Source organism: Rhizobium sp. 01L419 (assembly GCF_056400025.1).
In genome coordinates this window covers 166,172-223,631 of record NZ_JBFTSM010000010.1, presented here as the reverse complement: position 1 = coordinate 223,631, position 57,460 = coordinate 166,172, and the positions used below count along the sequence as shown (strand labels likewise).

Below are 57,460 nucleotides of genomic sequence, written 5' to 3'. Positions count from 1 at the left end.
ATGTCGACGACATGGCGGCGGCGAGTGTTCACATCATGAATCTGTCCCGCGAAGACTACAAGAGGCTGATGCCGGAGGGGCAGAGCCATATCAATGTCGGGTATGGAAGTGACGTCACGATCCTTGAAGTTGCGACCATCATCAGCAAGATCGTTGGCTTCACCGGTAGTATCGACTTCGATACAACCAAACCGGACGGCACTCCGCGAAAGTTGATGGACAGCGAAGTTGCAAGAAATCTCGGCTGGTCGCCAATCGTCGACCTGCAGCAAGGTCTCAAGTTGGCCTACCAAGATTTCCTATCCCGAGAGAAAGTCGCATAAATGAGCAAAGTCGCACTAATAACCGGCATAACCGGCCAGGACGGTTCTTATCTTGCGGAACTCCTTCTTTCGAAGGGATATGAGGTCCACGGCATCAAGCGGCGCATGAGTTCGTTCAATACGCAGCGTATTGATCACATCTATGAGGATCCTCACAACGAGAATTTGCGGTTCAAGCTGCATTACGGTGATCTGACGGATACCAGCAACCTGATCCGCATCGTTCAGGACACCCAGCCTGACGAGATTTACAATCTCGGTGCCCAAAGTCACGTGGCGGTCAGTTTTGAAAGTCCTGAGTATACCGGCGATACCGACGCCCTGGGCACATTGCGACTCCTGGAAGCTATCAGGATTCTAGGCCTCGAAAAAAAGACGCGTTTCTATCAGGCCAGCACCAGCGAACTTTATGGGCTGGTCCAGGAGACGCCGCAGAAAGAAACGACCCCCTTTTATCCCCGTAGTCCTTACGCGGTCGCAAAGCTCTACGCTTACTGGATGACTGTGAACTATCGTGAATCCTACGGGATGTATGCGTGCAACGGCATATTGTTCAATCATGAGAGCCCTCGCCGCGGTGAGACATTCGTAACGAGGAAGATCACGCGCGGAATGGCGAATATCGCGCAAGGGCTTGAGAAGTGCCTTTACATGGGCAACCTCGATGCATTGCGCGACTGGGGACATGCCAAAGATTATGTCCGCATGCAGTGGATGATGCTTCAACAGGATAGTCCACAGGATTTTGTCATCGCCACCGGCAAGCAGTATAGCGTGCGCCAGTTCATCGAATGGGCAGCGGAGGATCTGGGCATCAAACTCCGCTTTGAGGGAAGTGGATTGGAGGAGCAAGGCATCGTGGAATCCGTCTCCGAGGATAAGGCGCCGGCGCTGAAGCCGGGCGACATCATCCTCAGGATCGATCCTCGATACTTCCGCCCGGCCGAGGTCGAGACCCTGCTTGGTGATCCCAGCAAGGCACGGGATCTACTGGGATGGGTTCCAGAAATTTCCGCACGAGAAATGTGCATTGAAATGGTCTCGCACGATCTCGTGGAGGCCAAACGACATGCGCTGCTCAAGCGCCACGGGTTTGACGTGAGGGTCAGCACCGAATAACAACTGACCCAAAATCACCAGGGAAGAGATCGTGATAAATTTCGCTATTGTTGGTTGCGGGCGGATCGCTAAAAGACATTCAGAGCTGCTTGGCCTCGAGCAGATCGAAGGCGCAAGATTGGCAGCGGTTTGCGATGTCGACCGCGAAAAGGCAAAGGAATTCGGCGAACGTTTCGGCGTGCCCTATTACCAGTCGTTTGATGAGATGATGCAGAATGAGCCGATTGACGTCGTCTCGGTGTTAACGCCGAGCGGTCTGCATGCAGAGCACGTGATCGCGTTAGCCAAGTACAAGCGACATATCGTCGTTGAGAAGCCGATGGCACTGACGCTGACGGACGCTGAGGCCATGATCAAGGCATGCGATGACAATGGCGTGCGCCTGTTCGTCGTCAAGCAAAACCGCTTCAACGTCCCGGTTGTCAAGGCCCGCGAGGCGCTGGATGGCGGCCGCTTCGGCAAGCTCGTCCTTGGCACCGTCAGGGTACGCTGGTGTCGTGACCAGAGCTATTACGATCAGGACAGCTGGCGTGGGACATGGGCTTACGACGGGGGCGTACTCGCCAACCAGGCAAGCCATCATATCGATATGCTGACCTGGTTCATGGGCGAAGTGGAGAGCGTACACGCCCGCGCGACGACGGCCCTCGTCAATATCGAGGCCGAGGATACGGCCGTTGCCACACTGAAATTCCGCAACGGTGCCTTGGGGATTATCGAGGCGACCTCCGCGACCCGCCCCAAGGATATCGAGGGCTCGATCTCGATCCTTGGTGCCGGAGGGTCGGTTGAAATTGCAGGTTTCGCGGTCAACAAGATTCGGACTTGGCAATTCGGCGACAACGATCCCGCCGATGCCGAGGTCATGGAAAAATATTCGGTCAATCCACCAAATGTCTACGGCTTCGGCCATCAGGCCTATTATGAGCATGTGGTTGATTGCCTAGTGAATAACAGCAAGGCTCTTGTCGACGGTCACGAAGGCCGACAGAGCCTGGAGCTCATTATGGCGCTCTATGAATCGATCGCATCCCAGAAGGAAGTCAGCCTGCCCCTGGAGGTCAAATATTCCAAACTGGGAAGCCGGTCCTCGTGACAGATCGTTCGCCGACACTCTGGAAGGCGCAGATCCGGGATGTAATCTGCGGCGATCGCGTGAAGATCGTGGAGCCTGCCAATGTCTATGAATGCACGCTGTCGGATGACTGTTTCGTAGGCCCCTTCGTCGAGATCCAGAAGGGTGTTCAGATTGGCGCCCGCACCAAGGTGCAGTCGCATAGTTTCATTTGCGAACTCGTTGAGATCGGCGACGATTGCTTCATCGGTCACGGTGTGATGTTCATCAACGATCTTTTCTCCAACGGCGGACCGGCGAGAGGAAACCGGACACTCTGGAAGGATACGCGCATCGGAAATCGAGTATCCATCGGATCGAATGCTACAATCCTGCCGGTAACCATTTGTGACGATGTGGTTATCGGCGCCGGGGCGGTGGTGACCCGTGACATTGAGGTTTCCGGGATTTATGCCGGCAATCCGGCGCGGTTTATGCGCCATGTGGATGACACCGGATCTGCCGAGAATTGAAATAAAGCGGACGCATCAACATCAATCGACATACCGAGAGCGACATCATGAAAGTCCCCTTCGCCGATCTTCATCTGCAATATCTGTCGATCAAGGACGAGATCGATGCAGCTATTGCTGCCGTCATTAAATCCTCGGCTTTCATCCGAGGCCCTTTCGTTCAGAAGTTCGAGGACGAATTTGCTGCTGCGGTCGGCGCCCAGTATTGCGTTTCCTGCGCAAACGGTACGGATTCGCTCTACATCGCCATGCATGCGCTCGGGGTAAAACCCGGCGATGAGATTATTACGACTGCGCATTCCTGGATTTCCACCAGCGAGACCATTACGCAAGCCGGCGGCAAGGTCGTTTTTTGTGACACGGATGCCACGACCTTCACGATCGACGCCGCCAAGCTCGAAGAAAAAATTACCTCGCGCACCGTCGGCATCATCCCTGTCCACCTGTATGGGCAGCCCGCTGACATGGGTGCGATAATGGCAATCGCCCGCAAGCATGGCCTCTGGGTTATCGAAGATTGCGCCCAGGCGCATCTGGCGGAAGTTGACAGGCAGATGGTCGGAAGCTTCGGGGACGCGGCTTCCTATTCGTTCTATCCGGGGAAAAACCTTGGCGCCATGGGGGATGCCGGAGCGATCACCTGCAAGGACAAGTCCCTCGCCGACAAGATGGCGATGTTTGCCCGTCACGGCGGCCTGACAAAGGGTGAGCACCGGATCGAAGGCATCAACAGCCGGCTCGACGGACTGCAGGCTGCCATTCTGTCGGTCAAGCTTCCTCGCCTCGCCGAATGGACCGCGAAGCGGCAAGAGCTTGCGGCGCGCTATGCCGCGGCGCTCGGCAATGTCGGCGGGCTGGAACTGCCGGAAACTGCGCCCGGCAGAACGCACGTCTACCACCTTTTCGTCGTTAAGCATGAGCGTCGCGACGCCCTTGCCGCTCACCTGAACGAACACGGCGTCCAGACAGTCATAAACTATCCGGTCGCGCTGCCCTTTGTCGCCGCTTATGAGCATTTGGGCCATCATCCGGAAGACTTTCCCAATGCCTTCCATAATCAATCGCGGATCCTGTCAATTCCGATATTCCCAGAGATGACTGAAGATCAGCTCGCTTACGTGGCCGACACCGTCAGGGGATTTGCTGCGTGAGCAAGCCGCAATCCGGCGACCGGGGAGAAGCACGCTCAAGCCTCCTCGGTAACTCCAGCTGGAATCTTGCAGCTTTCGTGTTTACGCTTATTGCGAATCTGGCCACGGTGCCTTTTGTCGTTCGGTGGATCGGATTGCATGATTTCGGCTATGCCGGCATTGTCATTGCAGTCACCGCGCCCCTCACGCTCATCGGCACCGTCCTCGGCCAGGCAACAGTCCGCGAGACATCGACGAGAACAGGACGCGGGGAATATGGTGCCGCATTTCACGTCGCAGCCGTTGCATTGAAGATCTGTCTGATCGCGTCGGCGCTCGGATGTATAGTCCTGGTGCTAACCGGACCATGGATCGTGAGAAGCCTCGTAAACGACGAGGGTTCTGGCGCCCAAAACTTCACAATTCCATTCTTGATCGCTGCAGCGGGCATCTTTACCCAACAGTTTTCACTGGTGCTGCAGGCCATCTCCGTAGGGCGCCAAAATTTCAAGAATGTTGCCAAGGCTTCCGCCTGGAGTTCTTTTGTCACGGTTATCGTCACGTTGGGATTTACCTGGTTTATCCCAACGCTGAATGGCTATCTGTCCGGCTTCGCCGGAAGCCTCATCCTCTCTGCGGCAGGATGGCTCCTTGTCACACGCCATATCCTGCGCCGCGACGAACACGCGGGCCCGAAGGTCGGAGACGAACTAAACGCCCTACTGCATTTCGGGAAATGGCAGGGGCTATCGCAACTTGCAGGTATTTTCGGCAATCAGATGGATAGGTACGTGCTTGCGTCCCTGGCCCCTGCCGCCGTGGTCGGACAATATAATATCTGCAATCGCCTGCAGGAAGCCGGTTACATCGCCACGATCCGTGCATGCGAGGTGCTTTTTCCACGCTTCGGCAGCATGTCCGCCAGCAGCGAGTCCGAACGATTTGATTTTTTCCTCAGCTCATCATGGGTCAATGCGGCATTCGGCGCAATCATGCTATCGCCGATCGCAATTCTTTCAAGACCCCTGCTCACGCTTTGGGTCGGGGCAGAAACGGCCGAAGCGGCCGGCCATCTGTTACAGGTTCTCATCCTCGGAGGCTTGATCGGCTGCAGCTATAACGTGTTTTTCTATTATGCCGCCAGCATGGGGAAAAATGCGACCGTGACGATGGTCTCGCTGGCATATTCTATAATGACAGTCATTTTCTCGATTGTTTTCATAGGATATTTCGGCCCAATCGCAGCAGGCAGCGGGCTGCTGGCTGCAACTATCATCCGATTCGGCCTCACGCTGGTGGTGATCCGCCGCCGCTTCTTCCCCGCGTTCAGCGGCGAGCAGATGTTTGCAAGTACCGTTGGGCCGACTGTTGTCGGTTCCGTGCTCTCGCTCGTTTTCTATCAAGTCGAATTCCGGTGGATCGACAACTGGTTCCTGCTGGGCCTCGCTTACATCCTGTTTTTCGGCATTGTCGGAATCGCGATGGTGCTCACCGCCATGTCGTCAAAAACCGGACGTATTATCTTGTCCAGGATTTATAGCTCCGTTAGAAGCACAATCGTAGATCGGTATTTCGGCCGGTTGCATGGCCTGACGAAACATAAGAGAGGGCTTTGAGTGATCACTGTAGTGGACTACGGTGTCGGTAATATTGGTGCGATCATCAATATGGCGGACTATCTCGGGATCGATGCCGAAACAAGCAGCGATCCGGACAGGATCAGAAAGGCCTCCAAGCTCATTCTTCCAGGCGTCGGCGCGTTCGACAAAGCCATGCTGACCTTGCAGAATAAGGGACTCATCGACCCGCTGAATGATGCGGCACTGAAGCGGCAAATTCCCGTTCTTGGCATCTGCCTTGGCATGCAGCTGCTGGCGCGCAGAAGCGACGAAGGTGTTCAGGCCGGCTTGGGCTGGGTCGCGGCGGATGTACTTCGGATCAGCTTGCCGCCTGAATCCCCTCTTAAAGTGCCGCATATCGGCTGGCTCGAGGTGAAGCCGGCGCGCAAGAGCGCTCTTTTCGACTCGGCAGTACGTGGCGAGCGCTTTTATTTCGATCACGGCTATTATGTGCAGTGCGACAGCCCTCAGGACGTGGCGGCGACAATCGATTACGGTAGCGAAATCTGCTGCGCCGTGAATTCCGGAAATGTAAGCGGCGTGCAGTTCCACCCGGAAAAGAGCCACCGCTTCGGCATGCGCGTGCTTGAGGCCTTCGGGAAGATCTGATGAGAAAAAGGCTAATTCCTGTTCTATTGGTCGACGAAAAACATCGACTCGTCAAAACCGAGGAATTCGGAAAGCGGACTTATGTCGGCGATCCCTTTAACGTCGTGCGCCTTTTCAACGAGAAAGAGGTTGATGAGATCTGCATCCTCAATATCGATGCCGCCAAGAAGGGGCGCGGGCCGGATATCGGGTTCATGCGTGAACTTGCAACCGAATGTTTCATGCCGCTGGCTTATGGCGGCGGCATAAGCCGGCTACAGGAATGTGAAGAGCTCAATCGGTTCGGCGTTGAAAAATTCGTCGTCGGAAGTCGTGCCGGCGACCCTCAGTTGCTGAAGGCGATTGCCGCGGATATGGGAAGTCAGGCGCTTGTTGCATGCGTCGACGTCAAAGGACGAGGTTCTGCGGCAAGATGTGTCCAGCCGAATTCCGATGTGCCGCAGGACCCGGTGGAGTTTTGCCTTCGGCTTCAGGATCTGGGAGTTGGTGAAATCATTCTTCAGTCCGTAACGCTCGACGGAAAACGAGCGGGTTATGACCTCGAACTTATAAAGTCCGTGACGAGCAGATTAAGCGTACCCGTCGTCGCACTCGGCGGCGCAGGAAACTATGGTCACTTGACCGAAGGATTGCGCGCGGGCGCCTCGGCGGCAGCATCAGGCAGCACCTTCACCTTTGTCGGCCGATTGCGCGCGGTTCTGGTCAACTATCCGGATCCGGAAATGCTTGAGGGAATGGAGCGCGACGCCCATGCGTAAGACGCAAAGGATATGTTCGTTCTGCATTATGGACGATACCAACCCTGCAATTGAGTTCGACGCCAATGGGCAATGCAATTGCTGCCGCGACGCCCTCGCCAGAAAACCGCACGAATGGTGGCCGGGGCCGGAGGGCGATCTTAAAATGCAACGACTTGTCGCCATCCTGAAGCAGGAGGGCAAGGACAAGCCCTATGATGCAATGGTGGGGCTCAGCGGCGGCATCGATAGCGCCTTTCTCGCCCACCTCGCCGGCCGAAAACACGGCCTCCGCCTGCTCGCTGTCCATGTCGATGGCGGTTGGAACTCCGAGCCAGCCGTCCACAACATTGAAAGGCTGGTCCGCAAGCTTGATCTCGACCTTCATACCTATGTTGTCGAGTGGCAGGAAATGCGCGATCTCCAGGTCTCGTTCCTAAAAGCATCCGTGCTCAATCAGGACATCCCTCAGGATCACGCGTTCTTTTCGACCCTCTACAAGACCGCAGCCAGGTTCGGCATTCGGCATTTCCTAAGCGGCGTCAATTTCGCATCCGAATCTGTCGTCCCTCCGGGCTTCGGCTACCCCTCGATCGACGGAACGCACGCGCGCGCTATTCAGCGCCGTTTCGGAACAATGTCGCTTTCCACCTATCCATTCATGAGTTTTCCGGAATATGTCTGGATGACCCGTATACGGAAGCAGCTGACAATACATCGCCCGCTGAATTATTTCGATTACGACAAAGAACAAGCCCAAGAGGAACTGCGGCGGGAATACGGCTGGCGCGACTACGGCAGCAAGCACAGCGAATCTCGCTTCACGAAATTCTACCAGGACATATATCTACCGGCGAAATTTAACTTCGATAAGAGAAGACTGCATCTTTCGAGCCTGATCGTAGCAGGACAGATGACGCGCGATGATGCTCTGGGAGAGATTTCACAGCCAATCATCAATGAGAGAGATGCCCGCAGGGAAACCAAGTTTGTCGCCAAAAAGCTGGGACTGACCGAGCAGCAGCTCCAGTCCTACATTGCAGCGCCGCCGGTTCCCCACACAAATTATCCCAACGGCATGATACTGCATAAAATACTCATGAAGTCGCGGGGTCTGCTTAGAAAACTAACGTCAATCGGCCGTCCCGTGACTGTAAAGGCAACAAATGTGGACTAGCCTGGTCTTCTCGATGGCGGTCTTTCTAGCGGCCGGATTTTATATCCGACGCATCGGAATCAACTTTAGCCTCTCCTCGCTACTGCTTGGATTGATGCTTGTTCTGCATGGTCCCCTGTATCTCTATTATACACGCGTCTGGGGGCCTCGGACCGCATTTTATGAAAAGATACTGTCGGCCGCGCCTATGGGAGAGATCATTTCGGCTCTGGATCTAGCCTTGGCGCTCTCTTTTTGTTGCGTCTGCGCTGGAATGGTCTTCTCGGACAGAATGTACGGCATCAACCCCTCGCATGTGCGAGACGCCATCAACAATTGGAACCTGCAGGCTGTACGGGTGTCTAGAGGCTTCTCCGAAAGGCTCGAGATTATAGCCGCCATCGGCGTGCTGGTTCTCGGATTTTTTATCATCGTCGAGGACAGCGTCCCGCATGTGTTAACCTACTTTCACACAGATGCGAGCGAACTCGAAAAGATAGCGATGCGCCGTGAATACGGGGGCAGCCGTTTTTACCTGTTGAACCTGTTTAATTCAAATCTGTTCCCATTTCTGGCCTTTTGCTGTTTCATTGCTTTGCGAGAGCGCGCAATCAGGCTCCGGCCGATAGCTTGGGCGTTCATCGCAATCGTACTTTTCGAAAAGGCGGCAACGTTGAGCAAGGCTCCGTTGGCGATTTTCGTCTTGCAGTTGATGGTCATCGAATACCTCCGCCGATCACTCAAGCTGCGTCTCGATGTGGCTCTCGGTTTTGCAGCAGTTTGCGTATTGCTCTTCGGATCGATGACTGCGGTCGCCATCCGCGAAGTCAGCGGTGTGAGCCAAACGCTTGATTTCCTCTTCTATCGCGTCTTCATGATCGTCAACGAAAGTCTGCTGGAGTATTTTGCTGCAATTCCAAATGTGCTTCCGTTTAGCTGGGGCAGTCGGTTCAGCTGGCTGACGAGTATTTTTCAAGCGGAACCCTCTCCACCGACCTATCTGCTTGTTGCCGCTGTGCACCGTGGCGTCATGGGATCGACCACGACAGCGATGTTTATTGCCGATGCCTGGGCTGACTTCTCATGGGCTGGCGTTTTTGTCTTCTCGTTTCTTGCAGGACTGTTTGTACGATGTCTCGATATTGAGTTGATCGTGAAACGAGGAAAGACAGCCGGCACGATCTCTGGATTGGCGCTCGGCCACTACGGCGTCTTTATAATGCTGTCCACCTCACTGCAGACCGCCATGGTCACAGGGGGATTGATCTTGGTTGTGCCATTCACCATGGCAATATCCAGCGCTTTCAAATGGCGTCAAATAGACCGGAGTGCACCGGGTTTAAAGCATCTTGGTCAAGTGGAGCAGACTTAAGAACCATGCGTATCTTTCAGAACTCAGGTGTATACGCGTCCTATCTGCCCCGGCTCAATCGACTTGCCAGCCACGAGGCGAAATTTGGGACGCGATTGCGGGTCTTTCTGGAGGATTGCTATGGCGCTTGTCATATCCTCAAGCCACCAACCGAATTAGCATCCGATGTCTTTTTTACGAATGCCGACGACGAAAAGCTTCAGAAATATTGGGCGGCAGAAAATGGTCTTCCGAGCTCGACCAGCATGGAGGAGATTCTTCTTAGTCAGATAGAGCATCACCGGACCGAAATTTTCTACAACATGGATCCGATGCGCTTCGGCAATGAGTTTCTACGAAAGCTCCCAGGCAACGTTCGCAAATCCATCATGTGGAGGGCCGCTCCATCCGGAAATGTTGATTTCGGCGGCTATGATCTTATCGTATGCAATTTTCCACTCATTTTAGAAAGCTACCGCAAGCGCGGGTGGCGTGCAGAATATTTTGCTCCGGCCCACGATCCTGCAATGGACAGCTATGCCGCCAACAGCAACCGGCCAATAGATGTTCTATTCGTTGGAGGTTATAGTCGCCACCACCGCAGGCGCGCCGAAATCCTTGAGGCTGTCTCTGAACTTCGCAAGGATTTTCGGATTGTATATCACCTTGATCGGTCCCGCCTCACACGCCTGGCCGAAAGCCCGATAGGCTGGTTCTTGCCCCTGACTGAGCACCGCCGACCGAAGAACATACGGGCAGTTTCCTTAGCACCTGTTTTTGGACGCGATCTCTATAATGCCATCTCCCAAGCAAAAATCGTGCTGAACGGGGCTGTCGATATGGCAGGATCCGATCGCGGTAATATGCGTTGCTGGGAAGCACTCGGCTGTCGCGCAGCCATGGTGTCAGATGCCGGTAACTACCCCCGGGGCATGGTGAATGGCGAAAGCATGCTAACCTATGAGAGTTCTGGAGCGGCCGTTTCGCTCATACGTGACCTGCTTGCGGACCCAAACCGGCTGCAAACGGTGGCAGCCAGGGGCTACAATGCGGTCAAGACGATTTACAATAAAGATGCTCAATGGCAGCACTTCAATCGACTGGTCGGGATCGCATGAAACTCAATCCATCGGCATTGGCCAATTTTCTGATCGGCTTTCTAGTGCGGAGCAGATGCCAGTTCACTGTCGGGCCTGGCAGCGCAGTTCGCTGGCTGGCGTTGCGATCCATACGCGGTGGAACTGTTCAAATTGGGCGGAATTGTATTTTAAACTGTGGTATCAGTTTCGACCACCCCACTGGGCACATTTCGATTGGCGATCGATGCTACGTGGGGTCCAGCCATCTGGTTTGCCATTCTGGTATCGAAATCGGGGATGACGTCATCATCTCCTGGGGTGTGACGATCGTCGACCACGATTCTCATTCACTGGATTGGGGCCGGCGCAAGAATGATGTCCGCGACTGGCAGATAGGGCGTAAGGATTGGTCTGGCGTCGTAATTAAGCCGGTAGTGATTCAAGATAAGGTGTGGATCGGCTTTGGAGCCAGCATCCTAAAAGGAGTGACAGTCGGCGAAGGTGCAGTTATTGGAGCTCAAGCCGTTGTAACACGTGATGTGGCACCCTACACGGTTGTCGCAGGTAATCCGGCTCGGGTCATTCGTCATATAACGCCGGAAGCAGTCGTAACACAGGATTGAAGATGACATCGCAGCATCTGGACACATGGGAGCAAGCCGTTCAATGGCTTCGGGAGCAACCCGACCAGCAGAAGCTTGTTCTCGATGCCTATTACGACGACCCTCTTTCAAAAGCAGCCGATCGGTACTGGCGAAGCGACGAGTGGGAAGCTATCCGCATGTTTCTTCCTGATCAGCGGGGCAGCGCCGTCGATATCGGCGCAGGGCGAGGTATCGCGAGCTATGCCCTGGCCAAGGAAGGCTTCAATGTTACCGCCCTTGAACCCGACAAAAGCAACCTCGTAGGTTCGGGAGCGATCAAACATCTCGCGGAGGAAACAAAGCTGCCGATACAGGCGGTTGAGGAGTTCTCCGAAAAATTGCCATTCCCAGACAGAGCATTCGACGTTGTATTTGCGCGAGCCGTCTTACACCATACGTCGGATTTGGCAGCTGCATGTCGGGAGTTTTTTCGCGTACTAAAGCCCGGCGGCCGTCTGATCGCCGTGCGCGAACATGTTATTTCGTCGAAGAGCGATCTTCAGGTATTTCTGGACCAGCATCCGCTGCACAAATTATACGGTGGAGAGAATGCCTTCCTGTTGGCGGACTACGAAAATGCCATTGTATCCGCTGGCTTTGGTATGAACAAAGTTCTGGCACCTCTCGAAAGCGCGATTAATTTCGCTCCCTACACCAAGAATGAACTAAAGAAAGAACTGGGGGCACGCATAGGCGCCAAGCTTCCGTTCCTCGGAGTTGCCGCTTCGGCAGTTGTGCGTTTCGACCCAGTCTGGGCCGCTTTGTCCTATATCGCAAAGACATTCGATAACCGGCCCGGGCGGCTCTACTCATTCATCGCCACGAGACCGGAATAGAGAAAGAATGGCTCGAATCCTTATCACTGGTGCTCATGGTTTTATCGGCAGGCATCTGGCGCGATACCTATCGGAGAGGGGACATGTCGTGCTTGGTCTCGGCCACGGTATCTGGCCGCCTTCACACGCGGAACGATGGGGGCTAACGCTCTGGCAGAATGGCGAAATCGATGGCCTAAATCTTCGGCTAATACAGCGACAGTCCGGCACGCCGGACATTGTGTATCACCTTGGGGGCGGCTCGTCGGTGGGCGTGGCGATTGCAAATCCTCGCGAAGATTTTCACCGCACTGTCAATTCGACTGTTGAGCTCCTTGAGTGGCTGCGGCTGGAAGCCCCCGACTGCCGGCTGGTGGCAATTTCAAGCGCTGCCGTTTACGGCGCCAATCACGAGGGGCCAATCGCGGAAACGACCGTCACGAGACCTTTTTCTCCATACGGTCACCACAAAAGCATGATGGAATCCCTATGTCAGTCCTATTGCGATACATATGGATTAAAGGTCGCCATAGCTCGTCTCTTTTCGGTTTTTGGACAAGGACTGCGCAAGCAGTTGCTGTGGGACGTATGCTCACAGCTTGAGAAGAATCCGGCTCAGCTCGGCCTGGGTGGCGCAGGCACCGAACTTCGTGACTGGATCGAGGTAACGGATGTCGTGCGCGCGCTATCGTTGATTGAGGCACAGGCCGACCAGTCTCGCAAGGTTGTCAATATTGGAACGGGCATCGGTACGAGCGTCCGTTCCATTGTGGAGATGGTTGTAGACGCTTGGCACGACAACCAGTCTTCTCGTCCAAGTATCGTGTTTTCCGGTGAGGCGAGAAAGGGCGATCCCCAAAGCTTGGTTGCGGATTCGGCGCAACTCACATCCCTCGGCTTTCACCTACGCAGCGATCTTAGGGACGGGCTTTTCAACTACGTCGGCTGGTTCCGGTCGGAAGCTGGCGCAGCAAGATGATCAATGTCGGCTTTACCATGATCAGCGGTCGCAACTGGACCGGCGGTTATAATTATTTGTTGAACCTCGTCACACTTTTAGCTCTCAATCCAAACCATGAGATCTGCCCCGTCGTTTTCTTCGGAACCGACGTCGGGGAAGAAGAAGTGGTACCATTTTCCAGCCTCGAGGGCATAAGGATTGTCCGCCATCCGTCGTTCAACCGATCTCGAAGCCTTCGATCCCTGTTGCTAAGTGTTGCAACCGGTGCGGACAGAGAAATCCGCGCAGTTTTCAACGAAAACCAAATCAATGTAGTCTTTGAAGTCGCGCAGTTCTTTGGCTTCAAACTCGGCCTACCTGCCATTGCGTGGTTTCCGGACTTCCAACATCGTTACCTGCCACATCTTTTCAGCGTGTTTGGCTACTGGAAACGCGATATCGGATTTCGTCTTCAGATTGCGGCGGATCGCTCGATCATGCTGAGCAGTGAAGATTCCAAACGGTCTTGTGAACATTTCTATCCCGGAGCACGAGGTCGTACGCATATCGTTCGCTTTTCCGTGCCGCCAAAAGGCAGGATTGACTATAGCGCCGCGCGAGCAATTGCCGATAAGTACTTGCTGCCTGACCAATACGTCTTCCTGCCCAATCAATTCTGGAAGCATAAGAACCATCTTCTCGTGCTTAAGGCGCTGAAAATCCTTCGTGAGCAGGGCCACGAAATTACGATCGCGGCGAGTGGCAATCAATCGGATCCACGTGATCCAGCGTATTTCCCAACCGTTAAGGCAGCCATCGAAGAAGCTGGACTTGAACAGAATTTTCGTCTGCTCGGGTTGATCCCCTATTGTGATCTCGCCCCGCTTGGCGTTGCGAGCATGGGTCTCTTAAATCCTTCGCTGTTCGAAGGATGGAGCACCACAGTGGAAGAGGCCCTATCATGGGGGGTGCCGCTGATCCTATCGGATCTCGATGTAAATCGAGAGCAGGCAGGCGATGCAGCGATTTATTTCGACCGCTACGATGCTCAGTCGCTTGCAGATGTCTTGGCCTCCGTTCGCCCACGTACGGCTGCAGCGATCGAGACCAGCGGGGATCTGGCCCAAGCCACGTCCAATGACCGGGTTCTGCGTTTCGTTTCTGACTTTACCTCGCTGGTTCGCCGCGCGTGCAATCAGGTTCAATAATAGAGCAACGGCCGAGCACATATGTTTCAGGTTCGGTCAACTAGCAGAGAACGCCAATGAGTGAGCCGAAGATTTCCGTCATTACCGTCGTCTTCAACAATGAAGACACGATTGCCGATACCATCGATTCGGTTGCTGCGCAGGGTTACGCCAATCTGGAATATATCGTTATAGACGGTCTCTCGAAGGATCGGACGCTTGACAGGATCAAGGAGCGCAAGGGGATCATCAGCAAACTGATCTCCGAACAGGACGCCGGCATCTATGACGCGATGAACAAAGGTATCGCGTTGGCGACTGGTGATATCATCGGCTTTATCAACGGGGACGATTTCTACTTGCCTGGCACATTGGCCAAGGTCGCCAAGACATTCAAGGAGCACCCGCAGCTTGATGCCTGTTATGGTGACCTTTGCTACGTCAAGCAAAACGATCCCCAGACTGTTGTTCGCCACTGGCGTTCGTCGGCATTTGTGCCCGCGGCCTTCGAAAAAGGATGGGCTCCGCCTCATCCGACTTTCTTCGTCCGTCGTGATGTCTACGAACGATTTGGCTCATTCGATCTCGGGTACCGGATCGCTGCCGATGTCGAGTTGATGATGCGGTTCCTGGAGCGCCATCGAATCCGTGTACAATATGTGCCGGGAGTGATGGTCAAGATGCGGATGGGCGGAACGACCAATCGCAGCCTTACGAACATCATCAACCAGAACAAGGAAATCCTTCGTGCGCTTCGCACCCACGGCCTGAACGCACATCTTTTCCGGTTCTTAAGCAGAAAGTTTCTTTCGCGCGGACTGCAGTTCGCTCGTGGAAAATTGCACGTGCCTACGCCGGCTGACTAGCAGATGGAAGCGCGGTCGAGCTCCGGCGAACTCGGACTATCGAAGATTTTATGCCTGGCGTGTCCGTCTAGACCTGTACAAGGTCTGTGCAATTGCTGCAGAAACGCCAACAACAAAGCCCCCGATCAACCCGATGAGAATTCGTTTTAAGCGATTTGAGGCTACCGAGGACGGCGACGTATATACGGGTGACAGAAGCTTCGCAGGTTCATTCAACTGCAGCTGCGAATTGAGATTCACAATTTTCGTGCGAAGAAAGTTGGAATCGTCCCGCGTGGCCAAATAAATTGCTTTCTGCCAGTCCGACCCTTGAGAAATTTCCATCAATTTCATGTTTTCTGCGAGTTGGTTCTCACTAGCACGGATTTCGGCGTTGATGGTGGCCTCGCTCTGCGCCGCCAAGCTCGATTGCTGGCTCTGAATCAGTTGTACGACAGCCGTCACACAACGCTCTGCAAGGTTCGCACTTGATAAAGTCGATGATATCGAAATGACATCATCGGGCGTTGATGGAGCCGTAATTCTAACGATCCGTGCCAATTGCTCGCGCGTGGCGGTGCCTCCTTCGGAGCAACTGGAGGAGAGCTTCAAGTCAAAAGCGGCTGGTGATCGCATTCGGAACAGAAGACGCTCTCGCGACTCGACCGGAACTACAATCCCACCCGACCCAAGTCTGCTGATCTTTGCGAGTGAGAGTTGCGCGGACGCTTCGAAAACCGGCGCCGCTTCGCTGCTGAGTACGCTAGCACCGATGAGACCGAGGATCGAACATGCGCCGATCACGAGAACGTTCTTCCTAAGAAAGGAGGCTAAAACGAAGATGTTTATCTCTTCATCGAACCGCTTCTCTTGCATGGCAGCTCCCGATAATGTTCACAAACCGGCCCCGAACGAAATAGCACTCGCTTGAACGCTCAGGATCGCTTCAACCCTATCCTCGCGTTTAAGTCAATGTTCAAACATCTCGTCGCGCATTGGTAGGCTGCTTCGCAAAGCCGTCAGGACAAAGTCGAAGGCGAGGCAACACGAATGTTATCCGTTGCTCTGAAGGCTTCGGCCGGGATCACGCAAACACCGTCATTTGCGGCGGCACGACCGCGAGCATCCCGATGCGGCGGGCGGCAACGTATCTTACGAGCTGCTCGACCACCCTTGGCATGACGGGCTTTTGCACCACACCGAGCGCGCCTCGCACACCGTCTGCAACCGCTTCCGGATTGGCAGTCATGAAGACGACGGAAATGCCGTGGTCTTCTGCGAGCTGCCGGCCGATCTCCGGCCCGGTTGGGCCGTCGGAGAGGTTGACGTCAACGAAGGCGATGTCGGCAAGCGGGGCGAGTCTGAGCGCCGCTTCCCGGTCCGATGCGAGGCCCGCGACATGCACGCCCATTTCCTCTATCGTCATTTCGAGATCGAGGGCGATCAACAGTTCGTCTTCGACAATCAGCACTCGCTGTTCCATGAGATGTTCCCGTTGCCAGCTACGCATGACATTCGTGGCCATGACAGATCCCCTTCACGCCTTACTTCAGGAGACTCCGCTTCGTTGAAGACAGACTGCTTCGACGAGGCTCGCTGCTTAAACGGGCGATGCTACGATATGTTCCGATATGAAATGCAGCTTTTCTTAATTAAACGTTTGTTAATATTGATAAATTATTAACATGTGACTTTCGATGAAAAAAGGCGGCCACTTTAGCCGCCTTCTAAAATTCCGATTCAGCAGCGTCTCAGCCCTTGGCCTTCAGCACCAGAACCGGGTCCGTGCTGTAGTCGGCCGGGAAAATCTGCTTCAGGTTCTCGATCTTCGGCAGGTCGTTATAGACGATGTAGGGGTAGGTCGGGTTCAGCGTCAGGAAATCCTGGTGATACGGCTCGGCCGGGTAGAAGCCGGTATCGTCGGTGACCTTGGTGACGATCGGCTGTTTGAAGACATGCGCCTTGTCGAGCTGGGCGATATAGGCTTCGGCGACCTTGCGCTGTTGCGGGTCGGAAATGAAAAGCGCCGAGCGGTATTGGGTGCCCTCGTCCGGCCCCTGGAAATTGAGCTGCGTCGGGTTGTGTGCGACCGAGAAGAAGACCTGCAGGAGCTTGCCGTAGCTGACCTCTTTCGGATCGAAGGTCACCTTGACGGATTCGGCATGACCCGTCGCGCCGGAGCTGACCGTTTCGTACTGGGCGGTTGCTGCTTGCCCGCCCGCATAGCCGGAAACGGCGCTTTTGACACCCTTCACATGCTGAAAGACGCCCTGGACACCCCAGAAACAACCGCCGGCGAAGACAGCCGTCTCCGTGCCGGACTGGCCCGCCTCGTCGAGCGCAGGGGCTGGAATGACGACGGCATCTTCCGCCGCTTGCGTGGCGGCGGAACCGAAGCCGAGCGAAAGGGATGCGGTTGCGAAAAGCGCGGCAAGGACCTTGCCTGATGTGGATATGGGCATGGGGGGCTACCTCCGGGGACAATGCGGCAAAATCCTTGCCGATCGACGAGAAAGCTGCAAATCACAAGCTGTTCACTCACGCCGATGTGACGATTGCAAGAAAGCGAATGTGTGAAACTGGGACAGGAAGGTCGGCTGCGACATCGCCTGCCTCGGGAAGATAAATGGCCCAAACAAGAGCGATCAACATGTTTGGCTAAGGGTGAGAACAACTCCCGTCGGCCAATAGGATCTAGCGCTTGGGTCCGAATGCTCGAGGGCATCTGATGAGGAGAGCCTTTCGAACTCCAACAGCCGCCCGGCTTCGATGCGGTTTCGTCGATAGCGTTTCGTTATCTGGCACGTTTTATGGTGACCACCTGGTCTTCAAAGCAAGCGCTCTCCAGCGACGGCAACCCTTAGTCTCCGCCCGTCACAATCGGCAGGGTTTCAAGATGACCATCGATTGTCTCGACGACCTTTCGGCCCAGCGGAAGGTTCTTCTTCTCGTCCTTCCAGCGTTCCATGAAGATAGAAACGGTATCTTTGGCCGTATCCTGGACCAGTTTACGGGGCAGCGACGCCTTGGCCGACAGGTGATCGAGCTCATCAAGCGTATATCCTGCAAAGTCCTTTGTGCGGCTAAAGGTCAGCGCCGATTTGTCGTTGGGGATGTAAGGGATCGTCGATACGTAGTCATAGGCCGGTGACAGCCGCGCTCGCGTTCGATCGGGGTAGATGAGCGACCAGTTCTTCAGATGCATGTCACCGTTGCCGATCAGCACATTGAATGTCAGCCTGCGAATGAACTCCGCCACGTCGTCATGGTCGGATTCTGTGGCGACGACGGCGGCGAGATTCCGGAAGCTTGCTTTTTTGTATTTGTCCTCTGGATAGACGTCAAAGACCTGAGCAAAATCCTCGATATGGGTAAGCTCGCCGCCATTGCCGCGATCGAACCGTTCAATGACGAAGGCCTTTGGGCCTAGTTGTTCGATTCCATCGGGAAGATTGCCGATCGATCGAATGTCGCGGAGGTCGATTGCCGGCACGTTGATGCCGACCATGCGCGCAAGGCTCATCATCGAAAATTCGTTTTCCGGCACATGGGCAAACTCCCGTGAAGGAAGCTTGACGATCCAGTCGCCGCCGACCCCGCTTGTCGGGACCGTCAGTCCGCCGCTTGCGCTCTGGACCGCGGAGAATTTGAGTTGAACGCCGGCAAGCGAAAATCGCAATACGTCCTCAGCCGGAACCTTTGTCGCCTCATCATCGAGAGCGTCGTGGGGCCCCTCCGGCCATGCCTCGCTGTCGGCAGGAAGGACGGTGACGGCACCTGCCAGGTCCTGGCCGAGGACCCAGAGCAGGAAGAACTCGCGGTCACTTTGAACATTTGCCTTTTCGGCGAGGTATTTGCGAAGATGTCCTTCCGGCAGCAGATTGGAAAAGAATGGCATCAGCTTGATTTTATAGGGACGAAACTCGGTCAGGAGATCCCCGAAGCGATCTTTGAACTGGAGACCGAGGGTCGGCCGGTCGGGATTTTCGATATAGGCGTCGTTGAACGCAAATAGCGTCCTCTCGCCGCCCACATAGGTGATGGTGCCAATTTCCGCTCCGTAAAGGCGCACAGACAGGACAGATACGTCAGCCATCATCATCCTCATCGAGAGAATAGGCCGGCCTGGGGGGATCGCTTCGGGTAGGCGCGGGCCGCGAATGAGCGATCTGATTGCGCAGCATAACCAGGTTTCTGGTGACTTCGGTCAAGTGATCGAAATTGTGGCTCGATATCGCCCGTTCGAGAGTGGCGCGGATAGAGCTTAGCGCGTCGATATGCACGGCCGAGATCGGCCATCGCCGGAGAGCAGAATAGCTTTTGACAAGCTCACCTTGCTGGGGATGGGAGGCAAACGCACTTTGGGCATTCCGGATGGCACGCTGCAACAGGCGCATCTCCTTGGCGATATCAGAAGGCTGGGTGGGCACATCTTCGAGTGTCTGGCGCATAATGGATTTTACAGCGGGCACCGCCTTGCGTGGTACAAGGGCGATTTCCAGATCAAGAGCATTGGCAATGGTGATCAAGGTCGAGAGCCTGAGATCAATGCTGTTGGATTCGATACGGGAAATTTGCGCCTGCGGCACGCCTGATAGGTGACTGAGTTCGCGTTGGCTCAACGCCTTGCGCTCTCGAGCCTCTCTCAGATGCATGGCAATCTCTTCAGTTGCGTAGGGCATGATGTCTTATTCGATATCTATCCTTGATCTTGATATCGATTTAGATATCAAGTCAGCACCTCTTCCACAAGGACCGATGCTTAAAACGACATCATAAATCAACATTGATGTCCTTATCGACATCAACCGAGACGCAAAAATAGCCAAACGACCGAAGCGCCGATGAAGCGCAGCCGTTTTGCGCGCTCGGCGGGATCTGTGTTGCCCTTCAGAAGAAGGCCGCGCGGTCGATCCATCGCCGCCGGTGCGTTCGCATATATCCTCCCTGCCAGTGAGTTCGCGACGCCCTATTAACGTTCAAACGCTGGAGTACGTTGGGACAGGCTGGAAGGTGTGTTGACAATTTCCCGAGGAGTGGGGACATTGCCGGCCGGTCAGAGCCAGCACCCTGGGGGGATCCAATGTCCGTGCGGTCGTTCTTCGCCTTTTCCGTCATTGCCGCATTTGCGATTCTAGCGAGCCCGCCAGTCTTTGCCGCCGACGTCAAGCGCGATATTGTCACCGTCAAGGACGCGGATTATTTCGGCTTCGACCTGCGCACCGAGCAGAATCTCTCGCTCGATCAGTGTAAGGTCGCCTGCATCGGCGACAAGAGCTGCAAGGCCTTCACCTACAATCCGAAGGTGAAGTGGTGTTTCCTCAAAACCGATTTCAAGACGATGAACGCCGCCCCGGGCGCCATCGCCGGCAGGATCGTCGAAACAACGGCCGCCGCTGCCGCGCCGAAAGAGCCGGATATTGGCGCTGCCCCTCGCCTGCCCTTTCTCTCCGACGACCTCGTCCAGCAGGCCCGCAATTTCCGCAACGATCTGGCGCTCGCCGACGACCAGCAGGGCCAGGGCGTCGAGAGCCTGACGGCAAGTGCACGTCTCGATCTGACTGGCGGCAATCTTACCGATGCGCTGAAGGCTTTTCATGGCGCGCTGTCGATCACGCCCGATGACGGCGATCTCTGGATCGAAACGGCGCGCGCCGCCACCTCGCTTGGCGCCCCTGACAGCGGCATCTTCGGTCAGGCGGTGATCGACGCGCTGAACGGCTACCAGCTGACGCGCACCACCAATAAGCGCGCCGATGCGCTGGCGGTGCTCGCCAAGGCCCTGGAAAAGAATGCCAATTATCGCGATGCGCTGAATAGCTACAAGGCAAGCCTTGCGCTCGTCAGCGCCAAGGATGTGCAGGCGGATTACCTGAAGCTCAAGCAGACCCAGGGCTTCCGCGTTACCGAACATACTGTCGATGCCGACAGCGCCACACCGCGCGCCTGCGTCACCTTCTCCGAGGCGCTGGTCAAGACGGTCGACTATACCCCCTTCGTGACGTTGAACGGCGCTGCGCCGAAGGCGCTGGAAGCTAAGGACAAGCAGATCTGCGTCGAGGGTCTGACCCACGGCGAGACCTACAAGATCGGTTTGCGCACTGGCCTGCCCTCCTCCGTCGACGAGGTTCTGGAAGCCCCTGTTACAATCGACGTCTATATCAAGGACCGCAGCCAGATGGTGCGTTTTACCGGCGACAGCTTCGTGCTGCCGTCGACGGCGCGCCGTGGCGTGCCGATCGTCTCCGTCAATATGGCCACCGCCAATCTTAAGCTCTACCGCATCGGCGATCGCGGCATCGCGCCGCTTCTGACGAGCTCGCAGTTTTTAACGCAGCTCGACGGCTACAGCGCCCAGAACATCCAGGACCAGAGTGGCGAACTCGTGTGGCAGGGCTCGATCGAGATCGCCAACGAGCTCAACAAGGATGTGGTGACCAGCTTCCCGGTCGACGAGGCTCTGCCTGAGCGCAAGCCCGGCATCTATGTGCTGGTCGCCACCGCGCCGACCGGACCGGTGCAGGACTGGGATTCGCAGGCCACCCAATGGTTCCTCGTCTCCGATATCGGCGTCACTACCTATGCCGGCACCGACGGGCTCAACGTCTTTGCCCGCTCGCTTGCCTCCGCCAAGCCGATGGCCGGCGTCGAATTGCAGCTGCTTGCCAAGAACAATGAAGTGCTCGGCACGGCCACGACCGATCAGAACGGGCGCGCCACCTTCACGGCCGGTCTGATGCGCGGCACCGCCGCACTCACACCTGCCGTCATTACCGCCAAGAACGGCACGTCCGACTATGTCTTCCTCGACATGACGCGTGCCGGCTTCGATCTTTCCGATCGCGGTGTCACTGGCCGCGCCGCGCCGGGAGCGATCGACGTGCTGCCCTGGACCGAACGCGGCATCTACCGCGCCGGCGAAACTGTGCATGCCGCAGTCCTTGCCCGCGACACGGACGGCAAGGCGATCGAGAACCTGCCGCTGACCTTCATCTTCTCACGGCCCGACGGCGTGGAAGACCGGCGCATCGTCCGCCAGACGAGCGATCTCGGCGGCTATCAGGTGGACCTGCAGACGCAGGAAAACGCCATGCGCGGCACCTGGACGATGAACGTCTATACCGATCCGAAGGGCTCGGCGATTGCCACGAAGACCTTCCTCGTCGACGATTTCGTGCCTGACCGCACCGACATGGAGATCAAGACCGACTCCAAGGAGATCGGCACGGATACGGCCGCGACGATCACTATCTCCGGCAAATATCTCTACGGCGCTCCGGCCGCCGGCCTCACCGTCGAAGGCGATGTCGTCGTCAAGCCGACGCGCGAAAATGCGGCCTATCCCGGCTACCAGTTCGGGCTTGCAGACGAAGAGGCGAGCGAGGAGTCGCGCCAGCCGATCGACGGGCTACCGGAACTCGACGAGAACGGTCAAGCCTCGACCGACCTGACGATCGGCGAACTGCCGGCCACGACCCAGCTGTTGAGGGCGACCGTCTATCTGCGTATGCAGGAGCCGGGTGGCCGCGCCATCGAGCGCTCGCTGGAGATTCCGGTCAAGACCGACGCGACCGCGATCGGCATCAAGCCGGAATTCGATGGCGACCTGCCCGAAAATGCGCTGGCGAACTTCACGGTGATCGGCCTAGATACGCAGGGCCAGAAGCAGGAGATGAAGGGCCTGCGCTGGAAATTCTACAAGCTGCGCCGCGACTATCAGTGGTATCGCGAAGGCACTGCCTGGAAATATGAGCCCACCTACACGCCCGAAGAAGTTGGCTCCGGCTCGGTGGATGCGACGGCCGAAAATGGCGGCAAGATACAGACGCCGGTCAACTGGGGCCGCTATCGGCTCGAGGTAGAAAGTGCTGATGCCGACGGCCCGACCTCCAGCGTCGAGTTCGATGCCGGCTGGTTCGTGGCCTCGACCTCGACGGAAACGCCCGACGGCCTCGAAATCGCGCTCGACAAGGATAGCTATCATGTCGGCGAGACGGCGAAACTGAAGGTCACGTCGCGCTATGGCGGCGAGTTGATGATCACGGCCGGCACGGAAAACCTGGTTGCCGTGCAGAACGCAACGATGGGTCAAACCGGCGGCGAGGTCGACATTCCCGTCACGGCAGACTGGGGTGCGGGCGCCTATGTGACCGCGACGCTCTTCCGGCCGGGCGATTCGCTCGACACCCATATGCCGGCGCGCTCGATCGGCATCAAATGGCTGAAGGTCGATCCGGCTGAGCGCGCGCTGCAGGTCAAGATCGATACTCCGGAGAAGATGCTGCCGCGCGGGCCGCTGGATATCGGCCTGCAGGTTTCAGGCGCCGGTGCGAATGAGGAGGCCTATATCACCGTTGCCGCCGTCGATGTCGGCATTCTGAACCTCACCCGCTACGAGCCGCCGAACCCGGAGGATTGGTATTTTGGCCAGCGCCAGCTCGGCCTTGAAATCCGGGATCTCTATGGAAGGCTGATCGACGGTTCGCTCGGTGCAACCGGCAAGCTGCGCACCGGCGGCGATGGCGGCGCGGTTGCGCTGCAGGCAAGCCCGCCGACGCAGAAGCTCGTCGCCTTTTTCTCCGGCCCGGTAAAGCTCGATGCCGAAGGCAAGGCAAAAGTCAGCTTCGACATTCCGCAATTCAACGGTACGGCCCGCGTGATGGCGCTCGCCTGGACGAAAACCGGCGTTGGCCACGGCGCCAAGGACGTCATCATCCGCGATCCGGTCGTCGTCACCGCAAGCCTGCCGAAATTCCTCGCTCCGGGGGACAAGGCCAATCTGCGTCTCGACATCGCCAATACCGATGCGCCGGCCGGCGACTACAAGCTGACGCTGACCGGCAACAGCGCCCTCAGCATCGACGGGCCTGCCGAACAGGCTCTCAGGCTCGAAGCCGGCGCCAAGTCCGACCTGACGCTGACGCTCGTCGGCGGCGAACCGGGCCATGGCAGTGTGGCAATCAACCTGTCTAATGCCTCCGGCCTGTCGCTCGACCAGGTAGTCGACGTGCCGGTGCGGCCGTCCTCCTTGCCGGTCACCGAACGGCGCGTCATTGCGCTCGCGCCCGGCAAGAGCCTGACGATCGATAAGAACCTGCTTGCCGACAGCGTGCTTCCGGGCGCTTCGATCGCCGTCAACGTCACGCGCTCGGCCGCCTTCGACATTCCGGCCCTCCTGATGACGCTCGACCGCTACCCCTTCGGTTGCGCCGAACAGACGACGAGCCGGGCCATGCCGCTGCTCTATCTGGCCGAGGTCGCCAAGCAGGCCGGCATGGATGAGACGGATGACGACATCCACAAGCGCGTGCAGGATGCGATCTACCGGGTGCTCTCCTACCAGGCCTATGCCGGAAGCTTCGGTCTGTGGGGTCCGGATTCCGGCGATCTCTGGCTCGATTCCTACGTCACGGACTTCCTGACGCGGGCGCGCGAGCAGAAATACGACGTGCCGGACCGCGCCCTGGTGCAGGCGTTGGAGAACCTGCAGAACTCGCTCTCCTACACGACGGATGTGAAGGGCAAGGGCGATGAGATCGCCTACGCCCTCTACGTGCTGGCGCGCAATAAGAAGGCCGCCGTCAGCGACCTGCGCTACTATGCAGACACAATGATCAACGACTTCCCGACGCCGCTAGCCAAGGCCCATATCGCCGCAGCACTTGCGCTCTATGGGGATGCCACCCGCTCGAAGAACATTTTCGTCGATGCGCTGCAGATGTCGAAACAGTCGATGGTGACCCGCGTGAATTTCTCGCGCACCGATTATGGCTCGGTGCTGCGCGATGGTGCGGCAATCCTGGCGCTTGCCGCCGAAAGCCGGCCGGTTCCCCCCGTCATTCCAGACCTCGCCAAAGCGGTCGCGCGGGAATGGGATCGCAGCAAATATACAAGCACCCAGGAACAGGCCTGGATGCTTCTGGCGGCGCGTGCCCTGCAGAACGGCGACGACGATCTGAAGGTCAACGTCAACGGGGCTGAACGGACTGGCGCGTATATGGCGAAGATGACCGGTGACGCGCTGATCGACCATCCGCTCACACTGACGAGCGCGACGAGCGACACGGTCTCGGCCGTCGTCACCACGGTCGCCGCCCCTGTCAAGCCGCTGCCGGCCGGCGGCAACGGCTTCACCATCGAGCGTACCTATTACACGCTCGATGGCGAGGAGGCGAATGTCAGCGATGCGCAGCAGAACGAGCGTTATGTCGTCGTCCTCCATGTGACTGAGCAGAATGACTGGGCTTCGCGCATCGTCATCACCGATCTTCTGCCGGCCGGCTTCGAGATCGACAATCCAAGCCTTGTGGACAGCGCCCAGATGACGAATTTCGATTGGGTCGGCGAGATGTCGCCTGCCCATACGGAATTCCGCTACGACCGCTTCGTCGCCGCCTTCAACCGCGACGAAAATTCGGCGCGTGACTTTAACGTCGCCTATGTGGTGCGCGCCGTCACCCCCGGTGCCTATGATCACCCGGCGGCTACCGTCGAGGACATGTATCGCCCCGACCTGTCCGCCCGCACGGCGACCGGCAAGATGGAGGTCGTTGCGGCTCAACAATGAGGCGGTGGCAGAAGTTTGCGATCGGGACTGCGGCCGGCATTATCATTGCCGGCGCCGGCCTTTTTGCGCTCGATGTTGCAGACCGCGCCTTTCCGCCGCCGCTTGAACGGGCCGAAGCCGTCTCGCCCGAAGTGCTCGATGCGGACGGCCAATTGTTGCGTGCCTTTGCAACGCCAGAGGGGCGCTGGCGGCTGAAGACCGGCGTTGCCGACGTCGATCCGCAATTCATCCGCATGTTGGTCGCCTATGAGGATCAGCGTTTCTACGAGCATTCCGGAATCGATGTCTGGGCGCTCGGGCGCGCCGCCCTGCAATTCGTCAGCAACGGCCGCATCGTATCCGGCGCCTCGACGCTCTCCATGCAGGTGGCAAGGCTGGTCGAGCCGCGTGAAAGCCGGTCGTTTTCGGCAAAACTCCTGCAGATCATGCGCGCGGTGCAGATCGAGCGGAGGCTATCGAAGGGTGAGATCCTCGATCTCTATCTCACCCATGCGCCCTATGGCGGCAACCTGGAAGGCGTGCGCGCCGCAAGCCTTGCCTATTTCGACAAGGAGCCGAAAAGGCTGACGGTGGCTGAGGCCGCCCTTCTGGTCGCCCTGCCGCAACTGCCCGAAAAGCGCCGGCCGGACCGGAACCCGAAGGCGGCGGAAGCGGCGCGCAAACGTGTACTCGAGCGTATCGCCGTGACCGAGGTTGTCGGCGACGGCGAGGCCGAGCGCGCTGAGGGTGTCGCCATTCCCGCCCGCCGGCTGCAGCTTCCAGCCCTTGCCGCCCATGTCGCGGAAGCCGCATTGCGCAAGGATCCGAGGGCGATCCAGCACCAGACGACGCTGAACAAGCAGGTCCAGACGGGTCTCGAATCCGTCGCGCGTGCCGCGACGATGAAGCTCGGACCAAAGCTGTCGCTCGCCATGGTGATGGCGGACGCCGAGACCGGCGACATCGTCGGCGAGGTGGGATCAGCCGATTATTTCGATGCCAGCCGCTCCGGCTGGATCGACATGACGCGTATCAACCGATCGCCCGGCTCTACACTCAAACCCTTCATCTATGGCCTTGCCTTCGAGCAGGGACTGGTCAGCCAGGAGACCATCATCGAGGACCGGCCGGCCGATTTCTTCGGCTACCGGCCGCGCAATTTCGACATGAGCTACCAGGGCGACGTGACCGTGCGCGAGGCCCTGCAGCTCTCCCTCAACGTGCCGGCCGTCAAGCTGCTCGATGCGGTCGGCCCGTCTCGCCTTTTGGTGCGCTTTCGCCGCGCCGAAGTGCGCCCGACCTTGCCGGTGAACGAGACGCCGGGGCTGGCAATCGGCCTTGGTGGCGTCGGCATCACGCTGAAGGATCTCGTGCAGCTCTATACAGCGCTTGCCAATCGCGGCCAGCCGGTCAGGATCGGCGACGGTGTGACGGGCGCGCCCGGCAAGATCGACGGCGAGCCCTTGCTGGAGCCGGTCGCGGTCTGGAATGTCGCAGACATTCTCTCGGGCGTCGTTCCGCCGGCCGGTGCGCCGCAGCGCGGCATCGCCTACAAGACCGGTACGAGCTACGGCTATCGCGATGCCTGGTCGGTCGGTTATGACGGACGTTACGTGCTTGGTGTGTGGGTCGGACGGCCTGACAATAGCGCCGTACCCGGTTTGACGGGGTATGGCACGGCCGCACCCATTCTTTTCGAGGCCTTGGCAAAATCCGGCATCGCCACGACACCGCTGCCGCGTGCGCCTTCCGGGGCGGTGCGCATCGCCCAGACCGACCTGCCGATCAGCCAGCGGCGTTTTGCGGTTAATGCCAACGGGCTGCTCGCCACTTCCGGCCGCGAGGCAGCACCCCAGATCGTCTATCCGCCGGAGGGTGCCCATGTCGATCTCGGCGCCAGGCAGGGCGATCTCTCGCCGCTGATGCTCAAGCTGCAGGGTGGCAGGGCGCCCTTTCGCTGGCTTGCCAACGGTAAGCCACTGCCTGATCTTTCCCGCCGGCGCACGCAAAGCTGGATGCCTGACGGCGGCGGTTATTCCAAGCTGACGGTAATCGATTCCATGGGCCGGGCGGCCAGCGTCGGCGTCTTCGTCGACTGACGGGAACAAAAGCGTGTCGCAACCGTTTGAAGGTTTCCCTCCACACGGCAAAAGACCCGATGACATTACCCTCCGCGACCTACCGGGTCCAGTTCCGCAACGGCATGACGTTCGATCGCGCCCGCGGGCTTGTGCCCTATCTGCAATTGCTCGGCATCAGCCACCTCTATGCCTCACCGATCTTCACGGCCACCAAGGGATCGACGCATGGTTACGACGTGACCGACGCCAACGAGGTCGATCCGGAACTTGGCGGAAGGGCGGGCCTCGATCGTCTGACGGATGCACTGTCAGAAGCAGGCATGGGCCTGATCCTCGACATCGTCCCGAACCACATGGCCGCTTCACTGGAGAATGGCTGGTGGCGGAGCGTCCTGGAATTCGGCAAGCACAGCCCTTTTAAAGACTATTTCGATATCGACTGGAGCGAGCGGCTGACCTTGCCGCAGCTCGGCAAAAGCTTCGATGAGAGCCTTGCTGCCGGCGAATTGACGATTGCCATCGACGAGGCGCATGGCAATCTGGCGCTCAAATATTACGACACTCTCTTCCCGCTCAGCGCGGAAAGCTATCACCTGATCTCGGCAAAACTGGATGATCCACTTCTCGCCGGCATGGCCGAACTGGCAGGCTCCGTCGGTGGTGATGACCTGCATCGCAGCTTGCGCGACATGATCTTTGAGGCCGGTGATCTCAAAAGCCTGAGCGGAAAGCTTGCGGAGCTTTCAAAAGACCATGCCCTTATGAGGCGGCTGCATGCGGCGCAGCACTGGCAGCTTCACCGCTGGCAGGAGGCTTCAAAACATCTGAGCTATCGGCGTTTTTTCGAAGTGACCGGGCTGGTCGGCCTGCGGGTCGAGGATATCAGGGTCTTCGAGGAGAGCCACCGTCTGGTTCTCGATCTCGTGCGGCAAGGCCAGGTCCAGGGCCTGCGCATCGACCATATCGATGGGCTGGCAGAACCGGGGGCCTATCTCGATCGCCTGCGCTCAGCGGTCGGCGCAGACACCTATATCGTCATTGAGAAAATCCTTGGTCCCGGCGAAGACCTGCCGGCCGATTGGCCGGTGCAGGGAACGACCGGCTACGAGTTCATTGCCGCCTTAAGCGGGCTTTTCGTGGAGGGCAACGGTTTACAGACGCTCGATGAAGCCTATCGCCGACTGGCAGATGGCAATGGCGATTTCGAAGCCGGGCGGCGAACAGCCAAGCGGCTGATGGTCGAGCAGAATTTCGCCGGCGAGACGGCCCGTCTTGCACGCATTGCAGCCGGCCTCTTTCCCGAACTGTCGAAGGAGGAAATTGCCGATGCGATCCGTGAGCTTCTGATCGCCTTTTCCGTCTACCGCACGTATGGCGCCGATGGCCTGCTCGATGCACGGGATACGGGTCTGCTGAAAAAAGCCGAGATGGCGGCGGCCGGACATCTGGACTATGCGCAGGCGCTGCAAAGCATTGCAGCCATCCTTGAGGGTAGGAACGACAACGAGGCGGCCCGCGAATTCCGTATCCGTTTCCAGCAGCTCTCCGGCCCCGTCATGGCAAAAGCAATGGAAGATACGCTCTTCTACCGCTACAACCGGCTATTGGCGGTCAACGAGGTCGGCGGCGAGCCGGATCACATGCCCGGCGGCATCGAAGCGTTTCACCTGATGATGCAGGACCGTGCGCGATCCCAGCCTGCAGGTCTTTCGGCGACATCGACGCATGACACCAAACGCGGCGAGGATACACGCAGCCGGCTTTATGCTGTGAGTGAAGGCGCCGGCGTCTTTGTCAACGCCGTCGAACATTGGCGCAGAATGAACGAAAGCCACCGCATCGAGCTTCCGGATGGGATAGCACCCGAGCCCAATCTGGAATGGATGCTCTATCAGGCGCTTGCCGGCGCCTGGCCTGAAGATTTCGACCGCCGCCATGGGGATGCGCTACACCAGCGTTTCACCGCGTACGCGGAAAAGGCCATTCGGGAAGCGAAACTGCGAACCGACTGGACGGCGCAGAACACTGGTTATGAAGAGGCGGTGCGCACCTATGCGGCAGCGCTCCTCTCGCCCGACAACGACGCCTTCAGCGAGGATTTCGCTCGCGTCCTCCAGCCCTTCATTGAGGCCGGCTATGTCAATAGCCTGTCGCAGACGCTGATCAAGCTGACGGCGCCGGGCATTCCCGACATCTATCAGGGGTCGGAAGGCTTCGACTTCAGTTTCGTCGATCCCGATAACAGACGCCTGCCGGATTTCGAAATACTGAGCGGCTGGCTTGCCGAAGGCGGTGCGCTCGCACGGCTGCAGGCGGCGGCGTTAAAGCAGCGCATCATCCAGATCGGCCTCGGGCTCAGGCTGGAGCACCGCGGACTTTTCGCCAAGGGCGACTATCTGCCGCTTTCCGTCACCGGTAGCAGGCGTGACCATGTCGTTGCCTTCGCCCGTCTGCATGATGATGGTAATTTCGCCATTACCGTCGTCCCAAGGCTGATGTTCGGCTGGCTCGACCCCGGCGTGCTTTTTGCCGGACCGGAATTCTGGGAGGATACAGCAATATCAGCGCCATCGCCGCTGCACGGTCACAAGGCCGATCTCCTGACCGGCAAGGTGCTGGAGCCAGGAAGCAAGATCTCGCTAGCCGCCCTACTCGGCGACCAGCCGGTGGCTCTGATCGTGCCGGCGTGACGATAATCTCGAAAATATCTGCGCCAGTGAAAAACCTGTTGACCTTCCAGTTGCTGGAAGGTCCATAACGCTGTCTGGATGCCAGAAAGGCATGAAAGGCGCAGCTTTATGGATACCAAGCACGATCATCACCACGACCATGACCATCATGGGCATGATTGCGACGAAAACCATCATTCCGACGGCGCGCAATGCGGTTGCGGCCACGGCGAAAAGGTTGAAGACGTGGTGGTGCGCGATGCCGTCTGCGGCATGACGGTCGATCCGAACGCCGGAAAACCTTCCCTCGATTATGAAGGTCAAGTCTATCACTTTTGCAGCGATGGCTGCCGCAAGAAATTCGAGGCGGCACCGCACGATTATCTGACCGCCAAGGACCCGGTCTGCGGCATGACCGTAAACCGCTCGAACGCCAAACATTTCCTCAAGCACAAGGGCGAGAAATTCTATTTCTGCTCGGCGGGCTGCAAGGCGAAGTTCGAGGCCGATCCCGAAACCTATCGCCATGGCAAGAAGCCAGTGGCAGCTGTCATGCCGAAGGGCACGCTCTATACCTGCCCGATGCATCCCGAAATCGTCCGCGACCATCCCGGCGACTGCCCGAAATGCGGCATGGCGCTGGAGCCGGTGGGCATTCCCCCTGAAGACGAAGGCCCCAACCCGGAACTCTTGGATTTTATCCGGCGGCTGTGGGTCAGTGCTGTTCTTTCCATTCCGCTCCTGATCCTGACCATGGGCCCGATGCTTGGACTGTCGTGGCCGCGTGAGACGCTCGGCGAGCCCTTGGCGAGCTATGTCGAACTGTTGCTGGCAACACCCGTCGTGCTCTGGGCAGCCCTCCCCTTCTTCCGCAGGGCATGGGCATCGCTCGTCAACCGCAGCCCCAACATGTGGACGCTGATCGGCCTCGGCGTCGGCACGGCCTATGTCTACAGCGTCGTGGCGACTTTGGCGCCGGACCTCTTCCCGCACAGTTTCCGCGGCCACGGCGGCTCCGTCCCCGTTTATTTCGAGGCGGCTGCCGCCATCGTGACGCTCGTCTTCGTCGGGCAGGTGCTGGAATTGAAGGCCCGCGAACGCACCGGCTCGGCGATCCGCGCCCTGCTTGATCTTGCGCCGAAAACCGCGCGCCGCGTCAACGCCGACGGCAGCGAAAGCGATGTGCCCGTCGACGAGGTCCAGGCCGGCGACCGCTTGCGCGTGCGCCCCGGCGAACGCGTGCCGGTCGACGGTTCCGTGACCGAGGGCCAGTCGACCATCGACGAATCGATGATCACCGGCGAACCGCTACCGGTCGAAAAAGCCAAGGGCGACACGCTGACCGGCGGCACCATGAACAGGAATGGCGCGCTGATCATGACCGCCGAGAAAGTCGGCACTGAGACGACACTCTCGCGCATCGTCGAGATGGTGGCGAAGGCGCAGCGTTCGCGCGCGCCGATCCAGGGCGCCGTCGACCGTGTTTCGGCGATCTTCGTGCCGGCCGTCGTCGCCGCCGCCCTTGCCGCCTTCCTCGTCTGGTCCTTCGTCGGGCCGGAGCCGCGGCTGGCCAATGCGCTGCTGGCGGCCGTCGCCGTGCTGATCATCGCCTGCCCCTGTGCACTTGGCTTGGCAACGCCGATGTCGATCATGATCGCCACCGGGCGCGGCGCGCAGGAAGGTGTGCTGATCAAGGACGCGCAGGCGCTGGAGCGCTTTTCGAAGGTCGACACACTCATCGTCGACAAGACCGGTACACTGACCGAGGGCAAGCCAAAGCTGACAGACGTTGTGGCTTTAGGCCGCACCGATGAAGCCCGTCTTCTGGCACTTGCCGCAAGCCTGGAACGTGGATCCGAACATCCGCTCGCCGAAGCCATCGTCTCCGGTGCGCAAGAACGCGGTCTTGCCTTTAACGACGTCACCGGCTTTCAGGCAAGGACAGGCAAGGGTGTCGAAGGCACGGTCGGCGGGGTGTCCGTCACGCTCGGCAACGCCGCCATGCTCGCCGATCTCGGCATCGATCCATCAGCACTGTGGGGCAAAACCGAAGCGTTGCGCGATGAAGGTAAGACGGTGATGTTCGTGGTCCTTGACGGCGCACTCGCCGGCCTCGTCGCCGTCGCCGATCGGATCAAGCCGACGACGGCAGCCGCGATCAAGGCGCTGCATGACAGCGGCCTGAAGATCATCATGGCAACCGGCGACAATGAGCGCACGGCGCGCGCGGTGGCTAAAAGCCTTGGCATTGACGCGGTGCATGCGGATGTTCTGCCCGAGGACAAAAAGGTTCTGGTCGATGACCTCAGGGCCAAAGGCGCGGTCATCGCGATGGCGGGTGACGGCGTCAATGACGCCCCCGCCCTTGCGGCTGCCGATGTCGGCATCGCGATGGGCACGGGAGCAGACGTTGCGATGGAAAGTGCGGGCATTACATTGGTGAAGGGTGACCTCAACGGCATCGTGCGCGCCCGACGGCTGGCTGAGGCGACGATGCGCAACATCCGCCAGAACCTCGGTTTTGCCTTTGGCTACAACGCGCTCGGCATACCGCTGGCGGCCGGCGTTCTCTACCCGATCTTCGGCCTGTTGCTCTCGCCGATGATTGCAGCTGCCGCCATGAGCCTCTCGTCGGTCTCGGTCATCGCCAATGCACTGAGGCTGAGGGTCAAGACATTGTCAGGAGACAAGCGATGAATATCGGCGAAGCCTCGGAACGCTCCGGTCTACCCTCGAAGACCATCCGCTACTATGAGGATATCGGACTGATCCGCCCCGACCGGGGCGGAAACGGCTACCGGGATTATGCAGCCGCCGACGTGCACAAGCTTCGCTTCCTGCAACGCTCGCGCGGCCTCGGTTTCTCAGTTGAGGAATGCCGCCAGCTCTTGGCACTCTACGAAGACAAGAGCCGGGCAAGCGCCGACGTCAAAGGGATCGCCGAGACGAAGCTTTCGGAAATCGACCGCAAGATCCGCGAGCTCACGGAGTTGCGCCACACGCTGGAACATCTCGTCCATGCCTGCCACGGCAACGACCGGCCCGACTGTCCGATCCTCGAAGGACTTTCCGACAGCGCCGCCTGATGGTACCGGTACTCTTTCGATCCGGGGAATTTCTCGTCCGCAATCAGGAAAGCGGCCGCTGGTCCTTGATGGCTGTGCCGCAGGGGCCTTTCTGCTCATCGGCCTCCTCGTCATGCTCGTCCTCGACGGGGGTGTCATCCAGCCGGTGCTTGATCGCCAGCGCATAGATGACATCAAGGATATTGCGGTCCTTTAGATGAGGATCGCTCAGCGCCAGCAGCGAGGCCCGAACGATCTTCTTGCTGGAGGCTTTCGGACAGCGCTTGCGGACAAAGTCATACAGCGCATCGCCTACAAGTCCATCCATCGCGCCGTCCACGAGAGCCTCGTAGACCCGCTTCTTTTCTTTCATTTTCTATGTTCCCTGCCAATCAGCGGAGCCCATAGTCTGTCATGCAATTGTCATAAACAACCGCCGAATACGATGCTTCGCCAATTGGACAGCTGCGCGATCGTGCAAATGATACATCGTTCTGCGTTTTGATCCGGACCCGGGCTTTGACGAGCGCGAAAGCGGTCCCTTCATAATCGGCACGGGAATTGATCGGAACGCATTCAACCAAGACTGTTTTCGTTGAAGGCGGAAGCACAAGAATGTGCGAGCAAGGCGGTCTCTTGTATCACCTATAGGCTTCTTTCGCTTGGAACCGTCAGTTGATGTGCGAACGCAGTGGCTGTACCAAGGCGGCAGCTGCTTCCGCAAGGTCTCACCCGCCCGTAGCCCCTGCCTTGAGCTTACTCGTCACGAGATGTTGCGTCCGCCGAGGGGCATCACAACTGCGTTTGCATTCCCCGAGGATCGCCACCGCTGCTTCCACGCCGGGGGCCTCAATTTCGATAGTCTCAAGACGGATGCGGACACGCTGGGCCGCCAGCCATGACTTGTAGCAGGTTGCAAGGGTGATGGCCGTAGCAGCAATAGCGCCAGGAACACCTGCCATACGTATAATCTCTTCCAGAAGATCGCTCATAGGCCAACCATGACGCCAAATGGTTGATGCCAAAACTGCCTCCGGAGAAAGAGTGCGATCTGAAATCCGTGGCTCGTCTGCTCGACTTGGTTTATCGAGGATCTTTATGCGTTCACCGCGGGCTGCGTGGGCGGGCGGGCGCCCAGCCTGCCACTCCGCTCGCTCGTTTGCTTTGCTCTGTCAGTGAGGCTGACGATCGCCAGCCCACGCCGCGTGCGAAGCAAAAGGGTAACGACAAAGCAGGTGAGCCGGTCTTTTGCCCAAAAGGCTGGCGGTACGCTTGCGAGTCCTGGTGGAAACGGTGGTGGAGCGATCCTCGAACGGAGGCATCCGTGCTTCCAGCCATCGGCAACTGTGGCTCGTGATCTCGTTTTCCAGGCGCGGCCTCCCGGAGGCTACCCACAAAGCCGCGCCTGGCAAAGTCAATTCCGACCGTCAATCCGCAAGCTGCAGCTTCAGCGCGGCGACACCGACAGCCAGATTGACGCCGACCTCGCCATCCAGCGAAACCGGCTGCAGCGAGACGGTCTTGCTCGTTCCGCCGACCAGCACATTGGCGCCGCCGCCGACGCCGACACTCGCATCAGCCGTGACACCGGCATAATCGCCCCCGAGGCCGGCAACCGGTTCGCGCGTGGCGTTGAAGACCAGCCATACCATCCGGCCCTTTTCGACGGTGCCGACATCGAGGCCGAAATTGGTGATCGTGCCGACATAGCGCTGTCTGGCATCGCCTGGAGCGCTCGGGGTAAAGGTGCAGTCGACATCCTGCTTGGAACCGACGATGACACCGATGCCCTTGGAAACGTCGCAATCCAGCGTGCCGACATCGGCCTGGGCGGCGTTTGCAACGACAGGGGCGGCCAGCATGCCGGCTGCGAGGAGAGAAAGAAGAGTGGTTTTCATGATAAATCCTGTTCGGAATTGGAGATCGCGTCGTGGCGTCAGGAGGACGGGGGTGTCGTCCGATTTCATCGGCGGGGCTCGCCGATCGACGAAAAGAATAGGTGAGCAGTTCGACGCGATAAAATCACCTGCTGGTTTAGACGGGCCAATACGTAAGTTTAGTTCCGCCGCGCCAAGGATAGGCGTATCGTCTTCTCCATCGCCTGACGCCTCCTCCTGACAGGCGATAAAGATCTCGGTTAAGGCTTCCCGGTGTCCCTCCCCTCCGCCCGAAGTCACGGATTGCCCGAGGATCCGCAAATGGCCGCCTTCCGCATATCGGGGGCGGCCTCTTTTTTTGGCTGGGTGGCTATCGACCGCAAGCGAGGCCGCGGCCGCCTCGGATGCCGGCAATGCAAGGCGCCTGGACCTACCGGCAGGCGGCCTAGACGTAGGTATGATTCAGCAATGCAGCATGCGCGACTAACCTTAACGCCACCGGGAAGAAGCCCGGCTTGATCACCACAAAGACGAGGTGCCGTCATGTATCAGGATTCGATTGATCACTTCGCCCAGTCCGGCGAAGAGAAAGCAGCGGCAGTCCGGAGCCACTTTCCTGCCTTTCTGATCGGCGCGGCGATGGCCGGGGCCTATATCGGTTTCGGCGATATCATCATGTTCACCGTCGGCGCTCATGCCGATCCGGCCTGGGCGCATCTCGTCATGGGCATCGTCTTCTCGTCCGCCCTGACAATCGTCGTCTTTGCCGGCAGCGAACTCTTCACGGGAACGGCGATGTATATGCCGCTTGCGGTGCTGACCAGGCGCATCCGGATGTCCGATATGCTGCTTGTCTGGGTCACGGCCTGGATCGGCAACCTGATCGGCGCCATGGCGCTTGCCGGCCTCTTCCACCTGGCGGGCGGTGGCGTGCTTTTGGGCGATGGAAGTCAGGCGTTCTTTTCCATCGTTTCCGCCAAGATGTCGGCAGGATCGCTGGAACTTCTCGCGCGCGGCATTCTCTGCAACTGGCTCGTCTGCCTCGCCATCTGGATGGCGGGACGTACGGAAAACGCCGCTGCCAAGATTATGCTGATCTTCTGGCCGATCACCATTTTCGTGGCCGCCGGCTACGAACACAGCGTCGCCAACATGTTCACCTTCTCGATGGCGCTGATGGGCGAGCATCCCGCAAACATTACAGTTTCTGCCGCCGTACATAATCTCATCTGGGTCACACTCGGCAACCTTATCGGGGGCGCTGTCTTCATGGCCCTTGGTTACTGGCTGCAGGTCGACGGCAGCGGCCATGTCTCCTTCACGCCGGCACCGGTCCGCATCCGTGCAAAAGTTTCCACCGACCGCAGCAAGAAGTGAGGCGTGCCATGGCCGAGCCGACCACCATCACCAGCCTCAGTCCGTCCGAGCCTGCTCGCCCGTCGCAGCCGTCGGAGGCCCCTGGCGCGCCGGCTGCTGCCTCCCCGGCAGGCATGGCATCACTGAGACGCTTTGCCATTCCCCTCATCGCCATTGCCCTTGTCAGCGGCGGTGTGGCGATCGTAACCGTCGACTGGAACCGCTGGGTGGCTGGCGCGTCGCGCCAATCAACCGACGATGCGGTTGTCAGCGCCGATGTATCGACGCTCAGCGCCCAGATCAGCGGCATCGTCCAGACCACCCCGGTCACCGACTATCAGACCGTGGACAAGGGCCAGTTGCTCGCCGAAATCGACCCGCGTGAATATGATGCGGCAGTCGCCGTTTCGAAGGCCAATCTTGCAGCCGCAACCGCGTCGCTTGCCAATCTGGCAAACCAGATCGAATTGCAGAAGGCCGTCGTACAGGTAGCCGAAGCGCAGAACGCATCGGCCCAGGCACAGCAGACCCAGACCGAACAGGAGTTCCACCGCCAGACCAGCCTTGGCGGAGCGACCTCGCAACAACTTCTGCAGCAGGCGCAGGCCGCCTATCTGCAGGCGCAGGCCTCGGTCAAATCGACGGCAGCTTCGATCGAGCAGCAAAAGGCCCAGCTTAATGTTCTGAACGGACAATCCCCACTGCTGCAGGCTCAGGTGAATGCCGCTGAGGCCTCGCTGGATACGGCGTTGATCCGCCAGGGCTATGCCCGCATCTACGCCCCGTTCGACGGCGTCATCGGTCGCAGGCTCGTCCATGAAGGTGATTTCGTGACGGCAGGCACAAGCCTCGTGTCGGAGGTCCCACTTCCGAGCGTCTACATCACCGCCAATTTCAAGGAGACGCAGCTCTCCCGGATAACACCGGGACGGACTGCCGATATCACCGTCGACACCTTCCCCGGCCAAAGGATGCACGGCAAGGTCGTCGGCCTGTCTCCGGCAAGCGGTTCGATCTTCGCGCTGCTGCCGCCCGACAATGCGACCGGAAACTACACCAAGGTCGTCCAGCGCATTCCGGTCAAGATCGTCTTCGATCCCGGCCAGCCGCTGGTGGATCGGCTCAAGCCCGGCATGTCTGCCGTTGTGACGATCGATACGAAGCCGGACCTCAGCCAATGAGCTCGGCACCGCGCGCCTTTGGTCCGCTGACCAGCGGCACTACGACGAGCCACCCTATTCTAATCGTCACGGCGCTGCTGCTCGCCTCCTTCGTGGTCGGCTTCGACACGCGCGTTTTCGCCGTCGGCCTGCCGGATATCCGTGGCGCCTATTCGCTGGGCTTCGACGAGGCGTCCTGGCTCAGCACCGTCGCCAATGCGCCGCAGATCCTCATCTCATCGGCAGTGGCCTGGCTTGTGACGGTCTTCGGCGTACGCCGCGTGATGATCCCGACGACATTGGTCTATGCCGGTATTTCGCTCGCCATTCCCATGGTCCATGACGGCACCGCGCTCTTTGTGCTGCATGCAGCAAGAGCCCTTTTGCTCGGCGTCTTCATTCCGGCCACCATCATGGTGATCTTTCGGAATCTGGACATGAAATACTGGCTAGTCGGCCTCTCGATCTACGCACTTCGCGTGCCGCTGTCGCAAAATCTCGGCTTTGTGCTGGTCGGCATCTACGATGATTATCTCGGCTGGCAGTGGGTCTATTGGCAGGACGTGATCGTCACGCCGATCATAGCGCTGCTCCTCATCATTGGCGCCCCGAAGGAAGAGATCAATATCGGTCTGCTCGAAGGCGCCGACTGGGGCGGCATGATGCTGCTTGGATGTTCTATGACCATGGTTTATGTCGGTCTCGATCAGGGCAACCGGCTGGACTGGTTCAACTCCGGCATCGTTACCTCGCTGCTCGCGGGCGGTGCTCTCCTCTTCATCGGCTTCCTCATAAACGAGAGCGTCGTTGCCAATCCCTGGGCGCATGCGAGCGTGATCCTGTCGCGCAATATCGGCATCGGCTATGCGATCATCATCGCCTTCACCTTTGCAAGTTCAGGCGCCTCGCTTTCCATTCCAGGCTTCCTGCAGACGGTCGTCGGATTGCGGCCGATCGCCGTCTCCGAACTCTATATCTTCGGCGCCGTTATCCCGGTCTTCCTGTTCATTGTCCTTGCGATCTTCCTGCTGCGAAGGATCGATGCGCGGCTCTGCATCATGATGGGCCTAACTGCTATGGCGCTCGGCTCTCTCTGGGGATCAAACCTCACCATTACATGGGCGCCCCTTAACTTCCTGCCGGTCGTGCTGCTGCATACGGCCGGGCAATCCTTCGCCTTCTTTGCGACAGTCGTCTACCTGATTGCCAATTCCGATCCCAAACGCTCGACAGCGGTCTCGGCCTATATCCAGGTGATCCGGCTCGGTAGCGTCGAGCTGACGCTCAGCCTGTTAAACACCTGGCTTCGCCAACGCGAGCAATACCATTCCAACATATTGACCGGGCCGATTTCCTCATCCTCGGGCAGCCTTCACGACGCTTTGGCGAACCTGGAGACGCTGTTCGGCGGGCATCACGGGAGCCTCAAGGCCCTCACAACGGTCGCAACAGCAGTCCGCGCGCAGGCGAGCGTGCTTGCCTATGCCGACGTCTTCATCCTCTCCTTCGGTTTTGCGATTGCAGGCATTGCCCTTGTCGCCTGCATGGGCGCCATGCCCTTCGGGCCCCTGCATCCCGATTTCCGCAAGAACCCACCGGCCGCCGACGCGCATCCGGCCTCAGCCGGCTGACCGGGCGTCGCTCGATATTTTTTCAAATAAGGCTTGGTGCGCCGGACGAAATGAACTGGGCACCGCTATGTCATTGCTGCACCTATTGAATTCTGAGATCATCGCTTGGAGCGGAAGGCGACTTGCGCCATGAGTTGCCGTTCGGCATAAGCGTCCGAATGGCGGAGTTGGCGCGAGGCCGACATTGGTAGCCGGCCATCGTTGCTCCTCCTGTCGGTGCAACCTGTCCCGGAGTGCGGTTGCGCGGCGGTCAGGATGAGTGAAATGTCCATAATCGCGTCGCGAATACGCGGACAAAGCCCATTCTGTTCGCTCCGGACGATGCCAACGCGCACTATGTCCGCGCACGCATCGATACCCGCCAGGACAATTCGGGGTGCGGTTGAACAGTCAATTCCTATTTCGTCGCCCGCCTACACCGTCTGATTGAACAAGACCTGCGATGGCATGCTAGGTAGGTTAAAGGTATAGTGGATAGACTGGCGAAAGGCGTGTCGAAATTTTGATATGTACCTTGAGAAAGAGCTCAAGTTTGTCCTCGTTTTCTCGCGCTTCGAAAGCAGCTTTTGAGAGATTCGGATTCACACGGGTGATGATCGACGCACGCGATCGACAACCAGGAGCGGGCGATGACCGAGCAAAGAGACTTCTGGACGAAAGTCGGGATTGTGACCGCGTTGATAGCCGCTCTTACCATCCCCCCTCATCAGCCGACACTTGCTGTCGCTGGCCTGGACTACCGCAATATTCTTGGTCCCACCATTTTCTTGAATGAACATGCGGCCTACAGAGAAGCGCTGCTCAAGCAATGCAATGCTACCCCCGATCTTGCGCGTATTGCTTCGACACAGGCACTTTTCGAAAAGAACCTGGACAGAGCCGCATTCGGCCACTGCCGTGCGAATGCCGCACGGGGTCCCAATAGCGGGAACAATCCCACGTTGCCCTCATTTTCGAGCGCTGAAGCGCAATGCCACATCGCTGCGATAGACCATCTTAAGAGCCTTACAGTTGACGATTGTACCCATAATCCACGCGCTGCCGGGAAAAAAGAGAAATCCGACGCCAAGATTAAAAGAGACGACGACGCCATCAAGAAGGCTGATAGCAGGGACAAAATACCAACGTCGTGGTACAATGACCCTGCGAACAAGAAACCCGACAAGACGACCATTCAATTTTTAAAAACACTTCGCCCCCCAGCTTATTCTTTTCGTATTGCGGCTTCTCCGCGTGTTCTTCATCACGCGTGGCTTACCTGCCCGATTAGTACTCGCTGATTCCCAATACTGTTGCCAGCCGTTCGGTCAGGCTCGCTCTTGTATTACCATTCAGCTTATCAAGATTTTGTTGCTTGAATCTCACCGCCGGCAGGTCTGCCGCCCCGGCCAGTCCGAGTTTGTCCCAGTCTGGCGCGCCCTTTTTGAAGCCGACCAGAAACTCGCGATGCGGCATCGGCATTGCGCCGATTAGGGTTTCAACGAGCTGCGCGCGCGCAGCGAGAAGGTCGGCGAGCGGAACATCATTCACCGCCATGCCTTCAAAATTCTTCTCGTATTCAGCCGTGATGTCCTTCTGGCCAGACGTCATCACTTCGGCGATGGGCCTCCCATGGCTGATGAGATAGACGATAAAGCCTTGGCGCAACTCGTCGCTGATCCCCTCGTTGGCCAGCAAATCCCTGATATCGAAAAGATCGCGCGGATGCTGCCGGTCGAGAGCCGCCATTATCTTGCCGGCGTATAAGTCAGCGAACGAAACGACCTGGATTTCCGCGAAGCCGAACTCGTCTTCGACTGCTGCTGACACAGTCCTCATCTCGGGCGCAAAGACGCAGCCGCGCAGAACGGGCGTAACTTCGATCTTGATCTGCGTGCGGTTCCTGTCCTGAACGACAAGCCGTGTCAGGCTGCTGTCGTTCTGGCGGCTTTCAAAGACGCGTGCACCCGCAACCGACTCTTCAATCCGTTTCTTGATCCGCAGGAGCGCGGATTCGATGGCAGCCAGCGATTCATCGCGCGGCATGACGGGCAGGAATGTAAGGTCGATATCGACCGACAGGCGCGGCATATCGCGGACGAATAGATTGATCGCTGTGCCACCTTTGAGAGCGAACTCTTTCTCTTCGGCGACGGCAGGCAGCGTCTGCATCAACAACGCGACCTGCTGGCGGTACCGTTCATTGACCGGCATACAATTCCTCCGGAACGGTGATTAGGTAGGTCGGATCCAGGCGTCCGCCCGGCACGAGCATCCGCTTGCCGGTTCCCAGATTGACGGCCTCCTTATTGAGGTGCTTGCGCCACGGATGGTTGTGACGGTCCGCGAAGAAGAAGAACAGGCGCTTGACCTTGATGCTCTTGCAGTCAAGCAGCAGCTTTTGCAGTCTCCGAGGGCTGAGGGTTGTGAGCCCTTCCATGATTTTGTCGGCCTGATCAAAACTCTCGTGGCTTGGCAATCCGTCCAGCATTTCAAGGACGGCGCGCTCGGGGGTTGATAGCGTCAGCGGCCAGTCCCACTGCCCCCACGGCATGACGCGGAATGACGCGCCCTGCGGGCTTTCGTCGCCGGCTTGGCTGCTGTCTTTCAGATTCCAGCCAAGACTTGTCAGTCCAAAATGGATCGGTTCATTGCGAAACAGCGCGCTGCTATTGTGAGAGACGAATGCGATCTGCAGCGGCAGCTTGTTGAGCCAGGTGGGCGCGTCTTCCGGGCCGTATAGATGGACCTCTTTCTCGTCCCGTCTGAGATAATGGGAAAAGCCGTGAAGCGTGAGTGCCGTCGCACCGCCGACCAGGAGGGGCTTCATGAGCAGGGTTTGCAGCGATATGACGACGTGCTCCCACAGGAGTTTGCCGCCGGGCTTGCGATAGACGCCGTGCGTCAATCGCTCCAGCCAGCCATTCGTGACGTACTTGCGGCACAACTGCGCGGAGTAGCCGCGTGCCTTCAGCCACGCCGAGTCCACGACAAGCCCCTCGGGTAGCTCGCGCTGCAGGTGGTTTAGCTTTCCTAAAAATTCTTCACTCATGGTTTATATTATAGGCAACTTCCAAACCATCAGTCAAGTTTATGTTTTCCCCGATTTATAAACCAAAAGGCGACATTTACAGCCTTCTCCAAACCTCCCAACTTTATGGGAATTTGAGCCTGCTTCGTCTGGAGCTGCGCCCGCCGCGCCTGCCGCGCTCCCTCCAGCTTTGCGAGCCGCTCGGCCTAACCCTGCGCCTTCGCGAACTGCTCACGCGCCTTGCGCAGATCGGCCACCAACGCCGATGGACGAGCTTCCATTCGCCGTTTTCTCGTCGGAAGACGTCCGTCACGCGGAGCGACATCGGCACCGGCTCGTCCTTGCCCTGCATGCGAACCGTGGCATGCTGCATGCCCGACCAGAAGGCTAGGTCTGCGCTTTCCGAAGAGTGGAGAACTTCGAAGCGGCCGGTGCTTCCGTCCTTGAAGGAGGGAGCGCCCTTGTCGTTCGCCACGTTCACCTGGGCGCCGCCGGAAATACGGTCACCGGACGGCGGAAAGAATGTCGCCGGATCGTTGGACGTCGAGATGGCGATCAGTGTCGTCGGGCTGCCGTTGATATAGTCGAGGGAAACACTCTCGCGGCGTTTGAGGAATTCGTCGAAGCTTTCGTCCAGAGCCGCATTTCGTCCTCCTAGCATTGCTTGGACGGAAATACGCGGCTCCCGGACTTGTTCGCGGCATGACCTAGTGAATCAGCGAAGCTCTTCGGTTTTCGTGCTGGTAGATCAACATGATCCCCTGCTCCAAAAGCAGTTCCGCCGCGTGCAGATCTCTCGCCGACATGTCATCGGCCATTCCGCGAATGGTGCGGGCCACGCACACGAGATTGGCGGCGTCGCGCGGGTCGCCATCATCTTCAACTTCGGAAGCGCTCGCCTCCAACGCGTCGGCGACCGTATCGAGCAGGTTCGACCGCTCGACGATGTTCATTTCGGTCAAGGTCTTCGAAATGCCATGCATGATGCTTCTCCTGCGCGGTCGTAAGATCGCGGCGGCTCGTGTTCTGCTTGATCCAGGCAACGAGGGTGAAGTGGCGACTGAGCCGTATATTAGCAAGTCATGGCTGACACGCGCGGCGCGCATAGCGATATCTAGTAACAAGCGAGGTGCGATCGTTATTCCGGAGCAGCTTCACCGCTTCTTTGAAGTTTCGAGAGCCCGATCTCGAGAACCTGGTCCATTTCCCGACGCAAGTCTCCCTCGGTGGACCGATACCGTTCGATCGTCGGCGCGGAGATGGCTATAAGGTGCCTCAAGGCATCGATGCGTTCATCTTCAACGGCGGCGACGCCCGCCATCCAGGCGGCCTCGAAGAGTTCGGGCGTGAGAGTGTCATCGGCCACTTTGATACCTCGTCCGCAAGGGTCGTGGGTTGTCGGCGCAGTTCATGTTTCGACATGACACCTCCGTCGCGTCGAGAGTCGATTAAACGCGCGAAATTTCAGATTGTTGCGCGCCGTTCCAGTCTCTGCGGTATTGGTCGGAGCTGACATGGCTCCTCGGTTGATATAGCGATGAAAGGCCCCGAAAGGAGAACCATGGCTCTCATCTTGATCCTCGAAGACGGGCCGTTCATCGCACTCGACATCGAGTAAGTCCTCGATGAAGCGGGGTATCGCCAACACGTCACGCTGGCGACGTGTGCCGAAGCTGTCGATTGGCTGAATGAAAACAACCCGCAAATGGCGATCGTCGATCTAAGGCTATCTGACGGGTGGCCGCGATCGTTGTCCGTATGCTTGTCGAGCGCAAGACGCCGTTCGTCGCCTATTCCGGAGAACCGGACGGCGTGGCGGAAAATTGAGCCGTCCCCCGCGGCGGGGAACTTCTCATGAAGCTGTGCATGCCAGGGGAGATCGTAGCAGGGTGGATCGTGCTCTGAATGACCGGCGTAGCAATCCCCGGAGCAAATAGTAACGCCCACGGGCGTCAGATCGTCCGTGAGTTTCTTGATGGACGAAAGCTTCACTGCGAGAGGCGCACTTCGATTTCCGCTTGTCGGCGCTTATGAAACTCGTGGCCGAGCAATTCATCGCGGTGGATTTTCCGTCGCCTCACCCGGAATGGCTCCAGACGTCTCGCGTTCGTCCTTCCCTTCTGCCTTGAAGGGAATCATGAGGCGTAGCGTCGCGAACGTCGCGATCGAAAGGACGATCGCCGTCTCGTAGGCTCCTAGGCCGACCGCCGCGCCGATCGCCCCCGTAGCCCACAGGCTTGCGGCCGTTGCCGTACCGCGAATGCTCGCCTTGCCGACGAGGATCGCGCCGCCTCCGATGAAGCCGACGCCATTGATTATACCTTCCACAATCCTGGCGGTCGCTTCGGGGCTGTCGTGGGTGACTGTTTCGGCGGCCTGAATGAAGCCGCACGCCGCGATTGCGACGAGAGGGAACGTCCTGAGGCCGGCGCTTCGTTCATTGCGTTCTCGATCCCAGGCGATCGGAAGCGCCAGGACGTAGGCGACGACAAGGACGGCCAGGTTTCGGAGCAGATCAATATGCACACCGACATTTCCAAGCCAGTCCGTCATCCCAATCCCCCGTAGCATAGTCCACAATAGATGGGCGACCAGACGTCCTCGGCAAGATCGGTAAGCCCGGAGGAACTATTGGACCGCCTGAACATTCCGGTAAAGAGCGCGGCCGTGTCAACCGGACGCGACGGGGATGGCGAACGCGGCAGTTTTTCCGGTTTCCTGCTGCGGCCAACGAAACGGCAGTCGAGCACCCAACCCGTCCGGCTTCGCGCTCGTCAGGCTGAAAAGGGCGAGCCGATGTACGTCAAGAATTCAACCGAGGTCTGGTTTGGACCGCAACACGGCGTCGCCGGAGCAACGAACGGCGGAGAGCCGACCAGTTGCAAATCATCTATCTTCGCGTGATGTCGTCCGGCTTTGGATAGGAAGCCTCGTGGCGGGATGGCAGCAGGTTAGCGGCGACTACGGCCATCACGAGCACGGCGATCGAAGTGGCGATCAGAGCGATTTTCATCAGACATCCTCCATTCCATCGATAGAACCAATGCGAAGCTCCTGATTCCGACACCTGCGTCGCCGTGCCAGCTCCCCATCCCAAAGAGGAACTTGGTGTTGCTACCGGAGTTCTTCCTCTTGAAGGAGAACCGCAATGACGACGAATTCGATCCCCAGTTCCGACAAGCTTCCTCCCAAGTCCTTGACCGAAGACACGCAGGACGACGAACTCCCCGAAACCAACGTAGACGACCGCCGCGCTCCGCCCGTCAACATGGGCAACAGCCGGACAGCCGGAGAGAATTTGACAGGGGCCGATCCGAAGACCGAACGTGCCGATCCCAAGGATCGCATTCCCGCTCCGCAGACGGCCAACCGGGAGTGAGACGATGACCGACCGCAACAGGTACGTGAACACGGACGAGCTCCAGGCGGACGACGAAATTTCGCCGAAGCCTGCAAGCGATGGCGAGAAGCGCGATCGCCCGAGACAGAGCGGAAATGCCCGGACAAGCGACGTCGGGGACGACGCCCGCCTCCCGCCGAGACCGGCGACGTCCGAGTAGGAGATGGCATGACGAAATTCACCGATGGCCTCAACGACCGCCTGAAGGACGCTTCGATCGCCCAGAGTGGTCTCGGCCTCCCGACGATTCCAGCCAGCCGGTAGAGGCGAGGGAAGAGGAGGCGCTGAGGATCCGCTCGAAGCTGGAAAGGGCTGCTGGCGAGGAGCGCAAGGACGAAGCCGACTATCTGGCAAAGCATCTCGCGCGGGCGTCCTCGCCATGAATGCGATCGCCTTGATGGACGAGCTCGGCATCCAGCGGTTCTCAATGGTCGATCACGACTGGGGATCACACATCGCCGAATGCCTGGCGATCGGCTAGCCGGATCGCGTCGAGCGCATCGTGCAGCTCTCGTCGACGCCGCGCATGCGCGGTCTTCGGACACCGCCGATCCGGCAGTTCCAACTTTACTGGTACCAATGGTTCATGGCGACGAAACAGGGCGCGGAGGCGATCGGCCAAGGAGCGCAAGGGATTCGCCCGCATCCACCGGGAGAACTGGGCGCCCGCCGGCTGGTTCGACGAGGCCACCTTCGAGGCGGTCGAAATCCTTTGAGAACCGAGACTGGTTGGCGGTCAGTCTGCACAGCTACCGCGTCCGCTGGGAAGAGGCCGAACCCGATCCGCGCAGCGTCTGACTCGAGCGCAAGGTAAGGAGACGAAGACCTTGTCACTCCCGGCGATCTTCATACAGGGCAAGGAGGCCGGCGTCTCTCCTTCCGCGGTGTCGGAAAACGCCCACGCGAAATTCACCGGTCCGTTCGAGCGCATCCTCCTCCAGAACGTCAGGCATTTCCCCCAGCGGGAGGGTTCGAAAGCGGTTTTCACGGGAGCTGGCGGTCCTTCTCCAAGGATAGCACCGCGCTCCCTATCGCTGCTCGCGGAACTTTTCCTTCACGCGCTCATTCATCTGATGCACCTGGAGAGACCACATGTTTGCCCTTCTGACCGTCCTGACCGTCCTCATCGCGTCCATGTTCGTGGGATTGGTCGCAACGACCTTGAGGGAGTTGCGACACGAGACCGTCGAACTGAAGGCGGCGACGTTCCGCAGGACCGGGCGCTAGGCGATGCTGAAAAGTCCGATCGCGCTTTCGGGCCCGCAGCGCTTCCACCTCAACGTCCGCAAGGGCGAGGAGCTTCTTCTCGATCGGGACGGAATAGTGCTGCCCGACGTGGGCGACGCGATCGCCGAGGCCCTTCTCTGCGCCCAGCTGCAACGGACGCCTTCGCACGTCCGTGGGCCGGGCCGGAAACTTTTTGAGATTATGGACGAGAGCGGCAAGCTTCTGGCGATCGTACCGATCGACTGAACTGTCAGGCGACAGGAACGCCTGGATCGCCGCTGCGAGCGCCTCCGGGTTCTCCTCGTCGACATGATGGCCGCTATGGATGCCGAACCCGCGCACGTCCATCGCCCACTTGCTCCAGATGGCCACCGGATCGCGTAGATCGTCTCCAGGTTGTCTTGGGACGACCACAGGCAGAGGCTTCTTCGATGATGATCGACATCGCCGCACGGATGATCACTATTCGAGAGCGATATCGTGATGTAGCGTCGGACCTGTGGCCTGTCGCGTGGCGCCCCAGTCCGATGGCTTTCGCCCAGTCGTTAATCATGTCCAGAGCAGCGCGAGGATTAGAACCTCGTCATGTTTGCCGCAGGTGGATTGGGAGATCGATGGAGGGTCATCTTGTATTCCTCCACTGCCTTCAATATCGGTCCGAGAACCCAGTTGTACATCTCCCCGATATTCTGCTCCTCCTGCGGGTCGGCCTCGATGTTGAACACCTGCGGATAGCCGTTCATGGGCGCAGCACTCGCGCCGACGCCGCCCATCAGTACCGCGCCGCCCGCGCCGCTGCGGCCGGGGGCCACCTCAGAAAAATAGGCCCGGAACTGCTTCCAGCGGACTGCGACCAGTTCCGATCCGACGAAGGTCAGCAAATGGTCACGCCCCCCGCTGTCCTCATCGCTGAGCAGCAGTTTGCTCTGGTCAACACCATCGATCGGACGATCGCTCGGGATCTCTCCGCTCGCCAGACGCGCGAAGGTAGGAAAGAAGTCCATGATCGAGAACATCGCGTATGAGGATCGCGGCTTGATCCGTTGCGGCCAGCGGATCATGGCGGCGGTGCGAATGGCGCCTTCGCTAATTTCACCCAATGCGCCGCGGTAAGGTCCGGAGGCTCCGATGTCTGGCATATCGGCACCGAATCGACTCGCGCCGGGACCGTCCGGTCCATTGTCGGAGGCGAAGACGACGATGGTATTTTCCTCTACACCAAGTTCCTTCAACGCGTCCAGCATCGTGCCGACCACGGCATCGCCCTCCATCAGGGAGTCGCCGAACTGGCCGACCCGGGATGCGCCTTCGAACCGTTTCGAGGGCAGGTTCGGGAAATGGGTTCGGGAGATCGGCAGGTACAGAAAGAACGGTTTATCCGCCGCCTTCTGCCGCCTTATGAAATCGACGCCGTGATCCACCAGCTCCCAGTCGATCCCGCGACGGACCTCCTCTGTGTAAGGTTTCACGGACTTAAGCGGCTCGCCTCGGTTCGCCGTGACTATTTGCGGCCCCTTGTCGAGGGGGATATCGACAGTCTTGGTCTGTCTGCCCTGGCGGATCATGCCAAACGCGTCCCAGGTGTCGCCGGGCGGAATTCCGTAATATTCATCGAAGCCCTGGTTTTGCGGTTGACTGTAGGTTTGCGCGCCGAGGTGCCACTTGCCGAAGATAGCAGTAGCGTAGCCGGCGTCGTGCAGCATCTCCGCCATGGTGATCTCGTTCTCCGGGAGTGAGAATTGCGTGCCAGGAACTGCGACCAGCGACAGTCCGGAACGGATAGAATAACGCCCTGTCATCAAGGCGGCCCGCGAGGGCGTACAGGAAGGCTCGACCAGAAACTGCGTCAACCGCAGTCCCTCCGAGGCGAGCTGGTCGATGCGCGGCGTCGGCGATCCGCGCAACTCCCCGCCTCCGTAAGCTCCGATGTCGCCATAGCCGATATTGTCCGCCAGAATGAACAGGATGTTCGGCTTCGCCTGCTGCGCGGACGCCGTTCCGATCGTCACACTAAGGCATGATGCCATTGCCAGCGCTTCGGCCATCGGCCGCCAGTGTCTGAGCCATTCCATGTTCAGCCTCCCTGCCAAAGGTGAATAACTGGTCCGCCTTTGACCTGCCGTCGTGGCGGTCTCTCCGCGATCAAGAACTCACAATCCGAGCGCCTTCTTGACTGCGTCGATGAGTACGGATCCCGCAAAGGGCTTCCGCAAATATGCGATACATCCAGCCTGCTCCGCCTCGGACTGCAGGCGCGTGTCTTCAAGGGCGGTGATGAAGATTATCGGCAGCTTCGCTCCAGCCCCTTTCAGCCTGCGCTGCAGTTCGATGCCGGACATGCCACCGAGGTCGATGTCCAGCACGAGACAGTCGACCGGCGTCTTCGGATCGCGGACGTGAAAAGCTTCCGCCGAAGCATATTCGACAGCCGCAAATCCGTAGGCATTGAGGAGCCGACCGACGCTTCGACGTAGGCTCGCATCATCATCGACCACAGCGACAGTGCGGTGCAGCTTTCCCACCTCATGCCCTCATGCGTGACAGTGCGAGAGATACGCATTTGTCTGTCATTGTAGGCGTGTCGGCGCTTGCTTGATATTGCCCTAAGGGGAAGATTGTCCGATCACTCCGGGGTCGCGGTACGATCGATGTCGGCGGCGATCAATACGACCTCCGCCAGCGATTTTGCTGCGAGCTTCTCCATGACCTGATGGCGATGCACCTTCACCGTTCGCTCCGATATGCCAAGGGCATACGCAATCTGCTTGTTGAGATGGCCACGGATGATCAGCCCGAAGACTTCGGCTTCGCGCGCGCTCAAGCTCGCAACCATGGCTCTCAGTGCCTGCAGACGCTCGTGCTCGGCACGGCGCTTTTCATATTTTGTCAACGCGCGTCCGATCGTTTCGATCAGGACCGAAACCGAGCCAGGCTTTTCCAGAAAGTCGTGAGCCCCCGCCTTCATAGCGTCGACGCTGGCCTTTATGTCGCCTTCGCCCGTGAGGAATATGATTGGCAAAAGCGGCGCCTGCTCGCACAGTTGGCGCTGTATTTGGAGGCCAGACTGCCCGGGCATCTGCAGGTCAAGGAGAACGCAGCCCGGCTCGCAGCCCGGAAGATGGGCGAGAAACTGATCTCCGGACTCATACGCTTCGACCGTTAGACCATAGGCGGAGAGCAGGCGTGCTGTCGCCGTTCGATAGGATTCGTCGTCATCGACGATATGGACGACCGGTTTCATCAACCACTCTCCCGTCTGGCAAGAGGCAGGACCACGCGAAAGATGGCCCCGCCTTCAGGTCGGTTGTTAGCGGAGATCATGCCGCCATAGGTCTCGACAATGGCGCGCGCTATGGAAAGCCCGAGCCCCGTGCCCGCCTGCTTGGTCGTGTAGAACGGCTCGAAGATGCTGGACAGCCGCTCTTCTGGAATGCCGTTGCCGGTGTCAGCGACACAAAGCTCAGCCTTCCCGTTCGCCACTCCTGTCGCAAAGATTAGCATCCGTTTGGCGGGAGCGTCCAACATGGCATCCATCGCATTGGTGGCCAGATTGAGAACGACCTGCTGTACATGGACCTTGTCCGCCCGGACCGGCAGCTCCGTCGTCGGCCGATTTGTCTTGAGCGTGATCCCCCTGCGTTCGGCCTCGCCATGAATGATATGAATCGCACTCGAAGTGACGTCGTTCAGGTCGAACTCCTGCCAATCGATCTCGCTTCTCTTCTTGAGCAATCCTCTCATGCGGCCAATGATGTCGCCCGCACGCTGATCGTCCTCCTGGATGTCCAGAAGTATCTGCTGGATCAACTCCAGATCGGGGCTGAGGCTTCGCAACAGCACGGAAGCAGCCTCGGCATTGTTTCGGATGGCCGCCAGAGGCTGGTTTAGTTCGTGGGCGACCGACGCGGACAAGGCGCCGGCCGTTGCGGACTGGTTGAGATGGACAGCTTCGAGCAGGTGAAGGCGTGACCTGCTCTCCGCATCGTGGCGACGGCGTCGCTCGAGCAGCAGCGCGGCGATGATGCCCGTCTGCAGCAAAACGACAGCAAGCGTCCCCGTCGCAGCCAGCCAGTGTTCCTCCCAAAGACTTGGCTCCTTGTGCATAAGGACGGTGCCCGCAGGCAGGTTCCCCTCCGAAAGTCCCCAACGCCGGAGCTGCCGGCCATCCACAATGTATGTCTGAGGCGCTTGAATATCCGACACAGGCTTTCCGGCAATGGCGTCGATGACAAGATCTCCGACGGTGCGGCCCAAAGTGTCAAACGTGACCGTATTACCGCCGACGACACCGTAGTCGAGGTAGGTCTGATAGGGGCCATAGACAGGTGCGTTGGCCGTTGCTGCGATCTGCCTGATCGCCTCGCGCGGGATGAAATTCCGCCCTGCCCGATCTTTGAACACCGTCAACGCCAGGATGATGCTGTCGGAGGGAACACGGGATGCACGTTCGATGAATTCGTCGATCGTCAAATCTTCAAGGTATGTCGTTTCGTATGACTTGGAGAACTCGTCGAGGTCGACGCGCGCCGTCGCCAACCATCCTCGGTCGAACTCCGAGGATCCGCCGATGATGTAGAGGTGACGGGCGCTGGGCTGCAGGTCGCGGGCCATTTGCGCCGTCTTCAGAATGTCGAATGTCGTAAACGCTCCGATAACGTCATCCGGTAGATCGATGTTCTCGGCGGTGGAGTTGCCGAAGCCTGCCGCCACTATCTTCGCATCGGGAGCGATCCTTCCGCGGTTCGTCGATATCAAGCTTGCAGACTCTTTGCCGAGCGCGACCACTACATCCGGACGGCGAGCGGCGTACTTCTCCGCCATATATCGTACCATGCGCGCGACGTGCTCGGCTTCCGGAAACCGCGACAGATCCAGGAATTCCGAAAACAGGTCGATCCTGCTATCTGTGGCTTGCAGCAAGCGGGTTCGCAGCGCCTCTCCGGCAACGGTCGTCGCCACGAGCCTCTCGTCGTATGGGTAGAGAATGAGAACCCGTGGAACCCGATCAACGATTGCGTGCGACGTCTCCGAGGCGATGGCGCAGCAGTTCGAAGCGATCAGCAAAGCCCACGCCAGCAAGACGCCAGCGCACCGCAATCGACCTGCCCCCTGGCCCAAGGCCATTGGTCGCCCCCCAAAGCTGCGCGACGATACCACCTTTTTGGTGTGGCGTCATCCGCTGCAAGCACCACTGTTGATTGCCGCTGGAGTTCTTCGATTCCCCAAAGGGCAATATCGGCGGGGGAACGCATTCGGTAGACTTGGAAAGCGCTGGTGGAGTGCAACTCGCCGGACGCGGACTCTCACTTATGGGGGTACATCCAATGTTTACTGTCCGCCACCTCGTCAACTCGACACTGAACCCGATCCCGATTGTCATCGGAGCACTTTTCCTTGCGGCTTCGGCACAGGCCCAGAGCGATCCGCTGCCCTCGTGGAACGATACGGCGCCCAAGGCAGCTATCGTCTCTTTTGTCGAGAAGGTTTCCAAGCAGGGTTCGCCCGACTTCGTCCCGGAACCCGAACGCATTGCGGTGTTCGACAATGACGGCACGCTCTGGGTCGAGCATCCCATGTACACCCAGTTGGCCTTCGCCCTGGACCGCGTGAAGACGCTCGCTCCACAGCATCCGGAATGGAAAAACGTCCAGCCGTTCAAGGCAGTGCTCGAAGGCGATATGAAAACACTTGCCGCATCAGGTGAAAAGGGCCTTCTGGAGCTCATCATGGTCACCCATGCGGGAATGACAAACGACGATTTCCAGAAGGTCGTCACGGACTGGCTTTCCACGGCACGCGATCCGCGGTTCAAGCGACCCTACACCGAGCTCGTGTACCAGCCGATGGTCGAGCTGCTTTCCTACCTGCGCGCCAACGGCTTCAAGACCTTCATCGTATCCGGGGGCGGCGTGGAGTTCATGCGGCCATTGACGGAGAAGGTTTACGGCGTCCCGCCGGAGCAGGTCATCGGTTCCTCGATCAAGACGCAGTTCAAGATGCAGGACGACACGCCGACCCTGTATCGTCTGCCGGAAGTCAACTTCATCGACGACAAGGCTGGCAAGCCAGTCGGGATCAACGAGCAGATCGGCCGCCGGCCGATTGCCGCTTTCGGCAATTCTGATGGCGATCTCGAAATGCTGCAATGGACAACGATGGCGGGAGCGCCTGCGCGTCTCGGCATGCTCGTGCACCATACCGATGCGGAGCGCGAATACGCTTACGACCGCAAGACCGAATTCGGCCGCCTCGACAAGGCGCTCGACGCGGCCGCAATTACTGGCTGGACCGTCATCGACATGAAGGCCGACTGGAAGAAGATGTTCAAGGACTAAGGAGGATGCGCCTCGCGGCTGGGCGTCCAAAGACTTGTGACAGCAGATTCCAAATGGGTTCATCAGGCGACGGGCATGCCGCCCGTCCCGACTGGGAGGATATCGCCATGAAAATCGATCGTTTCGCTACGTTGGTCTGTGCCGGAGGTTTCGCGCTCACGACCGCTGCCCTTGCGCAGGACACCCCGAAGAAGCCGCACGTACCGCTCGAAAAGTCTATTGGGATAGTCACGCCAACCGGCCCGGTGCCGTCGTTGGCGGTCATCAATTCGGCCGGAGCGAAGATCGAAAACGGCAAGCTCGTTCTGACGGGTGTCTCCGCAAACTCGATCGTCTTTGCTGACCGACCGGTGCGAGCCGCCGGTCATGTGGCAACCGAACAGTTCATCATGCAATGGGACGACGGCAAGGACAATTTCGCAGTCGATCCACCGAATGCGACTGTGTCGGTGCTGGGCGGCGATGGATCGGACGTCAGCGACGCCGTCGTGACGCTGAAGACTCCGAAACTCGATGGCACGACGCTGACCTTCGACATCACCATTCTGGAGGGTAGCCTAAGCGGTTTGTCTGGGCCGGCCGCGCTGTTCATCGATCACTTCGGGGGTGGAGGAGGATTTGGCGGCGGGGGCTTCGGTGGCTTCCATGGCGGCGGCAGCTTCGGGGGCGGCGGATTCCACGGCGGAGACTTCGCGGGAGGTAATTTCCGCGGCGACTTCCGTGGAGACGACGTGCATATCGGCGACACGAACATCAACCGTGTCGGAGGCACCTATTGGCACGCACCCGTCTATCACGGCGCCTGGTATCGCGGTGCTCCGGTCGCAGCGGGCGTGGTCGCAGGCGCCGCCATCGGGGCCGCTGCAGCCCGCCCCTACTATCCCTACTACAACGACCAGCAATGCGGCTACTATCCGTACCCGCCTTGCTATTGATCTTAAAAGGGAAACGCCACTTTGGCCGCGTTTCCCTCTCCTCCAAGCGGGAGGCAGGCCTGGTGCCGGCAGGCCACACCTTTAGGTTTTCCCTTCTCGCCAGCAACCCCCAATAGGTGTTTCATGTTGCGGGAATCCATTTCCCGCCACACAGTCTTCACTCGAAGCAGTGCTGCGTTCAAACGAGATCGGGGGATTCTCATGAAGACCATTCACTTGCATGCGATAGTCTTGCTGGCCGGTGTTTCTGCCGCATCGATCGGCAATGCCGCGGATCTCACACCGCTCACGCCCGAAGCGAAAACGGTCGAGACCCAGAGCGGCTGGGAATTCACGGTCGTTCCATACTTCTGGGCTGCCGGGATTTCAGGGGACGTACGGCAATTCGGGCTTCCCGAGGTCGATATCGATGCCGATTTCGGCGACATTCTCGACAATCTCGACTTCGCCTTCATGGCGACAGGCGAAGCACGATATGATCGCTTCAGCATCGTCGGTGACGTGATCTACACCAAACTGGGTGCGGATGCGCATACCCCCCGCGGCATTTTCGCCGACAGCGTCGACGTGACATCGAAGACCTTCGCAGGACTCCTCGGTGTAGGTTATGCCGTGCTCGAGGATCAGAATGGCCACCTTGACGTGGTCGGCGGCGTGAAAGTCTGGTCGGTCGAGACAGACATCTCCTTCAGTGGCGGACTTCTGGCGGGCGTGGAGCGGGAAGACAGTGCCACGTGGGTGGATGCCGTTGTCGGCCTGCGCGGGAACTACTTCTTCACCCCGGAAATCTATCTCACGGGATGGGGTCTGGTGGGCGGTGGCGGCGCCGACGTCGACTGGGACGTGGGCCTCGGCCTCGGCTACAAATTCAACGACACCATCTCGGCAGTGGCCGGATACCGCGCACTAGGCGTCGACTACGACAACGATGGTTTTGTCTTCGACGTCGTCCAACAGGGGCCGATCGTCGGGGTGTCCTTCCATTTCTGATGAGGCGAGAGCGCCTTGAGCAATTAGGCGATCATCGCAACTGACGGTCGTCGTGCTCACCTTGCGACAGCCTGATCTCCTGCAGGAGCCGGAAGAGCAACGCCCCCAGGAAATAGAGAGCCGCCCATTAACAGCGCGGCGGCTCCCGGTTCGTGGCGGGCGTTATGGAGCAAGTGCCACATTGTACCGCAAGCGTGTGGTGGGGGCTCTCGCTCGATATGGCCGACAAGGAGCGACGGCGGCGCTATCATTTGCATACTCTCGGGTGCTAAATCCCGGTGACGAACAGCGAGGGCGACTGCCAGCCCATCAGACGCCAGACTAGGAGACTGTGTCTTGAGATTGCTGACGCGCCTTTTCCGGAGGTTTCTGGTTTTCTGTCTGGGTGTACTCAGCGTTTGGCTGATCGTCTTCGTTATTTTCGATACTGCGGACCACAGGTTTCCATGGCTCGCTGCGGTGTGCCTCACATATGGCCTGGCTGCTTACGTCATTCTTCCGAGCGTGGTCCGACTGTCCCTGAAGGTTCTTCATCGTGGGCTGATCCCCAGATACACGATCACGGCCGATGGCCTGCCCGGCGATCCCATAAATTTCGCCCTCATCGGCAATCTTCAACAACTCCGGGAGGCCTTTGCAACGGCGGGCTGGTCCACGGCCGACAATTTGGGGGTCGCAAGCTCGTTGCGAATGATGCGCGCTTTCCTGATGAACTCTGCCTATCCCACCGCACCTTTCAGCACCTTCTATCTCTTTGGACGACGGCAGGACATAGGATTCCAGGAGCCCATCGACGATAGCCCCCGCAAGCGCCATCACATCCGTTTCTGGGCCCTTAGCCTTGCCCATTCCGAGGACGACATGAGCGGGGCGAGCTTCTGGTTGAATACCGACAGGCCATCGCCCGAGGAGCGCGTCCTATGGGTTGGGGCGGGCACGAGAGATACCGGACTTTCTCTGACTTGGTTAACATTCCAAGTCACACATAAGACCGATTCCGATACGAACGCCGAGCGCGACTACATAGTCAATGAACTGAGGGCAAAGCAAGTAATCGGGGAGGTCGCGCGGCACCAATCTGGCTCACGTTTGAACACCGGAAAGGTCAACCATTACATTACCGATGGTGAGATCGCGTTTGCCAGCTTGACTGTCAGTGCCACGGGTGCCGGTCACGCCGGTGCCGTTGTGGGGCCGGATACACCCTGATCCGATAAACCAGACCGAATGAGTTCAAAGTGCCGAGCGCCCTTGATCAAGAGAAAGACCGAGTTCCCGCCAGTCTAGGATCCCTGACAGCCAGCGTGCAACGCACCGAGCTAAATCGCTCGCGACGGTTCGTGGCCCATGCTCCATGGTCCGCATTCTTGCGCTTTCCACAGCAGCGGGTGCACCTCTGCAATTGGGGCCGACAGGAGTCAGCAACCAAACACCCAATTGCCTACCGCCGCGTTGGTGGCATTTGCTATATAGTAACGCATATTCCTCGCCTATGTGTCCCCGCTTACGGTCGATCGCGATGGCGGATTGACATCGTCTCTCTACCGGACCAGGCCAAGATTGATGAGTTGAACGCGTCGATTATCTGCCGCGGCAGGATGGCCAGCGTCGATTGGCCATTCCTTCCCGACGCCGATGGAATAGAGGCGATCGGCGGAGACGGCGAAGGTCGTGGACAATGCGTAGGATATAGCATCCGCGCGATCCTGGCTGAGCTTGAGATTGTGCTTGGCGTCTCCGGTCGAACTCGAGTGCCCGACCACAAGAAACTTGTATCGAGAGAGTTTTGGGTGATGAAGGGCATCCGCAATCATCCCAATCGTGCGATACGATTTTGGTTCGATGGCGACGGAATCGTTCTCGAAGTCAATCTCGACAATAAGTTGGGATAGACGCGACAAGTTCTGCCAGTCCGGCAGGTTCGCCACGCCGTTTCCGGCGTTTGCCGTGACCTCCTCGGCTAACAAGGCGACGTCGACTGCGGGTGCGCTTTGGTCGAGCCGTTCCAAGGTTCCGATGAGCTGCTTGTGGTCGATC

At 58.7% G+C, this 57,460-nt stretch carries 52 protein-coding genes and 1 pseudogene (2 of these 53 cut by a window edge); 33 read left to right on the top strand and 20 right to left on the bottom strand.

The window, feature by feature from the left end; all coding sequences use genetic code 11:
* The 16 genes in view from AC1DUP_RS21010 to AC1DUP_RS20935 are tightly spaced (at most 56 nt apart) and all read left to right on the top strand, a layout consistent with a single transcriptional unit that may run on beyond the window.
* Positions 1–323 carry the final stretch of a GDP-L-fucose synthase family protein gene (locus AC1DUP_RS21010; RefSeq protein WP_477834158.1) on the top strand. It extends 658 nt beyond the left edge of the window, so the window shows 323 of its 981 coding nt (coding positions 659–981); its start codon lies beyond the left edge, outside the window; the stop codon is at positions 321–323.
* Positions 324–1,442: a GDP-mannose 4,6-dehydratase gene (gene gmd / locus AC1DUP_RS21005; protein ID WP_477834156.1), complete on the top strand. Its 1,119-nt coding sequence runs from the start codon at positions 324–326 to the stop codon at positions 1,440–1,442.
* Positions 1,443–1,473: 31 nt separating this feature from the next.
* Positions 1,474–2,538, top strand: coding sequence for a Gfo/Idh/MocA family protein (locus tag AC1DUP_RS21000; protein ID WP_477834154.1), 1,065 nt, complete (start codon positions 1,474–1,476; stop codon positions 2,536–2,538).
* Positions 2,535–3,029 (top strand): acyltransferase, encoded by a 495-nt coding sequence (locus AC1DUP_RS20995; protein WP_477834152.1) that lies wholly within the window; start codon positions 2,535–2,537, stop codon positions 3,027–3,029. The genes AC1DUP_RS21000 and AC1DUP_RS20995 overlap by 4 nt, the downstream gene beginning before the upstream one ends.
* Positions 3,030–3,076: 47 nt before the next feature.
* A complete protein-coding gene (locus AC1DUP_RS20990) occupies positions 3,077–4,180 on the top strand; it encodes a DegT/DnrJ/EryC1/StrS family aminotransferase (RefSeq protein WP_477834150.1) in 1,104 nt (367 codons plus the stop codon).
* Positions 4,177–5,775: a lipopolysaccharide biosynthesis protein gene (locus AC1DUP_RS20985; RefSeq protein WP_477834148.1), complete on the top strand. Its 1,599-nt coding sequence runs from the start codon at positions 4,177–4,179 to the stop codon at positions 5,773–5,775. Before AC1DUP_RS20990 ends, AC1DUP_RS20985 begins: the two co-directional genes overlap by 4 nt.
* Positions 5,776–5,787: 12 nt before the next feature.
* Positions 5,788–6,387: an imidazole glycerol phosphate synthase subunit HisH gene (gene hisH / locus AC1DUP_RS20980; protein ID WP_477834146.1), complete on the top strand. Its 600-nt coding sequence runs from the start codon at positions 5,788–5,790 to the stop codon at positions 6,385–6,387.
* Positions 6,387–7,145: a HisA/HisF-related TIM barrel protein gene (locus AC1DUP_RS20975; protein ID WP_477834144.1), complete on the top strand. Its 759-nt coding sequence runs from the start codon at positions 6,387–6,389 to the stop codon at positions 7,143–7,145. The genes hisH and AC1DUP_RS20975 overlap by 1 nt, the downstream gene beginning before the upstream one ends.
* Positions 7,138–8,301 carry an N-acetyl sugar amidotransferase gene (locus AC1DUP_RS20970; protein ID WP_477834142.1) on the top strand — a complete coding sequence of 388 codons (1,164 nt, stop codon included), beginning with the start codon at positions 7,138–7,140 and terminating at the stop codon, positions 8,299–8,301. Before AC1DUP_RS20975 ends, AC1DUP_RS20970 begins: the two co-directional genes overlap by 8 nt.
* Positions 8,291–9,652: an oligosaccharide repeat unit polymerase gene (locus AC1DUP_RS20965; protein WP_477834139.1), complete on the top strand. Its 1,362-nt coding sequence runs from the start codon at positions 8,291–8,293 to the stop codon at positions 9,650–9,652. The genes AC1DUP_RS20970 and AC1DUP_RS20965 overlap by 11 nt, the downstream gene beginning before the upstream one ends.
* 5 nt (positions 9,653–9,657) lie before the next feature.
* Positions 9,658–10,749 carry a glycosyltransferase family protein gene (locus AC1DUP_RS20960; RefSeq protein ID WP_477834137.1) on the top strand — a complete coding sequence of 364 codons (1,092 nt, stop codon included), beginning with the start codon at positions 9,658–9,660 and terminating at the stop codon, positions 10,747–10,749.
* Positions 10,746–11,333: an acyltransferase gene (locus tag AC1DUP_RS20955; RefSeq protein WP_477834135.1), complete on the top strand. Its 588-nt coding sequence runs from the start codon at positions 10,746–10,748 to the stop codon at positions 11,331–11,333. The genes AC1DUP_RS20960 and AC1DUP_RS20955 overlap by 4 nt, the downstream gene beginning before the upstream one ends.
* 2 nt (positions 11,334–11,335) lie before the next feature.
* The gene (locus tag AC1DUP_RS20950) at positions 11,336–12,190 is read left to right on the top strand and encodes a class I SAM-dependent methyltransferase (RefSeq protein ID WP_477834133.1); all 855 of its coding nucleotides are present in this window, start codon (positions 11,336–11,338) and stop codon (positions 12,188–12,190) included.
* 7 nt (positions 12,191–12,197) lie between these two features.
* Positions 12,198–13,148: an NAD-dependent epimerase/dehydratase family protein gene (locus AC1DUP_RS20945; protein ID WP_477834131.1), complete on the top strand. Its 951-nt coding sequence runs from the start codon at positions 12,198–12,200 to the stop codon at positions 13,146–13,148.
* Positions 13,145–14,317 carry a glycosyltransferase gene (locus AC1DUP_RS20940; protein WP_477834129.1) on the top strand — a complete coding sequence of 391 codons (1,173 nt, stop codon included), beginning with the start codon at positions 13,145–13,147 and terminating at the stop codon, positions 14,315–14,317. The genes AC1DUP_RS20945 and AC1DUP_RS20940 overlap by 4 nt, the downstream gene beginning before the upstream one ends.
* Before the next feature lie 56 nt (positions 14,318–14,373).
* Positions 14,374–15,162, top strand: coding sequence for a glycosyltransferase family 2 protein (locus AC1DUP_RS20935; protein ID WP_477834127.1), 789 nt, complete (start codon positions 14,374–14,376; stop codon positions 15,160–15,162).
* Between the two features lie 48 nt (positions 15,163–15,210).
* Here AC1DUP_RS20935 and AC1DUP_RS20930 read toward each other — a convergent pair whose 3' ends face one another.
* The 5 genes from AC1DUP_RS20930 to AC1DUP_RS20910 form a co-directional block, all read right to left on the bottom strand.
* Positions 15,211–16,017, bottom strand: a complete 807-nt coding sequence (locus AC1DUP_RS20930; RefSeq protein ID WP_477834125.1) for a Wzz/FepE/Etk N-terminal domain-containing protein — start codon at positions 16,015–16,017, stop codon at positions 15,211–15,213.
* A 208-nt stretch (positions 16,018–16,225) separates the two neighbouring features.
* Complete coding sequence (locus AC1DUP_RS20925) at positions 16,226–16,666, bottom strand: response regulator (protein WP_477834123.1); 441 nt, start codon at positions 16,664–16,666, stop codon at positions 16,226–16,228.
* A gap of 226 nt (positions 16,667–16,892) precedes the next feature.
* The gene (msrA, locus tag AC1DUP_RS20920; RefSeq protein WP_477834121.1) at positions 16,893–17,603 is read right to left on the bottom strand and encodes a peptide-methionine (S)-S-oxide reductase MsrA; all 711 of its coding nucleotides are present in this window, start codon (positions 17,601–17,603) and stop codon (positions 16,893–16,895) included.
* Positions 17,604–18,001: 398 nt separating this feature from the next.
* Positions 18,002–19,237: a type II toxin-antitoxin system HipA family toxin gene (locus AC1DUP_RS20915; protein WP_477834119.1), complete on the bottom strand. Its 1,236-nt coding sequence runs from the start codon at positions 19,235–19,237 to the stop codon at positions 18,002–18,004.
* Positions 19,230–19,823, bottom strand: coding sequence for a helix-turn-helix domain-containing protein (locus AC1DUP_RS20910; RefSeq protein WP_113308125.1), 594 nt, complete (start codon positions 19,821–19,823; stop codon positions 19,230–19,232). Before AC1DUP_RS20910 ends, AC1DUP_RS20915 begins: the two co-directional genes overlap by 8 nt.
* A 401-nt stretch (positions 19,824–20,224) precedes the next feature.
* On the opposite strand from AC1DUP_RS20910, the gene AC1DUP_RS20905 reads away from it, so the two are divergent.
* The 5 genes from AC1DUP_RS20905 (at position 20,225) to cueR (ending at position 33,523) form a co-directional block, all read left to right on the top strand.
* Positions 20,225–25,708: an alpha-2-macroglobulin family protein gene (locus AC1DUP_RS20905; RefSeq protein WP_477834116.1), complete on the top strand. Its 5,484-nt coding sequence runs from the start codon at positions 20,225–20,227 to the stop codon at positions 25,706–25,708.
* Positions 25,705–27,786: a penicillin-binding protein 1C gene (gene pbpC / locus AC1DUP_RS20900; RefSeq protein WP_477834114.1), complete on the top strand. Its 2,082-nt coding sequence runs from the start codon at positions 25,705–25,707 to the stop codon at positions 27,784–27,786. Before AC1DUP_RS20905 ends, pbpC begins: the two co-directional genes overlap by 4 nt.
* Positions 27,787–27,845: 59 nt before the next feature.
* A complete protein-coding gene (gene treY / locus AC1DUP_RS20895; protein ID WP_477834108.1) occupies positions 27,846–30,458 on the top strand; it encodes a malto-oligosyltrehalose synthase in 2,613 nt (870 codons plus the stop codon).
* A 108-nt stretch (positions 30,459–30,566) separates the two neighbouring features.
* Positions 30,567–33,134 (top strand): heavy metal translocating P-type ATPase, encoded by a 2,568-nt coding sequence (locus AC1DUP_RS20890; protein WP_477834106.1) that lies wholly within the window; start codon positions 30,567–30,569, stop codon positions 33,132–33,134.
* Positions 33,131–33,523: a Cu(I)-responsive transcriptional regulator gene (gene cueR, locus AC1DUP_RS20885; protein WP_113307426.1), complete on the top strand. Its 393-nt coding sequence runs from the start codon at positions 33,131–33,133 to the stop codon at positions 33,521–33,523. The genes AC1DUP_RS20890 and cueR overlap by 4 nt, the downstream gene beginning before the upstream one ends.
* Before the next feature lie 43 nt (positions 33,524–33,566).
* Here the strand turns inward: cueR and AC1DUP_RS20880 are convergent, their stop codons facing one another.
* Together AC1DUP_RS20880 and AC1DUP_RS20875 are read right to left on the bottom strand one after the other, a co-directional pair.
* On the bottom strand, positions 33,567–33,875 hold the full coding sequence (locus AC1DUP_RS20880; protein WP_113301037.1) for a hypothetical protein: 309 nt from the start codon (positions 33,873–33,875) through the stop codon (positions 33,567–33,569).
* Positions 33,876–34,929: 1,054 nt separating this feature from the next.
* Entirely contained in the window at positions 34,930–35,400 is a 471-nt protein-coding gene (locus AC1DUP_RS20875) for a DUF992 domain-containing protein (RefSeq protein WP_113301040.1), read from the bottom strand.
* Between the two features lie 522 nt (positions 35,401–35,922).
* Here AC1DUP_RS20875 and AC1DUP_RS20870 point away from each other — a divergent pair.
* The 4 genes from AC1DUP_RS20870 to AC1DUP_RS20855 all read left to right on the top strand — a co-directional run bounded on the left by AC1DUP_RS20870 (position 35,923) and on the right by AC1DUP_RS20855 (position 40,806).
* The gene (locus tag AC1DUP_RS20870) at positions 35,923–36,756 is read left to right on the top strand and encodes a formate/nitrite transporter family protein (RefSeq protein WP_477834103.1); all 834 of its coding nucleotides are present in this window, start codon (positions 35,923–35,925) and stop codon (positions 36,754–36,756) included.
* Between the two features lie 8 nt (positions 36,757–36,764).
* On the top strand, positions 36,765–37,916 hold the full coding sequence (locus tag AC1DUP_RS20865; RefSeq protein WP_477834101.1) for an HlyD family secretion protein: 1,152 nt from the start codon (positions 36,765–36,767) through the stop codon (positions 37,914–37,916).
* Complete coding sequence (locus AC1DUP_RS20860) at positions 37,913–39,526, top strand: MFS transporter (RefSeq protein WP_115038708.1); 1,614 nt, start codon at positions 37,913–37,915, stop codon at positions 39,524–39,526. Before AC1DUP_RS20865 ends, AC1DUP_RS20860 begins: the two co-directional genes overlap by 4 nt.
* 629 nt (positions 39,527–40,155) lie before the next feature.
* Positions 40,156–40,806, top strand: coding sequence for a hypothetical protein (locus AC1DUP_RS20855; protein WP_113307420.1), 651 nt, complete (start codon positions 40,156–40,158; stop codon positions 40,804–40,806).
* Here the strand turns inward: AC1DUP_RS20855 and AC1DUP_RS20850 are convergent.
* From AC1DUP_RS20850 to AC1DUP_RS20825, 6 genes are all read right to left on the bottom strand, one after another.
* The gene (locus tag AC1DUP_RS20850; protein WP_113307419.1) at positions 40,793–41,719 is read right to left on the bottom strand and encodes a nucleotidyl transferase AbiEii/AbiGii toxin family protein; all 927 of its coding nucleotides are present in this window, start codon (positions 41,717–41,719) and stop codon (positions 40,793–40,795) included. The two genes, AC1DUP_RS20855 and AC1DUP_RS20850, sit on opposite strands and share 14 nt — an antisense overlap.
* On the bottom strand, positions 41,706–42,557 hold the full coding sequence (locus tag AC1DUP_RS20845; protein ID WP_113301045.1) for a type IV toxin-antitoxin system AbiEi family antitoxin: 852 nt from the start codon (positions 42,555–42,557) through the stop codon (positions 41,706–41,708). The genes AC1DUP_RS20850 and AC1DUP_RS20845 overlap by 14 nt, the downstream gene beginning before the upstream one ends.
* A gap of 103 nt (positions 42,558–42,660) precedes the next feature.
* Entirely contained in the window at positions 42,661–43,197 is a 537-nt protein-coding gene (locus AC1DUP_RS20840; RefSeq protein ID WP_115038710.1) for a DUF4440 domain-containing protein, read from the bottom strand.
* Positions 43,198–43,243: 46 nt separating this feature from the next.
* Complete coding sequence (locus AC1DUP_RS20835; protein ID WP_113307418.1) at positions 43,244–43,519, bottom strand: hypothetical protein; 276 nt, start codon at positions 43,517–43,519, stop codon at positions 43,244–43,246.
* 155 nt (positions 43,520–43,674) lie between these two features.
* Positions 43,675–43,902, bottom strand: a complete 228-nt coding sequence (locus AC1DUP_RS20830; protein ID WP_113301050.1) for a hypothetical protein — start codon at positions 43,900–43,902, stop codon at positions 43,675–43,677.
* 686 nt (positions 43,903–44,588) lie between these two features.
* Positions 44,589–45,089, bottom strand: coding sequence for an MgtC/SapB family protein (locus AC1DUP_RS20825; RefSeq protein WP_113307417.1), 501 nt, complete (start codon positions 45,087–45,089; stop codon positions 44,589–44,591).
* 78 nt (positions 45,090–45,167) lie between these two features.
* Between AC1DUP_RS20825 and AC1DUP_RS20820 the strand changes: the two genes are divergently transcribed.
* Positions 45,168–45,440 carry a hypothetical protein gene (locus AC1DUP_RS20820; RefSeq protein ID WP_113307416.1) on the top strand — a complete coding sequence of 91 codons (273 nt, stop codon included), beginning with the start codon at positions 45,168–45,170 and terminating at the stop codon, positions 45,438–45,440.
* Here the strand turns inward: AC1DUP_RS20820 and AC1DUP_RS20815 are convergent.
* On the bottom strand, positions 45,427–45,549 hold the full coding sequence (locus AC1DUP_RS20815; RefSeq protein WP_477834095.1) for a hypothetical protein: 123 nt from the start codon (positions 45,547–45,549) through the stop codon (positions 45,427–45,429). The two genes, AC1DUP_RS20820 and AC1DUP_RS20815, sit on opposite strands and share 14 nt — an antisense overlap.
* 135 nt (positions 45,550–45,684) lie before the next feature.
* On the opposite strand from AC1DUP_RS20815, the gene AC1DUP_RS20810 reads away from it, so the two are divergent.
* The 3 genes from AC1DUP_RS20810 (at position 45,685) to AC1DUP_RS20800 (ending at position 47,409) form a co-directional block, all read left to right on the top strand.
* Positions 45,685–45,915, top strand: a complete 231-nt coding sequence (locus tag AC1DUP_RS20810) for a hypothetical protein (protein WP_113307415.1) — start codon at positions 45,685–45,687, stop codon at positions 45,913–45,915.
* 1,113 nt (positions 45,916–47,028) lie between these two features.
* Positions 47,029–47,163: a hypothetical protein gene (locus AC1DUP_RS20805; RefSeq protein WP_477834093.1), complete on the top strand. Its 135-nt coding sequence runs from the start codon at positions 47,029–47,031 to the stop codon at positions 47,161–47,163.
* 3 nt (positions 47,164–47,166) lie between these two features.
* Positions 47,167–47,409, top strand: coding sequence for a DUF6894 family protein (locus AC1DUP_RS20800; protein WP_162748427.1), 243 nt, complete (start codon positions 47,167–47,169; stop codon positions 47,407–47,409).
* A 12-nt stretch (positions 47,410–47,421) separates the two neighbouring features.
* Here the strand turns inward: AC1DUP_RS20800 and AC1DUP_RS20795 are convergent.
* The 5 genes and pseudogenes from AC1DUP_RS20795 to AC1DUP_RS20775 all read right to left on the bottom strand — a co-directional run.
* Positions 47,422–47,585, bottom strand: a pseudogene (locus AC1DUP_RS20795) (alpha/beta hydrolase); the annotation flags it as partial.
* Positions 47,586–47,735: 150 nt separating this feature from the next.
* Positions 47,736–49,235, bottom strand: a complete 1,500-nt coding sequence (locus tag AC1DUP_RS20790) for an arylsulfatase (RefSeq protein WP_477834091.1) — start codon at positions 49,233–49,235, stop codon at positions 47,736–47,738.
* A 78-nt stretch (positions 49,236–49,313) separates the two neighbouring features.
* The gene (locus AC1DUP_RS20785) at positions 49,314–49,685 is read right to left on the bottom strand and encodes a response regulator (RefSeq protein WP_113307414.1); all 372 of its coding nucleotides are present in this window, start codon (positions 49,683–49,685) and stop codon (positions 49,314–49,316) included.
* Between the two features lie 101 nt (positions 49,686–49,786).
* A complete protein-coding gene (locus tag AC1DUP_RS20780) occupies positions 49,787–50,404 on the bottom strand; it encodes a response regulator transcription factor (RefSeq protein WP_113300608.1) in 618 nt (205 codons plus the stop codon).
* Positions 50,404–52,287: a sensor histidine kinase gene (locus tag AC1DUP_RS20775; RefSeq protein ID WP_115038712.1), complete on the bottom strand. Its 1,884-nt coding sequence runs from the start codon at positions 52,285–52,287 to the stop codon at positions 50,404–50,406. Before AC1DUP_RS20775 ends, AC1DUP_RS20780 begins: the two co-directional genes overlap by 1 nt.
* Before the next feature lie 200 nt (positions 52,288–52,487).
* Here AC1DUP_RS20775 and AC1DUP_RS20770 point away from each other — a divergent pair, with 200 nt between their 5' ends.
* The 4 genes from AC1DUP_RS20770 (at position 52,488) to AC1DUP_RS20755 (ending at position 56,632) form a co-directional block, all read left to right on the top strand.
* Positions 52,488–53,498 carry an HAD family hydrolase gene (locus tag AC1DUP_RS20770; protein ID WP_115038714.1) on the top strand — a complete coding sequence of 337 codons (1,011 nt, stop codon included), beginning with the start codon at positions 52,488–52,490 and terminating at the stop codon, positions 53,496–53,498.
* Between the two features lie 107 nt (positions 53,499–53,605).
* Positions 53,606–54,433 carry a hypothetical protein gene (locus tag AC1DUP_RS20765; RefSeq protein ID WP_115038715.1) on the top strand — a complete coding sequence of 276 codons (828 nt, stop codon included), beginning with the start codon at positions 53,606–53,608 and terminating at the stop codon, positions 54,431–54,433.
* Positions 54,434–54,634: 201 nt separating this feature from the next.
* Complete coding sequence (locus tag AC1DUP_RS20760; RefSeq protein WP_115038717.1) at positions 54,635–55,423, top strand: hypothetical protein; 789 nt, start codon at positions 54,635–54,637, stop codon at positions 55,421–55,423.
* Between the two features lie 336 nt (positions 55,424–55,759).
* On the top strand, positions 55,760–56,632 hold the full coding sequence (locus tag AC1DUP_RS20755; RefSeq protein WP_115038718.1) for an LssY C-terminal domain-containing protein: 873 nt from the start codon (positions 55,760–55,762) through the stop codon (positions 56,630–56,632).
* Between the two features lie 332 nt (positions 56,633–56,964).
* On the opposite strand, the gene AC1DUP_RS20750 is transcribed toward AC1DUP_RS20755, so the two are convergent.
* Positions 56,965–57,460 carry the 3' portion of an OmpA family protein gene (locus AC1DUP_RS20750; protein WP_115038720.1) on the bottom strand. The gene runs 74 nt beyond the window's last position, so 496 of the gene's 570 nt are visible here — the last part of the coding sequence; the start codon falls outside the window, past its right edge; it ends in the stop codon at positions 56,965–56,967.

Coding starts and splice junctions, on each gene's coding strand:
- AC1DUP_RS20815 (WP_477834095.1), bottom strand. CDS start 45,549: ATGAAAATCGCTCTGATCGCCACTTCGATCGCCGTGCTCGTGATGGCC.
- AC1DUP_RS20850 (WP_113307419.1), bottom strand. CDS start 41,719: ATGCCGGTCAATGAACGGTACCGCCAGCAGGTCGCGTTGTTGATGCAG.
- AC1DUP_RS20875 (WP_113301040.1), bottom strand. CDS start 35,400: ATGAAAACCACTCTTCTTTCTCTCCTCGCAGCCGGCATGCTGGCCGCC.
- AC1DUP_RS20840 (WP_115038710.1), bottom strand. CDS start 43,197: ATGCTAGGAGGACGAAATGCGGCTCTGGACGAAAGCTTCGACGAATTC.
- AC1DUP_RS20940 (WP_477834129.1), top strand. CDS start 13,145: ATGATCAATGTCGGCTTTACCATGATCAGCGGTCGCAACTGGACCGGC.
- AC1DUP_RS20930 (WP_477834125.1), bottom strand. CDS start 16,017: ATGCAAGAGAAGCGGTTCGATGAAGAGATAAACATCTTCGTTTTAGCC.
- AC1DUP_RS20770 (WP_115038714.1), top strand. CDS start 52,488: ATGTTTACTGTCCGCCACCTCGTCAACTCGACACTGAACCCGATCCCG.
- AC1DUP_RS20925 (WP_477834123.1), bottom strand. CDS start 16,666: ATGGCCACGAATGTCATGCGTAGCTGGCAACGGGAACATCTCATGGAA.
- AC1DUP_RS20905 (WP_477834116.1), top strand. CDS start 20,225: ATGTCCGTGCGGTCGTTCTTCGCCTTTTCCGTCATTGCCGCATTTGCG.
- AC1DUP_RS20835 (WP_113307418.1), bottom strand. CDS start 43,519: ATGCATGGCATTTCGAAGACCTTGACCGAAATGAACATCGTCGAGCGG.
- AC1DUP_RS20950 (WP_477834133.1), top strand. CDS start 11,336: ATGACATCGCAGCATCTGGACACATGGGAGCAAGCCGTTCAATGGCTT.
- AC1DUP_RS20915 (WP_477834119.1), bottom strand. CDS start 19,237: ATGGCTGACGTATCTGTCCTGTCTGTGCGCCTTTACGGAGCGGAAATT.
- AC1DUP_RS20910 (WP_113308125.1), bottom strand. CDS start 19,823: ATGCCCTACGCAACTGAAGAGATTGCCATGCATCTGAGAGAGGCTCGA.
- AC1DUP_RS20765 (WP_115038715.1), top strand. CDS start 53,606: ATGAAAATCGATCGTTTCGCTACGTTGGTCTGTGCCGGAGGTTTCGCG.
- AC1DUP_RS20845 (WP_113301045.1), bottom strand. CDS start 42,557: ATGAGTGAAGAATTTTTAGGAAAGCTAAACCACCTGCAGCGCGAGCTA.
- AC1DUP_RS20780 (WP_113300608.1), bottom strand. CDS start 50,404: ATGAAACCGGTCGTCCATATCGTCGATGACGACGAATCCTATCGAACG.
- AC1DUP_RS20790 (WP_477834091.1), bottom strand. CDS start 49,235: ATGGAATGGCTCAGACACTGGCGGCCGATGGCCGAAGCGCTGGCAATG.
- AC1DUP_RS20935 (WP_477834127.1), top strand. CDS start 14,374: ATGAGTGAGCCGAAGATTTCCGTCATTACCGTCGTCTTCAACAATGAA.
- pbpC (WP_477834114.1), top strand. CDS start 25,705: ATGAGGCGGTGGCAGAAGTTTGCGATCGGGACTGCGGCCGGCATTATC.
- treY (WP_477834108.1), top strand. CDS start 27,846: ATGACATTACCCTCCGCGACCTACCGGGTCCAGTTCCGCAACGGCATG.
- AC1DUP_RS20965 (WP_477834139.1), top strand. CDS start 8,291: ATGTGGACTAGCCTGGTCTTCTCGATGGCGGTCTTTCTAGCGGCCGGA.
- AC1DUP_RS20865 (WP_477834101.1), top strand. CDS start 36,765: ATGGCCGAGCCGACCACCATCACCAGCCTCAGTCCGTCCGAGCCTGCT.
- AC1DUP_RS20805 (WP_477834093.1), top strand. CDS start 47,029: ATGTTTGCCCTTCTGACCGTCCTGACCGTCCTCATCGCGTCCATGTTC.
- AC1DUP_RS20960 (WP_477834137.1), top strand. CDS start 9,658: ATGCGTATCTTTCAGAACTCAGGTGTATACGCGTCCTATCTGCCCCGG.
- AC1DUP_RS20860 (WP_115038708.1), top strand. CDS start 37,913: ATGAGCTCGGCACCGCGCGCCTTTGGTCCGCTGACCAGCGGCACTACG.
- AC1DUP_RS20760 (WP_115038717.1), top strand. CDS start 54,635: ATGAAGACCATTCACTTGCATGCGATAGTCTTGCTGGCCGGTGTTTCT.
- AC1DUP_RS20775 (WP_115038712.1), bottom strand. CDS start 52,287: ATGGCCTTGGGCCAGGGGGCAGGTCGATTGCGGTGCGCTGGCGTCTTG.
- AC1DUP_RS20810 (WP_113307415.1), top strand. CDS start 45,685: ATGACGACGAATTCGATCCCCAGTTCCGACAAGCTTCCTCCCAAGTCC.
- AC1DUP_RS20870 (WP_477834103.1), top strand. CDS start 35,923: ATGTATCAGGATTCGATTGATCACTTCGCCCAGTCCGGCGAAGAGAAA.
- AC1DUP_RS20955 (WP_477834135.1), top strand. CDS start 10,746: ATGAAACTCAATCCATCGGCATTGGCCAATTTTCTGATCGGCTTTCTA.
- cueR (WP_113307426.1), top strand. CDS start 33,131: ATGAATATCGGCGAAGCCTCGGAACGCTCCGGTCTACCCTCGAAGACC.
- AC1DUP_RS20970 (WP_477834142.1), top strand. CDS start 7,138: ATGCGTAAGACGCAAAGGATATGTTCGTTCTGCATTATGGACGATACC.
- AC1DUP_RS20945 (WP_477834131.1), top strand. CDS start 12,198: ATGGCTCGAATCCTTATCACTGGTGCTCATGGTTTTATCGGCAGGCAT.
- AC1DUP_RS20825 (WP_113307417.1), bottom strand. CDS start 45,089: ATGACGGACTGGCTTGGAAATGTCGGTGTGCATATTGATCTGCTCCGA.
- AC1DUP_RS20890 (WP_477834106.1), top strand. CDS start 30,567: ATGGATACCAAGCACGATCATCACCACGACCATGACCATCATGGGCAT.
- AC1DUP_RS20975 (WP_477834144.1), top strand. CDS start 6,387: ATGAGAAAAAGGCTAATTCCTGTTCTATTGGTCGACGAAAAACATCGA.
- AC1DUP_RS20800 (WP_162748427.1), top strand. CDS start 47,167: ATGCTGAAAAGTCCGATCGCGCTTTCGGGCCCGCAGCGCTTCCACCTC.
- gmd (WP_477834156.1), top strand. CDS start 324: ATGAGCAAAGTCGCACTAATAACCGGCATAACCGGCCAGGACGGTTCT.
- AC1DUP_RS20855 (WP_113307420.1), top strand. CDS start 40,156: ATGACCGAGCAAAGAGACTTCTGGACGAAAGTCGGGATTGTGACCGCG.
- AC1DUP_RS20880 (WP_113301037.1), bottom strand. CDS start 33,875: ATGAAAGAAAAGAAGCGGGTCTACGAGGCTCTCGTGGACGGCGCGATG.
- msrA (WP_477834121.1), bottom strand. CDS start 17,603: ATGCCCATATCCACATCAGGCAAGGTCCTTGCCGCGCTTTTCGCAACC.
- AC1DUP_RS20990 (WP_477834150.1), top strand. CDS start 3,077: ATGAAAGTCCCCTTCGCCGATCTTCATCTGCAATATCTGTCGATCAAG.